We start from the raw sequence: 55,303 nt of genomic DNA, 5'->3' as shown, positions 1-55,303 counted from the left end.
CGGCGGCATGGGGCTCCAGCCGAAGCCGGACATCGAGGAGGTCGGCATATTCGGCGGCGTCGAGCGGGCGGGTGGAGAAGCCGCTGCGGGGCCGCGCGAAGAGTACGCCGTCTGCCTCCAGCCGCTTCAGCGCATCGCGCACTGGCGCGGCACTGACTCCCAGCGTTTCCGCGAGCGAACGTACCGAAAGGCCGACACCCGCTGCCACCCGGCCGCCGATCAGTGCATCGCGGATGCTGCGATAGACCTGCTGCTCGAGCGGATCGGCCCCGGACGGGTCGATCCGCGCCAGTTCGGGTGCCGCGCGGCGGCTGCGCGCGCGGCGCTGGGTGCTGCCTTCCGTCGGTGCCGCGATGTTCATGGCTGCGTCTCCTTGCAGGGCATGGCGCAAGCCTACTCCTCCCATTCCGCGTTGCCATCCACGCCCAGCAATTGCCCGGTGATATGGCGCGCGGCGGGGGAGGCGAGGAACAGGACAGTGGCGGCAAGATCCTCCACTGCAATGCGCGTGCGCATCGAGATGAAGCGCAGCAGGTGCCGCTCGAAGGCTTCCGGGTTCTCGCCGCGCTCTGCGGCACCGGCGCGGATAAGCGCATCGAGCCGGGGGTTGTCGATCGCGCCGGGGAGGATGGCGTTGATGCGCACGCCGAAGGGCCCCAGTTCGCGCGCCAGATTGCGCGTCATCGCCTCGAGCGCGCCTTTGGCTGCGATATAGGCGGTGCGTCCGGGCAGGCCGGTGCGGGTGGAGGAGCTCGAAAAGTTGATGATCGCACCGCGCCCGCGCGCCTTCATCTGCGGGATGACTTCGCGGCAGCAGAGGAAGGTGGCGCCGGCAGATCCGGCGATGGTTTCCATGAACTCCTGATAGCCGAGGTCCTCGGCCAGGCCGCGCGGGCCGCCAAGCCCGACGGTGTTGACGAGCACCTCGACCGGGCCGCAGCCGCGCACTTCGGCGAAGAAGCTCGCGACTGCGCCTTCATCCATCACATCGACACAGCGCGCGGTGATGGCGGGGTGGGAGAGCGCTGCAATCGCTTCTTCCGAACGGTCTGCCACGAAGACGCGCCGTCCGCCCTCGGCAAAGGCGAGCGCGGTGGCCCGGCCGACGCTGGTGGCGCCGCCGGTGACGACGACCAGACCGGCATCCTCGGCTTGCTTCTCGCCACCCTGCGATTCCATGCCCTCTCCGAATTTGATCAAAATTGTCTTGGCAGCATTCTTAAACTGGTATAGCAGATATTGCCAGAGACAATCTTCCGGCGCGTACGATGACGCCGGTATGAGCGCAGAACCGGGGAAACGGCAGGGAACGCCATAGCAAGGGAGGAGCGGGGCATGCGCAAGGCGGGCAAAGTGGTGATCACCTGTGCGGTGACCGGCTCGATCCACACGCCGACGATGTCACCCCACTTGCCGATCACGCCCGATCAGATCGTCGAGCAGTCGGTCGAGGCGGCTGAGGCGGGTGCGGCGATCCTCCATCTCCATGCGCGCAATCCGGTCGACGGGCGGCCGACCGCCGATGCCGATGTTTTCATGCAGTTCCTGCCGCGCATCCGCCAGATGACCGACGCGGTGATCAATATCACCACCGGCGGCGGCCCGGGCATGACCATCGACGACCGTCTCGCCGCACCGCGCCGCGCCAGCCCGGAACTCACTTCGCTCAACATGGGCACGATGAACTTCGGCGCGCACGGCCTCGCCGAACGGTACAAGGACTGGAAGTACGATTGGGAGAAGCCCTTCCTCGAAAGCACCCGAAGCGGCTTCCAGAGCAATACCTTCGCGCAGATCGAGCAGATCATCACCGAGTTGCACCACGAACGCAGCACGATGTTCGAGTACGAGTGCTACGACGTCGGCCACCTCTACAACCTCGCGCATTTCCGCGATCGCGGGCTGATCCGCGGGCCGATGCTGATCCAGTGCATCCTCGGCGTTCTCGGCGGGATCGGGCCGCAGTTCAGCCATCTGCTCCACATGAAGGAAACCGCCGACCGCCTGTTCGGCGACGATTACTATCTCTCGTGCTTCGCCATCGGGCGCGACCAGATGCGCTTCCTTGCGATGGGCGCATTGCTTGGCGGCAATGTCCGCGTGGGGCTGGAAGACAGCCTCTATATCGAGCGCGGCCAGTTGGCAGAGAGCAATGCGCAGCAGGTGCGCAAGATCCGCGGCATTCTCGAAAGCCTCGGGCTGGAGATCGCCACACCCGCCGAGGCGCGCGAGATGCTGAGCCTCAAGGGCGGCGACAAGGTGGCGTTCTGATGGCCGAGACCTATCGCGGCGTTGCCTTCCCCTGGCTCTGCGACCAGCAGGGGCATCTGACGACATCGCAGTACATGCTGATGTTCGATGTCGCCTCCTATCACCTGATGGACCTGCTCACGCGCGGCATTGGCGATGATCCGGCGCTGTCGTGGGCGGATGTGCGGCACGAGATCGACTACCGCGCCGAAGTGCCAGCGGGCGCGCTGGTGGTGATCGACAGCATGATCGAGGCGATGGGCACGTCGTCGCTGCGCGCGGTGCACGAGATGCGCTCCACCGACGGCGCACTGATTCATGCGCGGATGCTGGCGGTCTCGGTGCGCTTCGACAAGGCTGCGCGCCGGTCAGCACCGCTCAGCCCGGCGCTGCGCGAGCGCGCGGCGGCGCTGCTTCCGGTTGCGGAGCCCACAGCATGAGCGCCGGGTCAGCGCGCGCCGATCTCGCGGGCGGCACGGCTGCTGCGCTCGATGATTGCCTTCATCGCACTGCGGGCGAAGTCCGGATCGCGCATGCGCACGGCCTCGACGAGACGGCGGTGGAGCACCGTCTGCTCGGCGCGGTAGGCCTGCGCGCTGTCGCCGGTGGTCATGAAGCCGGTCAGCAGCGGGCCGAAGCGCAGCCACAGGTTCTCGATGATCTGGACCAGCTGCGGCGATCCGGTCATCCGGTAGATCGCGAAGTGGAAGGCGAGGTTTGCAGAGAGCTGCGCGCTATCGACCGCGGCAGGGAGATCGAAGGACTCCAGTGCGGCGAGCGCGGCTTCGAGACTGGCGAACGTTTCGCCGGTCGCCGCTTCGGCGGCGCGGGCCGCGGCATGCGGTTCGATCAGCAGGCGCAGTGCGAAGAGTTCCTCGATCTCGGCCGTTTCGAGCAAGGGCACGCGCAGCCGGCCGTTGGGCAGCGCATCGAGCGCGCCTTCGGCGGCGAGGCGCTGCACCGCATCGCGCACCGGCATGGTGCCGACGCCGAGCTCCTCGCAGAGCTTGCGCACGGGGAGCGAGGCACCGGCGGGAAAGCTTCCGAGCATGAGCATCCGCTTGAGATCAAGGTAGACCTTGTCGCGCTGCGTGGCACGGGCCGTGCGCCCTCCGACGGCGTCGTGCTCGGGTCCTTCACTCATCGCGCCCGTCCTTCCCCCACGCCCCACGCGGCGGAGCGGCGCGCTACAAGCACCAGATTTGGGCGCCCGGCGCAAGACCGGCCGCGACAGGGGAGCATGTCGTTCATGGCCCAGCCTATCCTGCAGATCCTGCGCGCGGCGTTGCTGGCGCTGCTCGCCGCATGGGCCGCACCGGCGCTCGCCGTGGAAGGCCCGCCGAGCGATGCGCAGCTCAGCCAGCGCGGGGCGTTCACCGGGATCATCGGCAAGCTGCGCTCGATCCACACCCCGAACGGGATCGATACGCTTGAGCAGGTCGAGATCGGCGGGGTGAAACAGTGGATATCGATCCGCGGACGCGACAAGGCGAACCCGGTGCTGCTCGTGCTCCACGGCGGGCCGGGCACGCCCACGCTGCCGCTCACGTGGGCCTACCAGAACGGCTGGGAAGACTACTTCACCGTGGTCAACTGGGAGCAGCGCGGCGCGGGCAAAAACTGGCAGTCGACCGATGGCGAGAAACTGGCGCCGACGATGTCGCTCGACCGGCTGGTCGACGATGCGGCCGAGGTGATCGGCGCGTTGCGGGGCAAGCTGGGCCAGCGGCGCGTGGTGGTGATGGGCTTTTCCTATGGCACCTGGATCGGCACCGCGCTGGCGCTCAAGCATCCCGAGCTGATCTCGGCCTATGTCGGTGTCGGGCAGGTGTTCGATGATGCCGAGCGCGACGTCTACAACGGCGGGCTTGCCGAGGCGCGCAGGCAGCACAACGAGGCCGCGATCAAGGGGCTTGAGGCGCTGGCGCCCTATCCGAACCCCGATGGCACGATCGACATCACCAAGATCATCGAGGTGCGCAAGTGGGTGAAGGCCGTCGGCGGCGGCTGGTACGGCTGGAGCGATCTGGAGCTGCTCTATCAGCTCCCGGTTCTTTCTCCCGAATATGACGCCAAGGACCTCATGGGCTGGCCGATCGGCAACAGCTGGTTCGGCATGTCGCTGGGCAAGGAACTGAAGGAGGGGCCGCAGCTCGAAAGGCGTGGGCTCGCCTTCAAGATGCCGGTGTTCTTCTTCATGGGGCGGCACGACCTGATGACGCCCTACGTCACCGCGCAGCGCTATTTCGGAAAGCTGAGCGCGCCGGCCAAGACGTTCGTCACCTTCGAGAACGCCTCGCATTTCGTGATGCTCGAGGAGCCGGGGCGCTTTCTCGTCGAGCTGGTCGGCAAGGTCCGGCCGGTCGCCACGGCGCGCGAATGAGGGTGCGCGCGATGTTTCAGCACGGACATTTGAAAACGGGGAGTTCAATCATGCACATGAGGTACCTTTGCGGCACCGCGATCGCGCTGCTCGCCGCCACTGCTCAGCCGGTATTCGCCGCCGATGCCGCCGCATCCGACAGCACCGAGACGAAGGAGCTTCTCGGCAACGAGATCATCGTCACCGCCTCCAAGCGCGAGCAGCGGCTGATCGATGTGCCCGCGAGCATCGTGGCGGTGACCGATGTCGATCTGCGCCGCCGCGGCGCGACCGAATTGCGCGACATTCTGGCCAATACGGCAGGGGTCAACAATCCGTCTGCCGGGGCGCGCAGCCTTGCCAACATCACCATCCGCGGCGTTACCACGGGCACGGTCAGCGGCATTCGCCAGAACACCGTGCAGCAGCTTTATGACGACATTCCGCTTGATCCGACGGCCAACGCCGGCACCACCAACCTGCGCCTGATCGATGTCGAGCGCGTAGAGGTGCTACGCGGGCCGCAGGGGACGCTGTTCGGCTCGGGCTCGCTGGCGGGTGCGCTGCGCTATGTGACGCGCAAGCCCGATGTCGATACCGCCTCGGGCCGGATCGAGGGCTCTGTCTCCTTCACCAAGGACGGCGGGACAAACGGCAGCGGGCAGGCGACGGTCAACATCCCGCTGATCCCTGGCAAGCTGGCGCTGCGCGCTTCTGGCTATGCCTTCGGCGATGCAGGCTGGGTCGACAATCAGCGCACCGGGCGCAAGGACGAGAACGGCTCGGAGACCTACGGCGGCCGCGCCACGCTCCATTGGCAAGCGACCGAGACTTTTCAGGCCGATCTGAGCTGGCTTTACCAGTCGATCTTCGACAAATCGAACGGTGGCAGCAACTATGACGGTCCGGACCACAATCAGGTGACCATCGGCCGTGTCGACACCGCATTCAGGGGCCGCAACTCGATCGTCGGTCTCAATCTCAAGTACGATGCGGGCAGCTTCACGGTCACCTCGCAGAGCACCTACCACGACCGCAAGCTGCGCTACATCAGCCAGAACGGGTACTACTTCCCGCTGGTGACCGGCATTCTTTCCGGCTTCCAGAACGTGCAGGAAGGCTACAGCAGCGATATCTCGCCCAACAACGGCAAGATATTCACGCAGGAAGTGCGCATTGCCTCGAACGGCACCGGGCCGTTCAAGTGGACGGTCGGCGCCTTCTACCTCGATGCCGATATCACTGCCGGACAACAGGCGCGCTCGCCGGGTCTGGTGCCGATCATCGGCGGGGACAACGTCGTCGATCTCAACATCAAGGGCCGCCAGATCGAATATGCCGGGTTCGGTGAGGCGACGTACACGCTGGGCGACAAGATCGACATCTCGGCCGGCGTGCGCGTCTCGCGCGTGACGCTGCGTAACGATGTGCGCACCGGCGGCTTCCTGCCGGTGTTCTCGCTGGCACCCGATTCCTATGTCAACCGGACCTTTAACCAGCGCAACACGCCGGTAACCCCGCACTTCTCGATCACCTGGCGCCCCACGCAGGATCTCAGCCTCTATGCGGCGGCCGCGCGCGGCTACCGGGTGGGCGGGATCAACGTGACGTCGGGCGTGGGCGGTCGCCGCTCGCCCCCGACTTACAGCTCGGACAGCCTGTGGAACTATGAAGTCGGCGTGAAGGGCCGCCTGTTCGACGGGCGCCTCGATTTCGCTCTGGCCGGTTACTACATCGGCTGGAAGGACATCCAGGTCTCGCTCGTCAACAACATTGGCCAGTACACCGGCAACGCGGGCCGCGCGCATCTCTATGGCGTGGAGTTCGAGGGTACGGCGCGGCTGACCGATCACTTCACGCTGGGCGCGGCGTTCAACTTCGCCAGCAACGAGATCGCGCAGCGCACCGAAGGGCTGGGGACGGCGGCGGGCGTCGTGACGGTGGTGCCGGGTGACAAGCTTGCCGCTTCGCCCGAATCGCAGGCCAATGGCTTTGCCGAGTACCGCTTCGAGCTCGGCAAGACCGAGGTCTATGCGCGCCTTGCCGCCCGCTATGTCGGCCCGGCCTATACCGCATTCAACCGCGCCGGTGCCCGCTTCGGCGACTACGGCGCAGCGGACTTGCGCATCGGCGCGGACTTCGGCCGCTTCGAGCTGGTCGGCTTCATCAACAACCTCACCGACTCCGCCGGCAAGACCAGCGCGGGCGACGCCACCTTTGCCGGGCCGGTGCTGCTGAACGAAAAGGTCGCCTTCCGCCTGCAGCCGCGCACGATCGGACTTACGGTGCGGGCGAACTTCTGAGCGGTCGCCGCTTGACCCGGCCCGGCTCTGCTCGGCAGGGTCGGGCCGGGATCGGGACGGGCTCTGTGAGGAAGCGATGACGAACGAGGAATTCCGGGCGCTGGGGCACCGTCTGGTCGATTGGGTGGCGGACTACCGCCGAGATCTGGCCGAGCGCCCGGTCGGCGGCGACTTTGTGCCCGGACGCGTGCGCGCGATGCTGCCGCCACGAGCGCCCGAAACGGGGGGCGGGCTTGAGGCGGCGCTCGCTGCGCTCGATACGGCGGTCCTGCCGAACATGGTCCACTGGCAGCACCCGCGCTATTTCGGGTGGTTTCCAACCGGGGGGCAGGAAGCCGGTGTGCTGGGCGAACTCGTTTCGGCGGTGCTCGGCAGTGTCGGCCTTTCGTGGGAATCCTCGCCCGCGCTGACCGAGGTCGAGGAAGTTGTCACCGGCTGGTGCCGCGAACTGTTCGGCTTGCCCGCAGTCTATCAGGGTGTGATCCAGGACAGCGCCTCGACCGCGACGCTGGTCGCCTTGCTCGCGGCGCGCGAGCGGGCATCGGGCTATGCGCAGTTCGGCGGCGGGCTGCGGGCGCTGGAGCGACCGTTGGTGGTCTACTATGGCGAGAGCAGCCACAGTTCGGTCGAGAAGGCGGCGCTGCTGGCGGGCTTCGGGCGCGACAACCTGCGGAAGATACCCGGCGGCGCGGACGATGCGATGGCGCTCGATGCGCTTGCCGCACAGATCGAGGCGGACATCGCGGCAGGCTGTATGCCTTGCGCAGTTGTGGCTTCCAGTGGATCGACCGGTACACTTGCCTTCGATCCGCTGGAGGAAATTGCGAGCCTCGCCGCGCAGTACGGTATCTGGTTCCATGTCGATGCGGCAATGGCGGGTGCGGCGCTTATCCTGCCCGAATTGCGCGCGCGGTTTGCGGGGATCGAGCTGGCCGATTCCATCGTGATCAATGCGCACAAGTGGCTCGGCGTGCCGTTCGATTGCAGCCTTTACTTCGTGCGCGAGCCCGAGGCGCTGGAGCGGGTCATGTCGACCAATCCCGCCTATCTCCAGTCCGCGCGCGACAGCGAAGTGCGCAACTACCGCGATTGGGGCCTGCCGCTGGGACGCCGCTTCCGGGCATTGAAGCTTTGGTTCGTGCTCGTCGATCTCGGCGCGGAAGGGCTGCGCGCCAAGCTGCGCAAGGATCTGGCGCTGGCCAAAGATCTGGCGGCAAAGGTTGCCGAGGCCCCCGGCTGGCGGCTGGTGCGGCCCTTGCGGCTGCAGACAGTCTGCGTGGTGCATGAGCCGGATGGGCTGACCGGCGATGTGCTTGATGCGCACACGAAGCGCTGGGCGGCAGCTGTCAATGCTTCGGGCGAGGCGTGGCTGTCACCCTCGCAGATCGACGGGCGCTGGTTCGTGCGCGTGTCGATCGGGTCTGAGCGGACCGGGCCGGAAGACGTCGCGCGGGCATGGGCAGCTATGCAGCTCGAAGCCAAACGCAGCGCCGCATTGGCTTGAACCTCAGCGCGGGACGTCGCCGTCCCAGTGCTCGACGATCCGGCCATCCTTCACACGAAACATGTCAAACGCGGTGGTGGTGAAGGGTTTGTCCTGCGGCGTCTTGCCTGGCATCTGCCGCGCGAATGCGAGCACCACGATGTCGCGTTCGGCGGTGATGGAAATGAGACCGCCGCGGATTTCGGCAACCGGTGCCGAAGCGTGGGCATAGGGCGTGAAGAAACGCACAAACCCGGCGCGGCCGGTGGGGACGTTGGGATTGTGCTGGAGGTAATCCTCGGCAAGGAAATCGCCCGCGCGGTCAAGGTTCTGTGCCTCGATCACCACGCGCCAGAAATCGAACACCAGCTTCTTGTTGGAGGCCAGCTGCGGATCCGGACTGGTAAGCATGGCGGCCTGGCTGCCCGCAGGCGCTGCAGCAGGGGGCGGCGACACGGGGTCTGCAGCGAGGGCAGCCGCAGGCATGAGCACGAGCAAGGTGGCTGCCGGAAGCGAGCGGAACAGGCGGGCAGGCATCATCAAGGTCACTCCTCAGGCGAGCGGTGCAGGAAGGATTGTGCCGGTACAGGCGCTGAAGCCGATGGTGCGGTAGCCCTCGCGCCGCGCGGTGCCGCGCAGGGTCAGGCGGTCGCCGTCTTCAAGGAAGGTGCGTGTCTCGCCGCCGGGCAGGGTGATCGGCTCGCGCCCGCCCTTGGTGAGTTCGAGCAGGCTCCCGGCGCCTGCGGGGTCGGGGCCGGAAAGCGTGCCGGTGCCGAGCAGGTCACCCGGCGCGAGATTGCAGCCATTGCTGGTGTGGTGGGTGACAAGCTGCGCCGGAGTCCAGTGCATCGCCGCGCCTGCGGTGCTGCGTGACAGGACATGCGGCGCAGTACCAGCCTCGCGCATTGCGGCGGTTTCGAGCAGGACTTCGAGCTCGATGGCGATCATGCCGTCCGCGGCGTCGGCAGGATCGCGCAAGTAGGGCAGCGGCTGCGGTTCGCCTTCGGCGCGGGGGGAAGGGGGGCAGCGGAAGGGTGCCAAGGCCTCGCGGGTCACCACCCAGGGTGACACGGTCGTGGCGAAGTTCTTGGCGAGAAAGGGGCCGAGCGGCTGGTACTCCCACGCCTGCACATCGCGCGCGGACCAGTCGTTGAGGAGGCATAGGCCGCCGATGCGCTCCCACGCCTCGCTGATCGGCACCGGCGTGCCGAGCGGATTTCTGCCCGCAATCCACAGGCCGAGTTCGAGTTCGTAGTCGAGACGGCGGGTCGGGCCGAAAATGGGTGTTGCCTCGCCCGGCGGGAGGGTCTGGCCGTTGGGGCGGGTCACAGAGGCGCCGGAGGCCTGCACCGAGCTGGCCCGGGCGTGGTAGCCGATCGGCACATGATGGTAGTTCGGCAGCAGCGGATTGTCCGGCCGAAACAGCGCGCCCACCGCGCGGGCGTGATGGATGCCGACGTAGAAATCGGTGTAGTCGCCGATCGCGAAGGGCAGCAGGAGCGTGCAGTCGTCTGCATGGTGCAGGTGCGGTCTGATGACTTGGGTGTGGGCCGCATTGGTCAGCAGCGTAAAGAGGGCATAGCGCAGCGCCAGGCGGGCCGCGAAGGGCAGCGCGAACAGGGCATTGAGGCGCGGTTCGCCGAGCGGTGCGGCCAGTTCGGCAGACAGAAGCGCAGCAATCGCGCGCAGGTCCAGCACTTCGTCGCCGATGGCTGTGCCGATGCGGGGATCAGTGCTGCCCGCTGGAGTAAACACCCCCAGTGGCAGGTTCTGCACCGGAAACGCAGGGTGGTCCCGCGCAGACCCGACCCAGCTTTCCGCCGCCGGGTCGTGGGTGTGGTCGATCATTCGCTCGCACCCGGTTCCTTGTGCAGCCATTCGGCGTGACGCGGCGCGCGCTTGGTCTGGCTCCATTCCTCGAGCATGACAGGGGCGAGCGTTTCCAGTTCCGCGTACTGCGCAGGGGTGCCGATATTGCAGGCGAGTTCCAGCCGGTGGCCGTTGGGATCGAAGAAGTAGATCGAGCGGAAAATGCCGTGGTAGGTCGGCCCGAGCACGTCGATGCCCTCGGCCTCCAGATGCGCCTTCGCCGCATGGAGCGCGGCTTCATCGGCCACTTCGAAGGCGAGGTGCTGAACCCATGCCGGGGTGTTGGGATCCTTGCCCATTTCCGGCTGGTTGGGCAGCTCGAAGAACGCCAGCACATTGCCGCCGCCGCAATCGAGGAAGACATGCATATAGGGATCGTGCTCGCCGGTCGAGGGTACGGTGTCCTCGGCGAAGGCGGTGGTGTAGCGCATGCCCATCACGCGCTCGTACCACGCCACAGTCTCCTTGGCGTCGCGGCACCGGTAGGCGACGTGGTGGATGCGCTGGATCTGCGGGATCATGCGGCGGCTCCTTCCACCTGCAGCACGCCGCGGCGCAGCTGGTCGCGCTCCATCGACTGGAACAATGCGGTGAAATTGCCCTCGCCAAAGCCTTCGTCCTTCTTGCGCTGGATGAACTCGAAGAACACCGGACCGATCTGCGTTTCGGAGAAGATTTGCAGCAGCAGGCGCGGATCGCCCTTCTCGGTTGAGCCATCGAGCAGGATGCCGCGCTTCTGCAGCTCCTCCACCGGCTCGCCGTGGCCGGGGAGGCGTTCATCCAGCATCTCGTAATAGGTCGCGGGCGGCGCGGTCATGAAGGGGGTGCCGAGCGCCTTGAGGCGGTCCCAGGCGCTGAGGAGATCGTCGCACGAGAAGGCGATGTGCTGGATGCCCTCGCCATTGTAGGCGCGCAGGAATTCCTCGATCTGGCCGCCGCCGGCCTTGGCTTCCTCGTTCAGTGGAATGCGGATCTTGCCGTCCGGGGCGGTCATCGCGCGACTGGTGAGGCCGGTATACTCGCCCTTGATGTCGAAGTAGCGGATCTCGCGGAAGTTGAAGATGCGCTCGTAGAACGCCGCCCAATGCGCCATGCGGCCGCCGTAGACGTTGTGGGTGAGGTGATCGATGGTGTGGAAGCCCGCGCCCTTGGGCTGGCGATCCACCCCCGGCAGGTAGACGAAATCGATGTCGTAGATCGAGAGGTCACCCAGCGGCGAGCCTTCGTAACGGTCGATCAGGTAGATGATCGCGCCGCCGATGCCGCGGATGGCGGGTAGGCTCAATTCCATCGGGCCGGTGCGCACTTCGACCGGTTCGGCCCCGCGCTCAAGGGCGACTCGGTAGGCATCGGCCGCGTTGCGCACGCGCCAGCCCATGCCGCAGGCGGAGGGGCCATGCTCGGCGGCGAAATAGGCGGCGGGGCTCTTCGGCTCGTAGTTGGCGATGAGGTTGATGCCGCCCTGCCGCCAAAGCTGCACCGCCTTGGAGCGGTGGTTGGCGATATGGGTGAAGCCCATCGCGGCGAAGACGGGTTCGAGCAGGCCGGGCTGGGGCGCGGAAAATTCGATGAACTCGAAGCCATCGAGGCCCAGCGGATTGTCGAACAGGTCGGTTGTCTTGGCCTCGGCGTTCAACGCATTTCTCCCACGATTCCGGTTGCGGGAGAAGGATAGCGCAAAGGGCATGCGTTGTCCGCGCAAAGTCAGCGCCGCGATACCGCATCCATGCATCAATTTCGCATGAAACGTTGGTGATTGGTGATTTCCGTGCGTCCTTGGCAACTCTGGCTGGAGTTATCGCGCGCCGTTAGTCAGGGCGTGGTCAGCAGCCGTACCATCGCGTCTTCCCAAGCCGTCACCGCCTTTTCGATCTGCGCGCGCGGGACGGCGCGGATCGTCTCCAGCGAGAGGCCGAACATGATCGCGTTGTTGAGCAGGCGCACGGTCTCGACACGCGGGTCATCAGGGCTGATGACCCCCTCGAGAATGCGCGCGAGCAGGCGGCGGACGAAAGCGCTGTGGCGCGAGAGCGTATCGCCGATCGCGTCGGCAAGTTCGGGATCGTCGCGCATCGCAAGCTCGATTTCCATCGCTGCGACGAGTTCCTTGGTGCCGATCAGCGACCACGAGGCCTTGGACAGCGCGAGGAGGCGCGGGAGGCCCTCCGGCACGCCCCGCAGCGCGCGGCGATAGGCGAGGAAGCGCTCGGTGGCGAAGCGGCGCACGACCGCCGCCATGAGGCCCGCCTTGGTCGGATACTGGTGCTGCAGCGCGCCGAGGCTGACACCGGCCGCCTTGGCGATCTGGCTGGTGGTCGCACCAGCATAGCCGACCTGATGCAGCAGTTCGACCGACGAGGAGAGAATCTTGCGCCGAGTCTCGGCGCTGCGCTCACCCTGCGTGCGGCGCGCTGGACGCAGCGCCGGTGCGCTATCGGGCGCAAATGCTAGGGTCTGGCTGTTCACGTTGCGTGCCTTTCCTCCTCCAGGTGCGGGCAGGAGCCTGATGCATATATGCCATACTTAGAGCCAATGCGGAGGCATAACGAAATTTGAGTTGACCGAAACACCTACCACTTACAATATAAGTTACTTGTAAATGCAAGGGGCAGGGACATGACGATTGCAGGTTCGAAGAGACTGGCGATGCGACTGGTGGGCCTTTCGGCCCTGCTATCGGGCACGAGCCTGTGGGCTGTGGCTGCCTATGCCGAGGCGCCGGCCGCCACCGAGGAATTGACGACAAACGAGATTGTGGTCACCGCAAGCCGGCGCGAACAGTCGCTGGTCGAGGTTCCGTCGGCGGTTACGGCGGTCTCCGGTGACGTGCTGAACGAGCGCGGCCTGACCGACATCCGCGACTTTGCCGCACTCGTTCCCGGCTTCTCGCTCGACGATCGCGGCGGCACCGACGTGCGCCTGATCCTGCGCGGCCAGAACACCGGCGGTGCGGGCGCCAGCGTTGCGACGATGATGGACGACGTCGTGCTGAGCTCGACCAGCGCGCTCAGCAACGGCTCGACTGTCACGCCCAACTTCGAGACCTACGACCTCGAGCGCGTGGAAGTGCTGCGCGGGCCGCAGGGCACGCTCTATGGCGCGACGGCGCAGGGTGGTCTGGTCAAGTACGTGACGAAGAAGCCTGATCTGGTGAAGGCGGGTGCCGCCGCCGAGGTTGGTTTTGAATCGGTCAATCAGGGCGAGACCGCCTTCAACGGTCGTGCCGTGGTCAACATCCCGCTCATCACCGACAAGCTCGCGATCCGCGCGGCCGGCTACTACATCGATCTGCCTGGCTATATCGACAACCCGCTGCTCGGCCTCAAGGATGTCAACCGCGGCAACCGCCGGGGCGGGCGCGTGTCGCTGCTGGCGAAGCCGACCGATCGTCTGTCGATCCGCGTGACGGGGGCTTATCAGAGCGAGGAATACGGCGCAGAAGGCGTGGTCGAAGTCGTCGGTTCGCCGGTTCCGGGCAGCGAGACGTCGCGCTCGTTCAATCTCGTCGGCGGCACGCCGAGCGACCGCAAGGGCTTCCAGGGCGGCAACCGCGCGCGCTCGCGCTTCATCAACGGCGTGATCGACTGGGACGTGGGCTTTGCCGATCTGACCAGCTCGACGAGCCTGGTGAAAGTGAGCCGGCGTCAGGGCTTCGACATCAGCAACGGGCCGGTGGCGCCCTTCGTGACGCTGGGCGCCGCGTTCGGCGGGCTGTTCGGCGAGCCGATCACCCTTCCGTTGGTGCAGGACAACGATCACCAGAAGTTCAACCAGGAGGTGCGGCTTTCCTCGAAGAAGGGCGTCGGTCCGAGTTGGCTGACGTGGCAGGTCGGCGTGTTCCACTCCTATGAGGATGTGCTGTTCAGTCAGGATTTCGTGGTGCGTTCGGCAGCGGATGCCAGCCGGGAGCTGACGGTGCTGCCGTTCATTCCGGGCATTGGCGGGCTTGGGCTTGGCGGACAGCGCACCGATGCCAATTACAACGAGTCGTCGGGCTTCGGCGACGTGACGTTCAAGTTCGGGCGCTTCGAGCTGTCGCTGGGTGGGCGCTACACCGATATCCGGCAGGACGGCGTGGTGACCAACTTCCCGGGCGTGTTCACCGGTCCGCCGAGCGCGGCCGATCCGACGATCGCGGGGTCTGTTCCGTTCGTATCGAAGGAAAACAAGTTCACCTACTCGGTGGCGCCGCGGTTCGCGGTGACCGACCGCATCTCGCTCTACAGCCGCATCGCTTCGGGCTATCGTCCGGGTGGTCCGCTGACCGTGCCGGGGGCGGGAACGAACGGCATCCCGCGCAGCTTCCGGCCTGACAACACCGTCAACTACGAAGTCGGCACCAAGGGCGATATCGGCCCGCTGGCGTTCGACGTGGCGCTCTATCGGATCGACTGGACCGATGTGCAGGTGCTTGGCGCTGTAACCCCGCAGAGCGGCCCGACGCTGTTCGTCACCACCAACGGCGGCCGCGCGCGCAGCCAGGGCGTCGAATGGGCGCTGGCGCTGCGGCCGGAAAAGAACCTGACGATTGCGTGGTCGGGCAACGCCGTCGATGCCACGCTGCGATCGGATGTGCCGGGGATCGGTGGTTCTGCGGGCGACAATCTGCCCTACGTGCCGCGCTTCACCAGCACGGTGACCGGTGACTACCGCATTCCGCTGACCGGCTCGGTGACGGCGAATCTGGGCGCGACATGGTCCTATGTCGGCGGGCGCAATGGCGATTTCATTGCCGCGCCGCTGCTCAGCAACAATCCGCACCTGCCAGCCTATAGCACCTGGGACCTGCGTGCGGGAATCGAAGTCTCTGGCATCACGCTCGATGCGATCGTGCGCAACGTGTCGAACTCGCGCGGGATCACCGGTTATCGCAGCGCGTTCGGGTTCAACGGGACCACCGGTCAGGCCGCCATCGTGCAGCCGCGCTCGGTGCAAGTGCGGCTTTCCGGCCGGTTCTGACATGACCATGCCAATGGGGGAGGTGCCGCAAGTGCGGCTGCCACGGCCCTACCTGATCTTCGTGGGCGACGCGCAAAGTGCTGTCGCCGCGAAGACCGGGGCGGGAGTCTGTCACTGGGCACCTGAGGCCTGCACCGCGCAGTGGCGGCTTGGTGCGGATGCCTACGATATCGGCCTGCCTGACATGCGCCCGGTTGAGGCTGTGGCGGCGGGTGCCAGGGCGCTGCTGATTGGCGTCGCGCCGGTCGGCGGCAAGCTGCCCGCGCACTGGGTGCCGTGCATGATCGATGCGCTGGAAGCGGGGCTTGATCTTGTCAGCGGGCTGCACACGCAGCTGGAATCCGTGCCCGAAATCGCGGCGAAAGCGGTGGAATTGGGGCGCAACTTGCACAACGTGCGGCATAGCGGCCTGAGCTTTCCAGTGGCGAGCGGGCGCAAGCGCAGCGGCAAGCGATTGCTGACGGTGGGCACCGATTGCGCCATCGGCAAGAAGTATGCGGCGCTGGCGATTGCGCGCGGCCTCAGGGATCGCGGCGTTTCCGCAGATTTTCGCGCGACCGGGCAGACCGGGATCATGATTGCCGGCGGCGGCGTCGCGCTCGATGCGGTGGTGTCCGATTTCCTCGCGGGCGCGGCGGAATGTCTTTCGCCTGACACGGCGGCGGATCACTGGGATGTGATCGAGGGGCAGGGCTCGCTGTTCCACCCCGCCTATGCGGCGGTGACGGTGGGTCTGATCAATGGCAGCCAGCCCGATGCGCTGGTGCTCTGTCACGAGCCGGGACGCCCCTGCATCAGCGACTTCCCGGACTATCCGATCGTGCCGCTGGATGTGGCGATCCCCCGCTATCTCGACATCGCGCGTCTGACCAATCCGGCTGCGATGTTTGTGGGTGTCAGCCTCAACACCTCCGCGCTCCCCGAAGCCGAAGCACGCGCGCTGTGCACGGTTATCGCGGGCGAGACCGGCCTGCCGACAACCGATCCGCTGCGCTTCGGGGTCGAACCCATTCTGGAACGGATGCTCGCATGGGCCTGAGGATTGCGATGGAACCGCGCCAATGGCCGGTGAAGGAAGTGCTGACGATCGCGCGCGGTTCGATGACCGAGCAGCCGACGATCCATGTCACCTTGACCCGCGAGGACGGTGTGAAGGGGCGCGGCGAGGCCTGCGGCATTCCCTACAAGGGCGAGACGCCCACGACGATGATGGCTGATATCGAGCAGGTCCGGCCGATCGTGGAGGCGGGCGTCGCGCGCGAGGCGCTGATCGATCTGCTCCCTGGCGGCGGTGCGCGCATGGCGCTCGATGCGGCGCTGTGGGATCTCGAGGCCAAGGCTGGCGAGGGCGATCCCTTTGCCCGCAACGGCCTCACGCCGGGTTCGATCAGTTCAGCCTACACCATCGGCATGCGCGATCTGGCGGCCTATGAGGAGGCGGCCCGACTGTATGCGGGCTATCCGCTGCTCAAGGTGAAAGTGGCGGCGGACGATCCGGTCGGCGCGATCAAAGCTGTGCGGCGCGGAGCGCCCGATGCGCGGCTGATTGTCGACGCCAATCAGGCCTGGAGCGTGGAGGCGCTGAAAGCCTTTGCCCCCGCGCTGGTGCCGCTGGGGGTCGCGCTGCTCGAACAGCCGATCCCGGTCGGCGCGGAATCGGGCCTCGATGGCTGGACTTCGCCGATCCCGCTCTGCGCGGATGAATTGGTCGACGGGATCGCCGATCTCGACAAGGTGGTCGGGCGGTTCCAGCTGATCAACATCAAGCTCGACAAAGCGGGCGGGCTTACGTCCGCGCTGCGGCTGGCCGATGCGGCTCAGGCGCGCGGGCTGGGGCTGATGGTGGGCTGCATGCTGGGGTCCTCGCTCTCGATGGCCCCTGCGATGGTGCTCGCCCAGCGCTGCGCTTTCGTGGACCTCGACGGGCCGATGCTGCAGGCCGAGGATGTGGCTGAGGGCTACACCTACGTTAATGGCGTGGTTGCCGCTCCGCACAAGCCAGAGCTCTGGGGCTGACCGGTTTCCTCTCCGCAAGGGGAGGGTTGGGGTGAGGGGCTGCCGGCAAACCGCGCCGCTCGGGAGGTCCTCACCCCTAACTTCGAGCATGCGCCCTTGTTCAGGCGAGGGCAACCGCTTCAGGCGGCGTTGAGCGCTTCTGCTTCGGCCTTGGCGGCTTGGAATCCGGGGCCACGCACCATCTGCAGGGTCAGCGCGGCGAGGATGAGGATCGGGATAGCGACCACGGTCATTGCGGTGATGAGATGCGAGCCGTCTGCCGCGAGCGCATCGGACGCGGCGCCGACCAAGGGGCCTGATATTGCCGCGCAGATCATTGTGACAATGAACTGCACCGCGACCATGCGGCCGATCAGCGAGACCGGAACGAGCGTCTGGAAGACCGTCGGCTGGAACATCGCGCCGAGCGAGAGGAACAGGCCGAACGAGCCGAAGAACACGTAGAGCCCTGTCGCACTGTGGATGAGCGGGAGGACAAGGCAGCACACCAACATGCCGACCGAGGTGAACGCGAGCACCATTGCCGGGGCCACTGCTCCGAAGCGGGGAAGCGCAACGCGCGTGACAACGAGGCTGACGAGGAAGGCCGAGAAGGCCGAGCCGATCTGCGCAATACCCATGCCTGCGCCCACTTCGCTTGGGGCGGCATTGAACAGGCGCCCGGCGGCAATCGCAATCCACGGGCCGACCGCGCCGAACGCGAGTCCCGCCAGCGCTGAGCCGAGCACCAGCGGGAACAGCTGGCCACGGTGGCGCCAGAGGTAGCTGCCGAAGGCGGGGCCAGCGGGCGAAGCTTCTGTCGCTGCTGGGTTGGGCGCCGCCGCGCGCGGGATCGGGAGAACCAGCGCGAGCGCGACCATCGCGGGGCCAGCGGCAGCGGCGAGAAGGAAACTGACGCGCCATGGTTCCATCTTGGCGAGTGTGCCCGGCAGATAGGGCTGCACCGTAGGCGTCAGTTCCACCAGCAGACCCGCGAGCGCGATGGCAAGCGCGCCGCCGCCGATGGCGGTTGCGACGAAGATCGAATTGGCGATCTGCCGCTGCGTGCCGGAGAACAGCCGCGGGATCGCGCTGTAGGCCACCGGTGACAGGCCAGCTTCACCCGCCGCGACAAGCCCGCTGAAAATGAGGATGGCCTCGAAACTGGGCGAAAGGCCTGAAAGCGCAACGGCAAGGCTCCATGCGGCAATGCAGCCCGCCAGCACGTAGCGATTGTCGAACCGGCCGGTCATCCAGCCAAGCGGATAGCTGGCGAGCGCGCCACAAACGGCGGTGCCGGTGCCTTGCAGCAGCCCGATCTGCACGTCGGTGAGGTGGAAGGCCTGCCGCACCTGCTCGTTCACCAGCAGCAAGACATAGCGATCGGCAAAGGAAACAAGGCTGATCAGCGACAGTGCACCGAGCACAAGCCAGGCGGCGAAACCGGCGCGGGCGGGAGGTTCGCCGAGCAGGGAAGCGGGTTCGTCCGTCGTCGCAGTGCTTGCCATCAAATCGCCCTTACTTCCAAGTTGACCTACTTGTAACTTAAACCTAGCATGTTTGGACTGTAAGGCAATCGGGGCAGATCGACCATGGCGGAGAGGGGGCCAGAAACGGCGGAGATCCCGGCCCTAGACACGCTGGCGCACCGCGTGACGCGCGAACTCAACGCCGGCTTTGTCTTTGCCCACGTGACCACGCGGCCTTCCGACCCCGGCGCGCGTAGTCTCTCCGGCGAGCCGTGCCGCATGTCGCGCTTCGGCATCGACGGCGGGGCGCTCGGCATGCTTTCCTATACCCGGCTGCAGGCGTTCGGGTACCTGCTCGGCTGACACGCGAAAGGCTTTTGCGATGACGGACATGACCCACGTCGGCCTCCCCGCGCCGGACTTGCGCGTTGACGTGCCGATGCGCGACGGGGTGACGCTGGATACTTGCGTGTGGCTGCCCGCAGGTGGTGGTCCCGTGCCGGCTATCCTCATCCGCACGCCCTATAGCCGCGCAGTTAGCGGTGTGAACGAGCCGCCGATGGTGCGCTATCTCGAAAGCGGGTTCGCCGTTGTCATGCAGCAGATCCGCGGCATCGGGCGCAGCGGCGGGCACTTTGCGTTCATGGCCCCGCATGAGCGCGATGACGGCTACGACGCGGTCGAATGGATCGCGGCGCAGGACTGGTGCACTGGCGCGGTCGGGCTTGACGGGCACAGCTATGCCGGGATGACGCAGCTGACGACTGCGATCGCTCAGCCGCCGCACTTGCGCTGCATGGCACCGGCGGTCGTCAGCACCGATTTCTTCCTCGAGCCGCCCTATGTCGGCGGCGTGTTCTCGCGCATGCACACGCTGGTGTGGTGCGAGGCGCTCGATTTCCCCTCGATGCTCGAGCCGAAGGACGGCGCTTTCGCGATGCACGGGTTCATGAGCGATCCCTCTCTGCTCGCCTCATGGCTCTCGCGCCCGGTGCGCGCGGCGGGGGCGGGCCTGAAAGGCGACCTCAGGAAGCATTACGAAGACTCGCTCGATCACCCGACGTTCGACGACTGGTGGGCCGCGCGCAGCTTCAGCGCGGAAGACTATGCGAAGATCACGGTGCCGACACTGGTGGTTTCGGGCAATTTCGACCCGAGCGTGGGGACGATGAACTTGTGGCGAGGGCTTGAGGCAGGGCCGGTTGCGCCGGACAGGCGCTGGCTGCTGATCGGGCCGTGGGACCACAACGGCGCCTACAACGGCGGCGGTCGCTATCATGGTCCATTCGATCTGGGGCCGGACAGCGACCTTGATCTCGTGGCTCTGCGGATCGCGTTCTTCAAGCACTTCCTGGTTGATGAATCGGACGGCGCACTGCCTAAGGCGCGCGTTCAGCATTTCCTCACCGGCGCAAACCGGTGGGTGGCGGGCGATGCATTCCCGCTGCCGGGGGCGGGCGAACGAGTGCTGCATCTGGCGAGCGGCGGCCATGCCAATTCGCTGCGGGGCGACGGGCGGCTGCTCGATGCGGCGCCCGGTGATACTGCGATCGCTGACAGCTTCGTCGACGATCCCGATTGGCCGATCGTCTGCCCGCTGCCGGGGCTCAAGGGGCCGCACCACCGGCTCGATCTGCGCGAGCTGGCGCGGCACCATGATGTGCTGGTCTACCAGACCGGGCCGCTTGCCGCGCCGCTGACGGTGATGGGCGAGGCGCGGCTGGAGCTGGCGGTGAGCGCCGATGTGCCGGACGCCGATGTCGTGGCCTATCTCGTCGAAGTGGCGGCGGACGGGAACTGGAACTTCCTTGCCTTTGGCCAGCTGCGGCTGCGCTACCGTGAGGGGTTTGACCGCGAGGTGATGCTGACGCCTGGCGAGGTCGTGCCGATCGGCTTCACGCTGAGCCATGCCGCGCACGAAATCCCGGCGGGCGGCAATCTGGCACTGCTGGTGCTGGGCGGCAATTTCCCGCTGCTTGATCCCAATCCGCATGGGCTTGGGCCGATTGCCGACCAGACCGAGAATCGCCCCGCGCAGCAGTGGCTGCACCATGGCGGCTCCCACCGCGCCGCGCTGTGCCTGCCGGTGCTGGCCTAGTCGCCCTTCGGATAGTTCGAGAGGAAGCCGGTCATCACCAGCAGTTCGCGCATGGTGGCAAACTCGGCTGCGGCGGTGTTCTGGCCGGTCTGGGCGAAGCCGGGGAGCAGGCCTGCGAGTTCGGCCGTTACCGGATGCACGAACTCGATCTCGAGCCGATAGGGCGCGGGTAGGCGCAGCAGTGTCCGGGGCGCGCGGGTGATTGCGCGCAAGGCGGCCTCTCCGACCATAGCAGCGCCCTCCGAGGGCGTTACGGTGGCGACCGAACGCCAGGCGATGAACTGCTTCACCGCGCAGGTTTCCGCGTCGGGAAGATAGCCTGATACTTCGCGGCAGATCGCATCGTCGCCGGTGACGAGGATGACGGGAACCCCGATCTCGCCTGCAAAGGCCGCGAGCAGCCGCGCCTCGGAGCAGCTTTCGCCGTTCACGCGCACATCGTTGAACAGGCCACCGTGAAACGTATGGGCGAGTGTTCCGGCTCCGCTGCGCGCGCCGCTGTGGAAGCCGATGAACATGCAGGCATCGACACCCGGCCAGTCGGCACCTTCCATCTGGCCGAGAGGGCGCGGCCAGGAGCGGATCAGCCGGCTTCCGGCGGGCAGGCGATCGGGCAGCAGGTTCTGCGCGTTGCCGTGGCCGTCTGCGATGATCACTTCGCCATAGCCATTGTCGAGCGCTACACGTGTGGCGGCGGCAACTTCGGCGGTCATCCAGCTGCGCGCGGTTTCATACTCGAACTGGCCGGGGAGCAACTGGCTCACGCTGGCGACGCCGGCGATTCCTTCCATGTCGGCGGAAATGAACAGGCGGCGGGGGGGAGGGGTGCGGGACATGGCGGCACCCTTTCGAAACTTACGAGTCGAGTCAATTGCAAGTGCGTCAGGCCGCCGGTTCCAGTTCGCCGTCACCGCCGACGACGACTTCAAGCCAGTCGACAAAGGCCCGTGCGCGGCGGCTGGACTTGCGGCCCGAGGGGAACATGGCCCAGACATCGAGCGTGCTGAGGCCCCATTCCGTCAGCACCGGGCGGACGGTTCCCGCCGCCAGTTCCGGCGTGAACATCAGCCGAGAACCCATGCCGATGCCGAGCCCGGCGAGGATGCACGAGCGCATGCCTTCCGCGGCGCTCACCCGCAGCGTCGGCTGCACCGCGATCGACACGGCGGCGGTGCCTCTGGTGAACGACCATGCGGTCGCACCCTCGAACTGGCTGTAGGCCACCACGCGGTGTGCCAGCAGATCCTCAGGCGTTTTCGGTGCGCCCATCCGGTCGAGATAGGCGCTGGAGGCAACCAGCAGGCGCTGTGAACTGCCGAGGCGGCGTGCGACAAGGCTGCTGTCCGCCGGTTTGCCGAGGCGTATCGCGAGATCGACGCCCTGTTCGATCAGATCGACCCAGCGGTCGTCGAGGATCAGATCGATGGCAAGATCAGGATGTGTGTCGAGAAATTCCGAGAGACGCGGCAGGATATGCAGCGCGGCATAAGTCGGCGGCGCGGCAAGGCGCAGGCGGCCGGCAAGCGAGGTCGCCGCCTCGCGCGCGGCGGATTCGGCCTCGTCCGCTTCATCGAGCACGACCCGCGCGCGCTCGTAATAGCGCTGGCCCGCTTCGGTGAGGTGCTGGGCGCGGGTGGTGCGGGTGAGGAGGCGGACGCCGAGGTATTCCTCGAGATTGGCGATGGCTTTGGAAACGGCGGGCTGGCCCATGTTCAAGCGTCTGGCGGCGGCCGAAAAACTGCCGGTTTCGACCACCGTGGCAAACTGTTTCATGGCAACCAGCCGGTCCATACATTCATTCCCCTTTGGAACAGATGCTATCAGAACGGGGTTCCTTCTGCCAAGCCGAGGAATTGGTCATTGTGGTTTCAACGCCAGAGACGGCGGACCGATTTGAACCTGCGGAGACCGACGATGACCAACCGAACCATGCGCTTCACCGCTGCGGAAAACTGATCGACGGCCACCCCACCCTCTCCCTGCGGGCGCCCATCCCCATCCCCCTCCCTGGCGCCGCACACCTCGGACGACAAGGCCGGTCTCCAGTCCCCTTTGGGCCCAAGCCTTGTCGTCCTTCTTTTTTCCAAAGGACCCCGCCATGACCACGACGCTCAAGTCCGCGCTCGACCAGTTCCGGCTCGAGTTCACCGGCAAGATCCCGCCCGAGATTGCCGCCGCCATGACGCGCGCGGACAACGAGCTGGCGGCTTCCGGCATTGCCGCGCAGGCGCTCGGCGCCGGAGCGGAAGCTCCTGATTTCACGCTGAAGGGCGCGCGCGGCGAGACCGTGACGCTGTCCAGGCTGCTCCGCCAGGGCCCGGTCGTGGTGAGCTTCTACCGCGGCGGCTGGTGCCCTTATTGCAACCTTGAGCTGCGCGCGCTGCAGGCGGTGCTGCCCGAGATCACCGCGCGCGGCGCCAGCCTTGTCGCGATCTCGCCCGAACTGCCCGACGAGAGCCTCTCGACCGCCGAGAAGAACGAGCTTGCCTTCCCGGTGCTGAGCGATACCGGCAGCCGCGTCGCCCGCAACTGGGGCATCGCCTTCGATCTCGCTGAAGAGCTGCGCCCGATCTACACCCGCTTCGGCCATGCCCTGCCGGATCGCAATGGCGGTACCGAATGGATCCTCCCGGTACCGGCCACCTTCGTAATCTCGGACTGCGGGATCGTGCGGCTGGCTTTCGTCGATACCGACTATCGCAACCGGCTGGAACCCGAAGCCGTCCTCTGCGCGCTCGATGCGATTGCCGCCGCCCGCGCGCGCGTCGCTGCGGAGTAAGGCTGATGCGCAGCATTTTTCATCGCACCCGCCAGTTCATGGCCGATGAGCTGGGTCTTGCTGCCGTCGCCTATGCCGGCAGCTCCAGCATGACCACGGCCATGATCGCGGTGGCTGTCGATATCGTCATGCAGGGCCGCCGCGCCCTCAGCGTCAATTTGCCCGGGATTGCCTGATGAATGCGATTGATGCTGATCCGTTGCGTCCTCGCGTCCTGATCACTGGTGCTTCGCGCGGGATCGGATTTGCTGCCGCACAAGTGCTTGCGGCGCACGGCTGGGATGTCACCGGTGTGGCACGCAGCGCCCCGGGCTGTTTCCCCGGCACATTCATCGAGGCTGACCTCCTCGACGAGACTTCGCTGGCGGAGCTGGCTGGCCAGATTGCCGCAGGTCCTCCGCTCGCCGGACTGGTCAGCAACTTCGGCATGGCGCGTCATGAAGCGCTGATCGATGCCGGGTGGGACGACTTTGCCGCGCTGATGGCCGCCAATGTCCGCCCTGCGCTTGCTCTAGCGCAGGCGGTGCTGCCCGGCATGCGTGCAGCGCGTTATGGGCGCATCGTCCACGTGACGAGCATGGTGACGCGCGGCAATCCCTGGCGCACCGGCTATGCCGCTGCCAAGGCCGCGCTCGAAAGCCTCGTGCGCACGATCGCGGTAGAGGAAGCACCCTATGGCATCACCGCCAATGCGGTCGCGCCGGGACCCACCGCGACCGAACTGTTTCGAACCAACAACCCGGCGGGCAGCGAGGGCGAAGCACGCTATCTCGCGCAAATCCCGATGCGGCGACTGGGACAGCCCGACGAGATTGCCGAGGCCATCGCGTTCTTCCTCTCGCCCGGCGCGGGCTTCGTCACCGGTCAAACGCTGTTTGTCGATGGAGGCGCTGGCCTTGGCCGCTAGGCATGCGACGGTCCTCGGTGTAACCTGTTGATGGCGCGGTACGAACTGCCGTTTATCGGCGTTACCTTCGAGGAGGAACCATGTTCCAGAAGTTGCGACTGGTCAGCCATCACCTTTGCCCCTACGTCCAGCGTGCCGTGATCACCGCAGGCAAGCTCGGCATACCTTTCGAGCGGATCAACATCGATCTTTCGGCCAAGCCCGACTGGTTTCTGGCAATCTCTCCCACCGGCAAGGTGCCGCTGCTGCAAGTGACACGCGCCGACGGTGGTGAGCATGTGCTGTTCGAAAGTGCGCCGATCGCAGAGTTCTTCAATGACATCGGTGGCGGCGAGATGCTCGCGGCCGATCCGGTCGAGCGCGCGAGGCAGCGTGCGTGGATCGAGTTCGCCTCGGGCACCCTGGCCGAGATCGCGGGGCTCTACGCGGCACCCAATGCCGAGGCTTTCGATGCCAGGTGCGCTTCCATCACGGTCCGGCTCCGGCAGGTGGAAGCTGTGGTCGGCGACGTCTGGTTCTGGGGCGACCGGTTTACGCTGGTGGACGCCGCGTTCGGGCCGCTCTTCCGCTATTTCGATCTGTTCGAAAAGCGGCTGGACCTGCGCCTGATCGATGACTTGCCCCGCCTTGCCGCGTGGCGGGCGCGGCTGGCGGCCGATCCGGTAGTGGCGGGCGCCGTGGCGGAGGATTACCCGCAGCGGCTCGAAGCCTTCATGCTGGCGCGGGGAACCGAACTATCGCGGCGGCTGGAATCGGTCGACGCGTGATCTGTTCGCTTGAAGTGGCCGGCTGCAACGCTGCTTGCGGCCGGCTTCTTTTCAGTAGATGTGCAGCGAGCGGATGAAGGGGCTGGTGATGTCGCGCGCGACCCTTGCCTGATTTGCATTCCGCTCGATGGTGTAGCGCGCGATGGCGGCAAGCCAGGGCAGGAAGGCGCGGGAGCTGTCGAACGTGTGGCGGCGGGTGTGAAGCACCAGCAGCGCATCGCGGACCGCATCGTCTAAGGCAAAGGGAGCCAGCCGAACGCCGTAGTAGCGCCGCAGCCAGCGGGCCGATTCTTGCAGCAGGGTGCGATAGGCGAGAGTATCGCCGCAGAGGCTCGCCGCCATGGCCGACTCCCACGCGAAGGTGCCCGCCAGCGGCCATGATTGCTTGCGCGCCATTGCCTGTTCCTGGCTGATTTCCATGTTTCTCTCCAGACACTTGGCTGATGCAGTGAACTTGCCGCGCGCCCTGAGCGTTGCCCACGCTTCTGGAGGTTATAGTATCTATTCCCTCCGGGCATTTCTATACATTTTTCGTTTTATTACAAATAAGTATTCCCATTCTGGGGGTGAATCGACCGGTAACCGTCTCTCCGGCCCAAGCGAACCCTTGTGCAACGGCCGCAACGGTGCGGCCGCCCTTGCTCAGGAGACTTGCCATGCACAACCTTACCCAGCCCGCCGACAAGTCGGGCCTCGCCGCGCTGATCGGCACGGGCCTTGGCCTTTTCGCGATGACCGCTGTCGCCGTCGGCGGCGCGATCACCGGCGTTGCGATGATGATGTATTGAGCCCATGGGTCAGCTGCTGGAGCCGCCGGGCCAGACCTCGGCGGCGATGCGGCGCCATGAGCCGCCCAGAACAAGGGCAAGTGCCGCTTCGTCATAGCAGCGCGCGGTGAGCTTGCCGACGACAGGAGCGAGCACTTCGGGCCCCAGCATCGGCACATCTGCTGAAAGGCCCGCCGGAAAACTGTCCGCCGAAGCTGCGGTCAGGGTGGCAAGTTCGTCCGGATCATAGGCATAGTCGAGCGCCAGGCCGACATGCGCCGGGCCGGCGATCTGGACCACGTGGTCGATATGGCAGACCATTGCCTCGATCAGATCGGCACCCGCTGGCGCCAGAAAATCACCGATCCCGTTGATGCCGATCACCCCGCCGCGCTGCGTGCAGGCGCGAATTGCCGCATCGCTGATGTTGCGCGGATGCGCGTGCAGCGCGGCGCAATTGGAATGCGAGAACAGGACCGGGCCGGGCGCCGCTGCGATGATGTCGAGCGCCGTTCTGCGACCTGCATGCGAACAGCACACCGCGATCCCGGCCTCGTGTAGTGCCGTGATGACTGCACGGCCCGACGCAGTCAGTCCCTCATCATCTTCGTCAAGGCACCCCGCGCCGAGGGCATTGGCGCGGTTGTAGACCGGCGCGGTCCAGCGCACGCCGAGATCGGCGTAGAGCCGCGCGAGCTCCGGCGCATCCGCCAGCGCGCCGGCGCCTTCAAGGTCGAACACCACTGCCAGCTTCCCGGCGCTGCGAGCCGCGTCGATTTCGGCAAGCGTTCCGGCCACGGCATAGTCGGCATCGTGCGCGGCAATCCATGCGCGAAACGTCGCCAGCATGCGCATATGCTCAAGCGGGCCTTGCGCGTCATAACCGATATTGAGCGAGACGACGTGAAAACCCGCCGCGCGCAGCCGCTCCAGCCCGGGCAGGAAGCGTGTGTCACCGGGGCGCAGGGGCATGCAGGCATGGTTGTCCCACACGGTGGCATCGGCGGGGAGCACGATCATGCTGGGCGTTTCCTTCCGTGGTGGACTTCCCGGCCGGCCGCATCGACCGAACTGCGCAGCGCGGTTATCAAGATCGCGCAATGGCCACAGGGCCGGGCAGGGAGCGACCACGCGTGCGGATCATCGACATCACCCAGCGCCTCGATGCGCGCACGCCGTTGTGGCCGGGCGAGCCGCCGTTCGTGCTGCGCCAGCATGCCGAGATCTCCGACCAGTGCCCGGTCAACGTGGGCGCGCTTGCCATGCCGCTCCACGCCGGGACTCACGCCGATGCACCGTTCCACTATGATGCTGCCGGGCAGACGAGCGCCGAGACCCCGCTCTATCCCTACATCGGGCGCTGTGTGGTGGTGGATGTCCGCCATGCCAAAGGGCTGGCGGTCGAGGTCGCGGATATCGACTGGGCGGCGCTGGAGGCTGCGGCCGCACCGCGCGTCTTGCTGCGGACGTACGAGCGCTTCCCGCATGAGGTGTGGGACAGCGGGTTTCGGGCTGTCTCCGCTGCCGTGATCGAACGACTGGCGGGGCTCGGCGTGGTGCTGATCGGCACCGATGCGGCCTCGCTCGATCCCGAGACATCGAAGACCATGGACGCGCACCACACCGTGCGCGCGGCGGACATGCGCATTCTGGAGGGGCTGGTGCTCGATCATGTGGAACCCGGCGAATACGAACTGATCGCGTTGCCGCTGCCGCTGGCGGGAGCCGATGCCAGCCCGGTGCGTGCCGTGCTGCGGGAGATCGCAGCATGAGCCGATGGGACCGTGCGGCGCTCGAAGCGCTCGACAAGGCTGATCCGCTCGCCGCGTTCCGGGAGCAGTTCCAGTTTCCCGACGGGCTGATCTACCTTGATGGCAATTCGCTCGGTGCGTTGCCCCGCCGAACTCTGGCGCGGGTTGAGCAGACCGTCACGCAGGAGTGGGGCGAGGGGCTGATCACCTCGTGGCTGGGCGCCGAATGGATCACCGCCCCGCGCCGGGTGGGGGCCAAGATCGCGCGGCTGCTCGGCGCGGAACCGGGCGAGGTGATCGTGGCGGATTCGACCTCGGTCAACCTGTTCAAGGCGATCACGGCGGCGCTTTCCTTGCGGCCGGAGCGTTCGGTGATCCTTTCGGAAACCGGCAATTTCCCCACTGATCTCTACATGATGCAGGGCATCGCGGCGTTCTCGGGCGGGCGTATCCGGGCTGAGGCCGTGCACGAGGATGCGGTGCTGGCCCGGCTCGGCGATGATGTAGCGGTGCTGCTGCTGACGCAGGTGCACTACAAGACCGGCGCAGTACGCGACATGGCCGAAGTGACGCGGCGCGCGCATCAAGCCGGGGTGCTGGTGGTCTGGGACCTCAGCCACAGCGCGGGGGCGATCCCGGTCGGCCTCAACGAGGCGGACGCCGATTTTGCGGTGGGCTGCGGGTACAAGTTCCTGAACGGCGGGCCGGGGGCGCCCGCCTATCTCTTCGCAGCGCGGCGGCATCTGGCGCAGGCCATGCCGGTGCTTTCGGGCTGGATGGGGCATGCGGCGCCCTTCGCGTTCGAGGACAGCTACCGCGCGGCCGAGGGGATCGAGCGGTTCCTGTGCGGCACCCCGCCGATCCTGGGGATGGCCGCGCTCGAATGCGGGGTGGACCTTCTGGCCGAGGCGGACATGGCCGCAATCCGGGCAAAATCGCTGCAGCTTGGCCGCGTGTTCATGGACCTGATGGACGAGCATGTCGCCGACCACGGCTTCACACTGGTCAGCCCTCGCGAGGATCCGCGGCGGGGGAGCCATGTCTCCTACGCCCACCCGCAAGGCTATGGGATCATGCAGGCGCTGAAGGAGCGCGGGGTTATCGGCGATTTCCGCGATCCCGATGTGCTGCGCTTCGGGCTGACGCCGCTCTACTTGCGCCACGTCGACATGCTCGATGCCGTCCTTGCCATCCGTGCGGTGTGCGAGACGCGGGCCTGGGATGATCCGCGTTGGGCGGTGCGGGCGGCGGTCACCTGAAAAAGCTGCGGCGGGCCATTGGTGGGACTGTGAATACCGGCCCGCCGCCTTCACTTGCCCGGTCCCTGTGGCGCGGTTGAGGGCCGGGCAAGACGAAGTTCGAGTTTGCTGCCGCCATTGCCGATGCCGATCCGCCAGCGGCTGCCGATCGCGGTCGGACTGGAGAAATGGCGGCTGTCCGAGGCGGCGAGTGTGAGACGCAAATGGTTGCCTGCTGCAACGACATGCGCGAGCGGCTCGAACGCTATGGCGAGGCGCTGCGGCCCGCCGGCGATCGAGGCCCTGTCATCGCCGGCGAGACCGGAGGGTTGCGGCGTGATGGCAGGATAGGGGGCGGTGCCTGAGCGGGTGTAGTTTGCGCGGACCATGCCGTCGGCAATCACCCGGGCATGGCCCGCGCTGTCCACTTCCTCCAGCCACGCGAAGACATCCGCGCGGGGGGCGCTCGTCGTCAGCGCAAGTTCGAGCACCGGCGCTCCGAGGAGGTGCAGCGGCGCGGTGAGAGCGGGCCCATCGAAGTGCAGCAGCGCGCGGTCGGCAGCGCTGCGTTCGGGGTAGATGACCGGGCCGCCGGTGATCGTCGCGTCCCAGCGTGTCATGGTGCCGGGCGCACCATCCGCGCCGGGCCGGTGGAGCAAGGTCGTCCGCGCACCGCAGCGTCCGGTGGCGGCGAGCCTGCGCTTGGTAGAGAGACATAGCGCGGTTTTGGGTGGGTTGGTGTCCCACGTGTCCGCCGAGGCCCACGTGTTGCTCCCGGTGGTGAACCAGCGCACGCGCGGCTGGGCGTCATATCCATTGGCGCGGCCAGCGAGGTAGTGATCAAAGAAAGCAAGCACCTCTGTGCGGAAATCGAAGGCGGAAGGAGTGGGTGTGCTCACGTCCGGTCCGCCGTGATAGCCGATGCCGTGCGAGGCGGCGGCGATGATCAGGCGCTGCTGGCGCGATGTGCTGGCGATGAAGCGGTTGATCCCGGCGCGGGCATAGCCGGAATCGAACCAGCCTTCGATCGAGAGGAACGGCACGTCCGCTGCATCGATTTCCGCGCGGCGCTGATAGCTGCTGGGCAGGCGCACCGCGAACGTGTCGTTGTCGTCGCGGTGGGTAATCCCCCGCGTGGCGCCGCCGCTGTCGAAGTTGGGCGCATGCTCGGCGATGGCCTGGTGGAGCAGCTTGAGATCATCGTCCCCATCGACCGGGCAAGGGTGCTTCAATTCGGCCATGTCCGGCCGGTCCGGCCCGCGCCCGGCATCGAGCGTGCGGTTGAGCGTGCTCCAGCCGTCGCGGAAGACCGTGTTGGGCACGCCGCCGGGGAAGTAGAGATCGGCGTAGGCATCGATCAGCGTGGAAATCGGTGCGACGGCCTTGACCACCGGGTGGCGCAGGACGGGCAAGTATTCCGCCGCAGTGCCGCCATAGCTGATCCCGGTCGAGCCGACTTTGCCATCCGACCATGGCTGCCGGGTTATCCAGTCGATCAGGTCGGTGCCGTCGGCGAGCTCGTTCGCGTCGAGCTCGCCGCTGCGGGTGCCGAACGAAGCGCCGGTGCCGCGCACGTCCGCCATCACGACGGCATAGCCGCGCGAGGCGAAGTACGCGGCGAAGGGCGAGATCGCGCGGCAACTGCCGACCGGGTCCGACTTTGCGGCAAAGGCGCGCCAGTAGCGGGTAAGGTTGAGGATGGTCGGCACCCGCGCGCCGGGCCCGGCGCCTTGCTGGTGGTACACATCGACCGCGATGCGCGTGCCGTCACGCATGGGGATGTAGATGGAGGACTTGACCACCGGATCGGGCGACGGCGTGCGCGCGGGGAAGGCTTGCTGCCATGGCGCGGCATCGGGCGCCGGGGCTTCGTTGGCGGCAACGGGCATGCCGAGCGAAAGCAGTGCGGCGAGCAGCAAAGGGCGGAAAAGGCGCATGCTAAAGGTCCAGTCCCAGCTTGCGGATCAGGGCGGGCACGGCGGGCTCACGCAGGGCGAAGGCGCGGTAGGCGTCACCAGGCGGGACCGCCGCGCCAACACCGAGCAGTGCTGTCTCGAGGCGCCGCGCGGTGTCTGCATGGAACAGACCGCCCGCCGCCTCGAACACTTCGATGGCATCGGCGACCATCACGTCGGCCCAGTGGTAGCTGTAGTACCCCGCCGCATAGGCATCGGCGAAGACGTGCGCGAAATTCATCACACCGTGGCGCGGGGCAACGCTGCGCGGCATGCCCATTTCGGCGAGTACCCTCCGCTCGACCCGTTCGGCATCGACCACGCTGCCCGGTCCCATGCGGTGGAGGTGGAGGTCGACGAGGGCGGGACCAGCCAGCGACAGCACGAAGGCGCCCGGATCGAAGATCCCCCCCGCCGCCAGCTGGCGCTGCATCGCTTCCGGCATCGGCGCACCGGTCCGATGATGGCGGGCAAAGCGGCCGAGCACTTCGGGAGTGGTGACGAGATGCTCGAACAGCTGCGAGGGCATTTCGATCATGTCCCACGCGACATGGGCCATGCCTTGCGCCGGGTGGTCGACCACTGTCAGCAAGGCATGGAGCGCATGGCCGAGTTCATGGAACAGAACGCGTGCATCCTCCCACGATAGCAGCACCGGCTCGCCCGGCGCGGGGGGCGTGAGGTAATGGTGGATCGCCGTCAGCGCGGGCTCATCGGGGCGGGAGGCCAGCCTGCCGCGATAGCAATCCATCCACGCGAGCGCGCGCTTGCCTTCGCGCCGGAACAGATCGAGCCACAGCACGCCGATGAGCTCGCCATGCTGGCGCACTTCCCATGCCGAGACGGCCTCATGCCAGCCATACAGGTCGTCGCGCCGGGTGAAGGCGCATTGATAGAGCGTGCCGGCCGCCCAGAACATGCCCTCGATCATGCTGTCCAGCTGGAGGTATTCGCTGAGCTGCACGGCATTGAAGCCGCGTTCGCCGGCGCTGAGGATGTCGTTGAGGAACGGCCGGTCCCACGGTTCGAAGCGCGAACCGATGCTGCGGGCCTGCGGCAGTCTGGCAAGGCGCTCCTCGTGCCGCGCGGCGGCTTTCACCGCCTCCCGGGCAATCGTCTCGACCAGCTCCAGCGCCCGGTCTCCGTTGCGGGCCATCCGGTCCGCGGCGGCGAGATCGGCGTAATTGGCATAGCCGAGCAGCGCGGCCTTGCGGGCCCTGAGGTTCAGGATTTCCGCCACCACCGGCGGGTTGGACACGGCGCCGCGCTGGACCCACATCCGCCAGACGCGTTCGCGCAAGGCGCGGTTCTCGGCCTGCGCAAGGATGGCATCGACCACCGGTCTTGCACAGGGCACGCAATAGGGCGCACCGACACCGCAGGTCTGGGCCTCGCGCCGAAGCACATCGATCATCGCCGCATCGACTCCGGCAAGCGTGCGAATATCCTCGACCGGTGCGTGGAGCTGGGCGGTATCGGCCAGCAGGTTGGCCTGAAAGCGGGCCTCGAGCGCCGCAAGCTGGGCGTTGACCGTCTTGAGTTCGGCGAGCTTACCCGGCGCAAGGCCGGCGCCGCGTGCCCGCATGGCGGAGAGCACCAGTCTTGCGGTGCGGCGCTCGCTGGTTGTCAGCTGTTCCTGCCCGGCAATCTCGGCAATGCGGGCAAACAGCGCGGGATGCCAGGCAAGCTCATCTTCCATCACGCCGCGCAGTGCCGCGAGGTCAGCCAGCGTGGCTTCATCTTCGGGGCGCGCGGCGGTGTTGCGCACGTGGCGAAGCAAGGCTTCGGCCTGATCGAGCCCGTGTTCGGCCATCTGCAGCGGCAGCAGCGTGTTGGCAAAGCTGGGTGGCGCCGGATCCTCCGCCACCGCAAACGCCACCTCCCGCCATGCCGCGATTGCCGCCCGGTAATGAGCGTCAAGCGCTGCCGCGGTGACTGAGCCCAGCGGCGGCAGCCCCCCGCGTGGGCCCCGCCATGCCAGATCGGGCGCCGCCAGCATCAACCGCTCGGCCTCAGAAGCTGTAGCGGGCGGCCAATCGGTCCGTCCTGGGCACCTACGTAGGTAAGGCCCGGGACGGTGAGCAGCACGTCCTTCACATCGGCTGCACCGCGACTCCAGAGGGCCTCGTTGCTGAGTGCGGTCACCGAGATCGGCACGTCCTGAAGCCGTTCGGAAACCTTGCGGGCAGTGACCACGATCTCGCCGGCGTCTGTGGCCTTTGCGTCCGTATCGTCGGCCGCCTTTGCCGCGACCGGGAGCATGAGGCAGGCTGCGGTGGTCGCCAGCAGCGCGCGACGGGTCCGGTTGGACAAAGAGATCATGACGCCCCCTTCCTTGTGGCGAAAGGGCCGGCCCCACCCCCTCATGGCGGGCATTCGCCCCTTTCTGACGGACAGATCATTGGAGATGTCGGGCGCGCATACTTTTCCGCGGGACCGAACTTTCTTTGCAAAACACAGGTTCGGGCGGCGCGGCTGGTGCTTGCGCAAAAGTCCTACGGGCCATCGCACAAGTCTGGAGGCGCGACATTTGCAAACCATCGGCCTCGAGACGGAGGCGCGTCGCAATTCCCACCGGGGGTGATGAGATGAACCGAACGCTGCAGGACTGGACTTTGGCTGCCGAAGCGTTGCGGCCCGATGCGCGATCGCTGATCAGTGGCACGCGGGTCACAAACGGAGATGCCGCGCCGCTCGACGTGGTCAACCCTGCCAACCGTCGGGCCCTCTTCCAGCTGGTCTCGGCCGATGCGCAGACCGTCGATGCCGCAGTCCAGGCCGCGCGCGCCAGCTTTGCCGATGAACGCTGGCGCGGGCAGGGGCCGGGCGCGCGCAAGGCCATGCTTTTCGCGATCGCTGATCGACTGGAAGCACGGGCGCAGGAAATCGGGCTGCTCGACAGCCTCGAAATGGGCAAGCCGATCAGCGAAGCGGTAGCTCAGGTGAGCATTGCTGCCTTGTTCTTCCGGCACTACGGCGAGGCGCTCGACAAGCTTTATGGCGATGTGGCGCCGTCCGATGCGGCCACACTCGGCCTCAGCCTGATCGAGCCGCGCGGGGTGGTGGCGGGGATCGTGCCGTGGAACTTCCCGATCATCAACGCTGCGCTCAAGGCGGCACCCGCCTTGGCGGCGGGCAACTCGGTGGTGCTCAAGCCTTCGGAAATCGCCGGCCTCTCGGCACTGGCCCTTGCCGAAGTCGCGCTGGAGGCAGGGCTGCCCGAAGGCGTGCTCAATGTGGTGACAGGCACGGGACCCGTCACCGGCGCAGCGCTCGCCGCACACCCGGGGATCGACCTCATCGACTTCACCGGCAGCACGCGGACCGGACGCGCGGTGATGGGGCTTGCTGCATTGAACGGCACGCCATCGCACATGGAACTGGGCGGAAAATCGCCGCAGATCGTGTTTCCGGATATGGCGGGGAGTATTGCCGACATCGCGCCGGTCATGGCGCATGAAGTGTTCTGGAATGTCGGGCAGTGGTGCGTCGCACGTTCGCGCCTGCTCGTCCATGCCTCGCTCTATGATGAAGTGGTCGCGGCGCTCGTCGACGCGGCCAAGACCTATGTTCCGGGCAATCCGCTTGATCCGGCGACAAGCTACGGCGCCGTCGCCTTCGAGGGCCAGTACCGCAAGGTCTGCGCCTATGTCGAACAGGCGCTGGGTCAGCAGGCACGGACCGCGACGCCATGGGCTCCGCGCGAGGATCCGGGCTTCGCCGTGGCGCCCGTTATCCTGACCGGCGTCTCGCCCAGGTTGGCGATTGCGCGCGAGGAGGTGTTCGGGCCGGTGTTGGCCGTGATGGCGTTCGAAACCGAGGAGCAGGCGCTGCACCTCGCCAATGCAAGCGAATACGGACTTGCCGCCAGCGTCTGGACCAGGGACCTTGCGCGCGCGGTGCGCATGGGGCGCGGGCTGACATCGGGACGGATCTCGGTGCGGTCCGGCGTGCCCGGCGGCGAGGGCAGCGGCATGGCGATTTCGGCCGAGCCGTTCGGCGCGTCCGGCTTCGGCGTGGCCGGCGGCATGGCCGGCTTACGTTCCTATTGCAGAATCAAAGGAATCGAGTTTACAATATAAGCATATTGCAAGTTAGGAGCCCTACGGAGGGACCGCAGGCAATTCAGGGGAGGTCATGACGCAAGATCTCGGCACCTCGATCGGCAATTCCCCGGCCTCATGGGTGACGGCGGGCGATATCCTGTCGATGGCGTCGCGCCCGCGTGCGGTCTATGACGACGCATCCGTGCGCGGCTGGGACGAGTATCACGAGATTCGTCCTGGATTTTCGCTCATCGCCGGATGTGCTGAATACCTTGTTCAGCAGCGTGCGACGTTCAACGGGGGCGACGCCTTCAAGCTGCACTTCAAGATTGAGGGGCACTCGATTATCAGCGACGGACGGGGGCACGAGGCCCAAGCGGACGCGGGGACGATGTCATATCTCGTTCAACCGCGCAATTCGGTGAAGTTCGAACAGCATCTCATGCAGTCGCGCGAATCCGCGATTACCTTCATGTGCAGCCAGCCTTTCCTTGCCCAACTGGCGGATGACGCCGAACTGCGCATGCCGCGGCCGATCCGCGATTTCATCGACGGGCGCGATCTCGACTTCCATTGCGACGTGCTGCCGCTGCCGGCGGCGCTCCACACCATGGTGGGTGATATTCTGCAGCCGCCTTATAATGGTGCGATGCGCACGATGATGGTGCAGGCCAAGGCGATGGAAGTGCTCTGCGCCGCGCTGACCCGGATTGCCGAGCATGGCGATAACAGCACAACGATCCGTCCGCGCGATCTCGCCAAGGTGCGCGAGCTGTGCGAAATCCTGCAGGCCGATCCCTTCAGCACCACCAGCATCACGCGCCTCAGCCGCATGGTCGCGTGGAACGAATCTCAGATGACCGAGCAGTTCCGCCGCGTGACCGGCACCACCGTGTTCGGCTATCGCCAGCAGCTGCGGATGGACCACGCGCTGCGTCTGCTCCAGACGAGCGACCGGTCGATTACCCAGATCGCGTTCGATGCGGGCTATGAACATGCCAGCAACTTCGCGACCGCCTTCAAACGCACCTTCGGCTTCTCCCCGCGTGAGGCGCGGCTGTGCCGGAAGGGTGATTGCACAGGCCTTTCGGCCATCGTCAAAAGTTGAGCGGTCCGGGCCGGGTTATCGCTGCCAGTATGGACCTTTCGCGCTACTTCAGGCCCGATTATCAGGCGGCTCGCTGCCGGTTTCTCGGCACCGCCACGGCGGCAGGGGCTGCCATCGAAAGCATCAGCCATCCCGAGCGCGGGCCCGACGGGCTGCTGCTTGCGACCGATGTCGCGTGGATCGGTCCCGCCGATGCCCCTGCCGCGCTGGTGCTGCTTGCGGGAACGCATGGGGTCGAAGGTTTTTGCGGATCGGGCGCGCAGATCGCTTGGCTTGATAGCGGCGCAGCGCAGGTTTTGCCGCCGGGCGTGGCGGTCATGCTCGTCCACGGCGTCAATCCGCACGGCTTTGCCTGGCAGCGCAGGGTCGATGCGGCGAACGTCGATCTCAACCGCAACTGGGTCGATTTCGGCGGCCCGCTTCCCGACAACCCTGGCTATCGCGCGCTGCATCCTGTGCTGATGCCGGACACCTGGACCACCGGGACCTCTGCCGAGATCGCGAAGGCGCTCGCGGACTACGCCGCCGAAAATGGCGAGGCGGCGCTGCGGCAGGCGCTGACGGCAGGGCAATACAGCCATGCCGACGGGATCTTCCACGGCGGGACGGAGCCGACATGGTCGCGGATGACCCTGACGGCGATTTACCGCGAGAAGCTGGCAGCAGCGCAGCGAGTGGCGATCATCGACTACCATTCCGGCTTGGGGCCGCGCGGGATGGCCGAGCAGCTCGTGCCGGTGCCCAAGGGCAGCGCCGCCTATGCGCGCACAGTGGCGGCGTTCGGAGCGGGAATTCTTTCGGTCGTGGACGGGGCCTCCTCGTCTGCCAAAGTTGGCGGCGATGGACTCGCCGCTGCGGCGAATGTGCTGTCCCACGCGGAAGTGACCACGATGGCGATGGAATATGGCACGCGGCCGTTCGATGTGGTGCTCCACGCCCTGATTGCGGACAACTGGCTCCATGCGCGCGGCGATCCGCTCTCGCCTGAGGGGCAGATGATCACCGCGCAGCTTCGCGATGCCTTTGTCGGCGATGACGACGTGTGGCGGGCAATGGTTGTCGGCCAGTCCGCGCTGGCGATCCGGCAGGCACTGGCGTTCCTGGGTTCGCCCGCATGATCCCGCAGTACGAGGCCGATGTCGTGGTGGTCGGGCTCGGCAGTTCCGGCAGCGTCTTTGCCGGAAGGCTTGCTGAAAGTGGCCAGCACAGCCTCGCCATCATCGAGGCCGGGGATCGGCAGTGGCCCAAGGTCAGCACTATTCCCGCTGCCGTTTTCCGCACGCTTGGCCGGTCCGAGTACGACTGGAACTTCGAGACCGAGCCCGACCCCACACGCGGCAATCGCAAGGACATCTGGCCGCGCGGCAAAGGGCCGGGGGGCAGCAGCCTGATCAACGGCACGATTTTCGTGCGTGGCAATCCGGCGGACTATGATGCGTGGGACAAGCTCGGTGCGACCGGGTGGGGCTATCGCAGCGTCCTCCCGCACTTCCGCAATCTGGAGCGCTGGCACGAGCCTGATCAGCATCGCGGCACCTTTGGTCCGCTCCCGATCGAAGTGCCGCCCTACGAATACGAACTCACCCAGACGCTGATCCATGCTTCGCGCGCCGCCGGCTTCGGCACGACGGACGACTACAACGGCGCCTCGCAACTGGGCTTTGGCCGGGTGCAGGCGAACCAGCGAAAAGGGCGGAGGGTCAATCCCTTCGACGTGTTTCTTGTGCCCCATCTGAAGTCGCCCAAAGTGCGGCTGTTCACGAACGCCGAGGCTGAACGGCTGCTGTTTGATGGCAAGCGCGTGGTCGGCGTCGAGATGCGCCGCAACGGCGTGCTGCAGCGGGTCATGGCGCGGCGCAAGGTGGTGGTCTGCTCGGGCGCGATCGCCTCGCCCACGCTGCTGCTGCGCTCCGGGTTGGGGCCTGCCGAAGAACTGCGGGCTTTGGGGATCGAACCGGTGGTTGATCTGCCGGACGTCGGCCGCAACTTGCGCGAACACGCCGGGGTGATGATGCCGTTCCGGGTCGATCGGCCGACGGTCAACCAGCACGGATCGCGGCTCGGCATGGCACGTGCGTTGCTGCAGTGGTTCGCAGGGAAGGGGCCGGCCGCAGCGGCGACGGCGCAGGCCGTGGGCTTCCACCATATCGATGATCCGTTTGGCCGGGCTGACCTGCAATTCCACTTCTCGCCCTTTGCGTTCGGTCAGGATGAGATGGGCCGCTTGGTGCTCCCGCGTGAGCGGATGGTGCTGATGGCGCCGAGCGTGAACCACCCTGAAAGCTCCGGCAGGCTCCGGCTGCGTTCGCATCTCGCCGGCGTGCCGCCGATCATCGAGCCGCGCTTCCTTGAGGCTGAGCGCGATGTGGCGACGCTGATCAAGGGGGTGCGGCTGATCGAAAAACTGCTCACCACCGAGCCGTTTGCACAGCACATGCGCGGTTTTGTCGATCCACCGCCCGCCGATGACGGCGAGATGGAAGCCTTCGTTCGCGAGCGCGCGGCGCCGCTCTATCACCCGGTCGGCACTTGCCGCATGGGGAGCGACGCCAAGGCGGTGGTCGATCCCGCGCTGAATGTCCGCGGAGTACAGGGGCTTAAGGTGGTCGATACCTCGATCCTGCCTGCCCATGTCAGCGGCAATACCCATGCCGTGGCGCTGATGATCGGCGAGAAGGCCGCGAGCGAGTTCGCCGCGTGAGCGGCGCGGAGGCCGATCCGGTCGCGCTCGTCGAGGGGCAATTGCAGGCCTATAATGCGCACGATATCGACGCGTTTTGCGTGCATTATGACGCCGATATCGAAGTGGCGCTGCTGGGGGACGATGCGCCGCCCCTGCGGGGCATGGCGGCCTTCCGTGACCGATATATCCGCCGCTTTGCCGAGAGCCCGCAGGTCCATGCCGACATCGAGCAGCGCATCGTGCTGGGGCGCTTCGTGATCGATCTGGAGCGGCTGACCGGGACTGCGCCGCAAGTGCGCCGGGTGATCGCGATCTACGAGACCGGTGGCGGCCTGATCCGCCGCGTGTGGTTCGGGCAGGGGTGAGCCATTCGATGACGAGGCCCCTCTCGGTCGCCCGCACTTTGGCTTTCTCCAGCCTTTCGGTGCCGCTTTCGATCCTCAGCCTGCCGATCGTGATCTATGTCGGGCCTTACTACGGTGAGGAACTCGGTATCGGGCTCGGCGCGGTTGGGACCGTTTTCCTTGTCGTGCGCATTCTCGATGCCATGCTCGATATCTTCGTCGGGCGCTGGTCGGACCGGACGCGCTGGCGGATGGGGCGGCGCAAGCCGTGGATCCTCGTCGGCGCGCCATTGCTGCTGGCGGCCTCGATCATGGTCTCGTTCCCGCCTGTCCGGCCGGGGGTGATCTATTTCGCGGTGGCCGTCTCGCTCTACTACATCGCATGGACGGTGGTGCAGATCCCGCATCTCTCGTGGGGGCAGGACCTTGGCGGTGACGAGGCGGGGCGGCGGCGCATGTCGGCCTGGCGCGAATCCGGCACCGTCGTGGGCGCGTTGATGGCGGGCCTGCTGCCGCTGATCGTCCCGCAGGCGGCAGGCACTTCGACCGCCGCGCATGCGATCTGGGTGCTGGGCATCGCGGCGACAGTGTTGCTGGCGCTGACCCTGATCGCCGCGCTGCTCTTCGTGCCTGAACGTGCGGCAGGCGAGGCGGAGGTCACCAATGCCGAGCCGCTATGGGGCGCGCTGCGCTCGGTGCCGGTGCTTGCCGCGATCTCCTCGATCCTGCTGATGAACTTCGCGGCGGGCAGCTACAATGCGGTCGTGCTGATCCTGATCGAAGAGGAATACGGCCTCAAAGGTGCGTTCCTGCCGTTCGTGCTGCTGCAATACGTGATCTGCCTCGCGACCGTGCCGCTGACCATCCGTGTCGCGCGGCGCGCGGGGACCTACACCGTGCTGGTGGGCGGCGTGCTCGTCTTCGTCGTCGGCCTGCTTGCCTTCGCCGCGATGCCGCCCGCGCAGCCTGCGACCTATGTGCTGGCGCTGGCTGCAGGGATCTATGTCAGCACGCTGCTGGTGCTTACCCCGGCCTATGTCGCCGAATTTGCTGCCGCCGATCTTGCCGCAAGCGGGCGCGACCGGATGGGCGAGTTCATGGCGCTCTACAATCTTTCGAGCAAGCTCGGCGCGGCGTTCGGCACCGGGGCGGGGCTGATCGTCTACGATGCGCTCAAGCCCCATGTTGCGGGCGGGCTGATGAGCCCGGGGCGCGTGGTGGGGTGCTATCTGCCCGTCGCGATCTTCGCGCTTTCGCTCGCCGCGCTCGCCCGGAGCCGTAAACCTATCACTTTCGCCTGATGAGGCCCCGCGGTTCAGGCGGCATGCTGCGCGCCTGACGAGGGGGAGTTGACGGGCATGGGTGAGCTTTCAGGCAAAGTGGCGATCGTGACCGGCGCCGCGCGCGGGCAGGGCCGGGCGATGGCGCTGGCACTGGCTGGAGCCGGCGCGGACGTGGCGATCTGTGATGTGGGCGAGGCAACCATGCCGAGCGTCGGCTACCCGCTTGGCGGTGCGCTCGATGCCGTTGCGCGGGAGATCGAAGCGCTCGGCGTGCGTGCGCTGTATGCTGCCTGCGATATCCGCCGGCAGGCCGAGATCGATGCGTTCGTGGGCCGCGTGCAGGCAGAGTTCGGGCGGATCGATATCCTTGTCAACAACGCGGGTATCCTCACCGGCAATGCGCCGATGCACTTGCTCGATGACGAGACCTTCGAGACGACCCTTGCGGTCAACCTGACGGGCGGCTGGCGGATGAGCCGCGCGGTGGTGCCCATGATGATTTCGGGCGGCGCGGGTGGGCGGATCATCAATATCGCCTCGGTGGCGGGCATGATCGGCACGCCCGGCTTCGGCCACTACTGCGCGACCAAGCATGCCATGATCGGCATCACCAAGACGATGGCGGCCGAGCTTGGCGCTCACGGCATCACCGTCAACGCGGTATGCCCCGGGTTCCTGCCCACGCCGATGGTCGAACATACCGCGAGCGAGATCGCCGCTCGTGCCGGGCTGACGCAGGAACAGGTCTACGAGCAGTACCTCAGCGTCGCGCATGTGAAGGAGCCGATCCAGCCCGAGCAGACCGCCGCCTCGGTGCTCTATCTGGCGAGCGAGGCCGCGCGGGTGGTGACGGGCTCCAGCCTTGTGATCGATGCGGGCTGGTCGGCCACCTGAAGCCTTGCACCGCGCGGAAATGTGCCCCTAGATGGGCGGACAAACCAAACCGGAGAGGGATGACCGCATGACGGCCTATGTAGTTTTCATCAAGGACGGCGTGAACGATCAGGCAGAGCTCGACCAGTACAACGCGAAGGCGGGCGCCTCGATCGCCGGGCATCCGCTCAAGCCGCTGGCGTTCTATGGCCCCAACGAGACGTGGGAAGGCCCGGCCGCCGAAGGCCTCGTGATCATCGAGTTCCCCGACATCGATGCGGCCAAGGCCTGGTACAACAGCCCGGCCTATCAGGACGCCAAGGTGCACCGCCTCAAGGGCGCGACGTACCGCGTGATGGTGACCGAAGGGGTCGGCTGAATCCGGTTGCAAGGCGGGCTGCTTAAGGCATGATGGCCTGATGGCGCCCGCCCATCAGACTATTTCGCACCGCTCGATGCTGATCGCGGGCTTCTCGACTGTCGTCGAGTGGTACGATTTCACGCTCTACATCTATGTCGCGACCATCCTTTCGCGGGTGATGTTCGGCGGCGGCGATGGTTCGCTGGTGGCCGTGCTGGCGGGTTTCGCGATATCCTACCTGATGCGGCCCCTGGGTGCGCTGGCGATGGGGCATTATGGCGACCGGCACGGTCGGCGGCGCGCGATGCTGCTCTCGATGGCCATGATGACCGCCGCGATGCTGAGCTGCGCACTGCTGCCGACGCACGCGCAGATCGGCCCGGCGGCGGGCTTCCTGCTGCTTGGGCTGCGCTGCGTGATGGCCTTCGCGGTGGGCGGCGAATATACCGGCGTGGTCGCCTATCTGATCGAGGGTGCGGGGCCGAACCGGCGCGGCCTCATCACCAGTTGCGCCTCGGCAGCGAGCGAAGTGGGCGCGCTGCTCGCGGTCGGGGTTGCGGCCATGACGGCCTGGGCGCTGCCCGCCGGAGCGCTCGATGCATGGGGCTGGCGCATTCCGTTCTTTTTCGGCGCGCTGCTGGCGGGCGGGGTGCTGCTGGCGCGGGCAAACATGGACGAATCGCCCGAGTTTGAACGCCACAAGGCGGCGGGGACGGTGCCCAAGGCGCCGCTGCGCCATGCGATGGTCCATGAACGCATCGGCATCATCCGAGGATTTGCGATCTCCGCGCTGGGCTCGATCAGCTACTACGTCGGCATCACTTATGTGCCGACCTTCCTTGGCTCGGTGGGGGCAGTGGGCGAGGGGGCAGCACTGACGCTGTCGACCGTGGCGGCTTTCGTTGTCATCGCGGTGACGCCGCTGGTGGGCGCGCTTTCCGATCAGATCGGGCGGCGGCCGGTGCTGATCGGCATTGCGCTTGCCTGCGCGGTCGGGCCGATTACCCTGTTTTCGCTGATGGCACACGGCGGGATCTGGCCGGCGCTTGTCGGCGCGGTACTGCTGGCGGCGCTGGGCGGCGCGTGGAGCGCGGTCGGTGCGGTGGCGACCGCCGAACAGTTTTCCGGGCAGGCGCGGCTCTCCGGCCTTGCGCTGGGCGTGACGAGCGCGACCGCGATTTTCGGCGGGCTCACCCCGCTGGTGGCGCAAGTGCTGCTGGAGGGGACGCATTGGCCCGCAGTCCCCGGTGCCATGATCGCCGTGGTCGCGCTGGCGATCCTGCCGGTGCTCTGGCGCATTCCCGAAACCGCACCCCGCCAAAGCTGGACAGCCGCGCCGCAACCGATATAGTTCGCTTACCTAACAATAAGCGGAAGAAGGCCATGGCAACGCAAGCGGCGCTGGATATCGAAGATACGGCGCGCAAAGCTCCGGCACTAATCCGCTATCTGGATGAAGGCGAGTACGTCACCCGGCGCTATGTCAGTCAGGGTGTCGAGATGAACACCGGCGATTACCGCGACTATCCCGTCGAGGTGCGCGACGGGATGCCTATCCGGGATCATTTCAGCCTCGATGTGCATGGCTTCGTGATCGCCAGGCATCAAAGCGCGATAGTCGATTTCCATGACAAAGCCGCCGTCGATGCCGGGTATCAGCGCGAAGTCGAAGCACTCGTGGCGCGGCTGACCGGCGCCGACAAGGTGGCGACGCAAGGCTGGATGATCCGCACTTCGGGCGACCTGTCGGCGCGCGCCCAGGAGAAGGTTGCGGGCTACGTGCACTCGGGCGGCATCCAGCCTCCCGCGGGCGAGGCGCATGTCGATTACAACGAGCTGACCGGCAAGCGCGCGGCGGCGCGGGTCTACGGGCAGGCGTTTCCGGATGGGCCGGGCTACCAGCGCTACATCTGCTTCTCGCTGTGGCGCACCTTCTCACCGGGCCCACAGGATTGGCCGCTGGCGGTGTGTGACGGGCGCACGGTCGGCGATGCCGAGACGGCCTCCAACACGCTGTTCGTGGTGGATGAATTCCCGGTCGGCGATGCACTGACTGCGCCGGTCGAGGGCGAGGACCAGATGATCGCCGCGACGATCTTCCGCTATCGGCCTCAGCACCGCTGGTGGTACTTCGCCAACATGGAGGCGGACGACGTGCTGCTGTTCAAGTTTCAGGACAGCGCCCATTCCGTCACCTGGCGCTGCCCGCATACCGCGTTCCACGACACCAGCCTGCCGGACACGAAGATCCGCGAAAGCATCGAAGTGCGCGGGGTGGCGTTCTTCGAGTGATGCGCCCCCGGGCGACCGGTAAAGTTCGCATTGAGCGGCCGAAAGGAATGCCTTCGCGCGGTGCTCCCAAATGGGAGCTTTGTCCAACGGAATGAGAGGCCATGTGCGCTGCCACAATCCATGAGGCACGCCATGTCCGATCCCGTCAGCACATCCACCCTGACTCACATCCAGCGGCTCGAGGCCGAGGCGATCCACATCATGCGCGAAGTGGTGGCCGAGGCGACCAATCCGGTGATGCTCTACTCGGTCGGCAAGGACAGCGCGGTGATGCTGCACCTTGCGCGCAAGGCGTTCTACCCCAGCCCGCCGCCGTTCCCGCTGCTCCATGTCGATACGACGTGGAAGTTCCAGGCGATGTACGAACTGCGCGAACGGATGGCGAAGGAGAGCGGCATGGAGCTGCTCGTCCACCAGAACGAGGAAGCCAAGGCGCGCGGGATCAACCCGTTCGACCACGGCCCCTTGCACACCGACATGTGGAAGACCGAAGGGCTCAAGCAGGCGCTCGACAAGTGGGGCTTTGATGCCGCCTTCGGCGGCGCGCGGCGTGACGAGGAGAAGAGCCGTGCCAAGGAGCGCATCTTCAGCTTCCGCACGGCCTCGCATGGCTGGGACCCGAAGAACCAGCGCCCGGAGCTGTGGAACATCTACAATGCCCGCAAGAACAAGGGCGAGAGCATCCGCGTGTTCCCGATCTCGAACTGGACCGAGCTCGACATCTGGCAATACATCCGCCTCAACGACGTGCCGATCGTGCCGCTCTACTACGCGGCGGTGCGGCCGACCTTCGAGTGGGAAGGCGGCCTGTTCATGGCCGACGATCTGCCGCGGCTTGAGAAGGTTCTGGGCTACAAGCCTGAAATCACGGAACGTTCGATCCGCTTCCGCACCTTGGGCTGCTTCCCGCTGACAGGTGCGGTGGAGAGCAACGCGACGACGCTGAGCGAAGTGATCCAGGAAACGCTGCTGACCACCACCAGCGAACGGCAGGGCCGGGTGATCGACAAGGATGCCGGCGGAGCGGGCATGGAAGTCAAGAAGCAGCAGGGGTACTTCTGATGTCGGGTGCGGACGTGATCTACCAGACCGAGGCCCTGATTGCCGAGGACATCGAGGCCTACCTCAACCTGCACCAGCACAAGTCGATGCTGCGCTTCATCACCTGCGGCAGCGTGGATGATGGAAAGTCCACGCTGATCGGGCGGTTGCTCTACGATTCGAAGATGATCTTCGAGGATCAGCTCGCAGCGCTCGAGAATGACAGCAAGAAGGTCGGCACGCAGGGCGGCGAGATCGACTTCGCACTGCTGGTCGACGGCCTCGCGGCGGAACGCGAGCAGGGCATCACCATCGACGTCGCCTACCGCTTCTTCAGCACCGAGAAGCGCAAGTTCATCGTCGCGGATTGCCCGGGACACGAACAGTATACGCGCAACATGGTGACCGGCGCTTCCACCGCCGATCTTGCCGTGATCCTGATCGACGCGCGCAAGGGCGTGCTCACGCAGACGCGCCGCCACAGCTATCTCGCGCACCTCATCGGCATCCGCCACATCGTGCTCGCGGTGAACAAGATGGACCTGATCGGCTATGATCAGGCGAAGTACGACGCGATCGTTGCCGACTATGCCGCGTTTGCCGCCAGCATCGGGATCGAGGCGTTCACCGCTATGCCGATCTCGGGCTTCAAGGGCGACAATATCACCGCGCCCAGCGCAAACACGCCGTGGTACTCGGGCCCGACGTTGATGGGCCATCTGGAAGCGGTGGACGTGAACACGGCGGCCGAAGCGGCGGGCGTGTTCCGCTTGCCGGTGCAGTGGGTCAACCGCCCGAACCTTGATTTCCGGGGCTTCTCGGGCCTTATCTCGAACGGCACCGTGCGCAAGGGCGATGCCGTCCGCGTGCTGCCTTCGGGCAAGACCAGCACGGTGACGCGCATAGTCACGCTGGATGGCGATCTGGAGGAAGCGGTCGCAGGCCAGTCCGTCACGCTCTGCCTTGCGGACGAGATCGACTGCTCGCGCGGTGACGTGATCGCCGCTGCCGACGCGCCGCCGCAAGTGGCCGACCAGTTCGAGGCGAACCTCGTGTGGATGGCCGACGAAGCGCTGGTGCCGGGCCGCGCCTATTGGCTGAAGCTCGCCAGCCAGACCGTTTCGGTCACGGTTTCGCAGCCCAAGTGCACGATCAACGTCAACACCTTGGAGCGCCTTGCCGCCAAGACGCTCGAACTCAACGCGATCGGCATTGCCGAGATCACCACTGATCGCGCAATCGTGTTCGAGCCCTATGGCGAGAGCCGGACGCTCGGCGGCTTCATCCTGATCGACAAGATCAGCAACGCGACCGTCGCGGCGGGCATGCTGAGCTTCAGCTTGCGCCGCGCGCAGAACGTGCACTGGCAGGCGCTTGATGTCTCGCGGGCTGCGCATGCGCGGCTCAAGGGCCAGAGCCCGGCGGTGCTGTGGTTCACCGGGCTTTCGGGTTCGGGCAAGTCGACCATCGCCAACCTCGTCGAGAAGAAGCTGCACGCATTGGGCAAGCACACGTTCCTGCTTGATGGCGACAATGTGCGCCACGGACTCAACAAGGATCTGGGCTTCACCGAGGCCGACCGCATCGAGAACATCCGCCGCGTGGGCGAGGTGGCCAAGCTGATGACCGACGCGGGGCTCATCGTGCTCACCGCCTTCATCAGCCCGTTCCGCGCCGAGCGTGACATGGTGCGCGGCCTGCTGGCGGATGGCGAGTTCTTCGAGGTCTTCGTCGATACCCCGCTGGAAGAAGCCGAGCGGCGCGACGTGAAGGGGCTCTACAAGAAGGCGCGTTCTGGCCAGCTCAAGAACTTCACCGGGATCGACAGCCCGTATGAAGCGCCGGAAAACCCCGAAATCCGCGTGGACACGATGCGCGAAACCCCCGAAGAGGCGGCGGAACGGATCGTGGCGCTGATCATCGGCGACTGGATGCCGATCATCTGACGAGTGCAGGGGTCTTGATGGACGATATCGAACTGGCGCGGCATCTGGCGGCGGGCGCCGCGCGCATCCTGATGGACCTGCGCGGGGCCGGCACGCACGAAGGCAAGGCCCTCGGCGCCGAGGGGGATCTCCGCGCGAATACCTGGTTGATGGCCGAAGTCGCGGCGCACCGGCCGGATGACGGCGTCTTGTCGGAGGAAACGCAGGATACCCCCGAGCGCCTCGGCAAGTCGCGCGTCTGGATCATCGATCCGCTTGATGGCACGCGCGAGTATGGCGAAGGCCGCAGCGATTGGGCCGTGCATGTCGGCCTTGCGGTGGACGGTGTCGCCACGCTCGGTGCAGTGGCACTGCCGGGGCTCGATCTCGTGCTTGATAGCGGCGCGCCGCAGCCGCTGCCGCCGATGGCTGAGAAGCCGCGCCTGCTGGTCAGCCGCACCCGGCCTGCGCACGAAGCGGTCGAGGTCGCCAAGATGCTCGGCGGCGAGCTCGTGCCGATGGGCTCGGCGGGCGCCAAGGCCATGGCCGTCGTGCGCGGGGAGGCGGAGATCTACCTCCATTCGGGCGGCCAGTATGAATGGGACAACTGCGCGCCGGTGGCGGTGGCTGCTGCCGCCGGGCTTCATGTCTCGCGGATCGACGGCTCACCGCTCGTCTACAACAACCGCGATACGTACCTGCCGGACCTTCTGATTTGCCGTCAGGAATGGGCAAGGCGAGTCCTTGGTGCCGTTACGGCAATCGAGGCTTGACCGGCATCTGGTTTGCAAGCACGGGGAGGTGCGATGATCGATCCCCGCCAGTTCCGTGATGTGCTTGGAGCCTACCCGACCGGGGTCTGCGTGGTGACCGCGCTGGCCGAATCGGGCGAGCGCTTCGGCCTTGTCGTTGGCTCGTTCACCTCGATCTCGCTCGATCCGCCGCTGGTTGGTTTTTTCCCCGACAAGCGCTCCGGCACCTGGCCCAAGATCGCGGCAACGGGGCGTTTCTGCGTCAACGTGTTGGGGGCCGATCAGCTCTCGCTGTGCCGCCGGTTTGCTGCGCGCGCGGAAGACAAGTTTGCCGAACTTGCGCATGGGCTCAGCCCGGCGGGCCTGCCGGTACTCGACAACGCCATCGCGTGGATCGATTGCACGATCGAGCGTGTGACCGAAGTGGGCGATCACTGGCTCGTCGTGGGCGCCGTGGAAGCGCTGGGCAAGGAAGGCGCGGGCAACCCGCTGCTGTTCTTCCGCGGGCAGTATCACGATCTCGCGCTGCTCGCCGATTGATCGGCCAAGGCTACCCACGGGTAGATTTATTTGTAGTCAAGATTCCAGTTTGATCTCGGTCAAGGATCGCGCCCGGCGACTCTGCCACAAGGATGGGGCGCGGAAGGACCCGCCCGGGTTCTTGGGCTGTCATTCCCCCTTCCGCCGATTTCTCCCCGACTTCGGGCGGCGAGCATCCCTTGCCGCCCACTTTTCGTCATGTTTTTAGGTAGCTAGACGGATGCACGATTGCCGCAGACCTCTCCGGCTGGTAGAACCGGAATGGATGAGCGCCTGTGATACTTGCATAGTCCGCAATCGGGCCATTTGTGCCGGTCTCGAGCACCCCGAGATTACGGCGCTCAGCGCCATGGGCCGCCGCCGCTCCGTTTCCGCCGGTGAACCGCTGATCTGGGAGGACGACGACTCGCTGCTCGTCGCCAACGTGATCGAAGGCGTCCTCAAGCTTACCACCAGCACCGCCGATGGCCGCGAGCAGATCGTCGGCGTCGCCTATCCTTCCGACTTCATCGGCCGCCCGTTCGGCCAGACGAGCGCAGCGAGCGTCGTCGCGCTCACCGATGCGCGGGTCTGCGTGTTCGCCCGCAATGATTTCGACCGCTTCGCGCGCGAGCACCCCGAGCTCGAGCACAAGCTGCTCGAACGCACGCTGGCCGAGCTCGACCGCACGCGCGCATGGATGATGCTGCTCGGCCGCAAGAGCGCGCCGGAGAAGATAGCGACTTTCCTGCTCGATATGTCCGAGCGCCTCGCGGACAACGGCTGCATGGCCCACACCGGTCCGGCGCGGCAGTTCACGCTGCCCTTCTCGCGCCAGCAGGTGGCGGACCTTTTGGGCCTGACCATCGAGACGGTGAGCCGGCAGTTCACCAGGCTCAAGGCCGATGGCGTTGTTGCCCTGCCCGGGCGGCGCGATGTCGAGATCCTCGACCGCAGCGCGCTGGAACTGCTCGCGGGCTGAACCCAAGACTTTCCTGTTCGCAAAACAACGGCGGGCAGCGGCCAGGACCGAAGGTCTGCCAGCTACCCGCCGCCCCTCCTTGCGGGAGGTATGCACGGCCGCGCGGGTAAGGTCGGAGGCTATCCGCGCCGGCCGTGCAATCGGTTCAGAAGCGGTAGGAGACGCCTGCGCTCAGGATCCAGGCGTCGATCTTGTGGCGCGTGGTCAGCGCCTCGACACCGCCAGCGGTGTAGAAGCGGGCGGTCGTGTCCATCCAGTACTTCTTGGCATCGAGGCTGAGGCCGAAGCCCTTCTTGCCCAGCGCGATATCGACACCGCCCTGGACCGCGACACCGACTTCGTTGGACAAGTGCACGCGCGCCGCGCCGAGCGAGGCGGCGGCCGCACCGGGGCGTTCACCCAGCCACAGGTAGAGCGACGGGCCGACGCCGACGTAAGGCTTGATCCCGCCGGGCAGCGGCAGGTGATACTTGAGCGTCAAGGTGGCGGGGATGAGGATCGCGTGGTCGACAATGGCCGCGCCGGCGAGCGGACCGGCGCCGGTGACATGGTGCGCGCTGGTGCAGCAGATCGTTTCGGCGGAGATGTTCTTCGTGAAGAAGTACTCGATCGCGAGCGTCGGCACACCGTTGTCGCTCGCCTTGGTCTGCGATCCGGCAGGCAGACCGATGAGATCCTTGTCGACGCGGCTGATCTTGCCATCAGGCAGCACGGCCGAGCCGAGCACCTTGATCTGCCACTTGCCCTCAGTCGATCCCGCATGGGCAGGTGCTGCGACAAGGGCGGTGGAAGCGAGTGCTGCGAGCGTAGCGGCAGCGTGGAGAGTCTTCATGAGCTGGGGCTCCCTCAGCTGCGGATGTCCTGCCCCTCGCAGGACGGCTTGAAGGCCGCAGCACACCGTCTCAATGCCGGGAGGACGCACTCGCAACATTGACGGAGCGCAAATCACGACAAGAAAAAATAACCGTTATGGCAAATAAAATCCCGCTCCTTGCGAAACAGCTTCGCAGAAATTGACACGGGTCAATGTTGCGGGGGCGAAGGCGGGGCAGGGACAGTCCAGCTTCTTGGTTCGAAGGGAAGGTCCATGGACTCCGTTCTCCCGCGCACCGGCCTATGGTTGGCTGCGTTGTTCTTCGCGGTGATCGCCACCGCACTGGCGGCCGATATCGGTTTTGCCGTCCATATGATGATCTGCGCAGCTGCCGCGCTCGTCGGTCTTGTCGTCACGGTGCGGGGCTGGGATCCGGCTGCGGCGATTCGCCCAGTTGATACAGGGCGTTATGACGACGACCTGATTCGCCTCGGCGTGATCGCGACGGTGTTCTGGGGCATGGCGGGGTTTCTGGCAGGCCTCTACATCGCGCTCGAGATGGCTTTCCCCGAATTCAATCTGGGGCTGCAATGGATCAATTTCGGGCGGCTGCGGCCCTTGCACACCTCCGCGGTGATCTTCGCGTTCGGCGGCAACGCGCTGATCGCGACATCGTTCTACGTGGTCCAGCGCACCTGCCGCACGCGGCTCGCCTTCCCGGCGCTCGCGACGTTCGTGTTCTGGGGGTACCAGCTTTTCATCGTGCTGGCAGCGACCGGCTACCTCATGGGGATCAGCCAGGGCAAGGAGTACGCTGAACCGGAATGGTACGTTGACTTGTGGCTCACCGTGGTCTGGGTCGCCTATCTCGCGGTCTTCGTCGGTACGCTGCTGAAGCGCTCCGAGCCGCATATCTACGTCGCCAACTGGTTCTACCTCTCGTTCATACTGACGGTGGCGATGCTCCACCTCGTCAACAACGTGAACGTGCCGGTGAGCTTCTTCGGATCGCGCAGCTATCCGCTGTTCGGCGGGGTGCAGGGCGCGCTCGTCCAGTGGTGGTACGGCCATAACGCGGTGGGCTTCTTCCTCACCGCCGGCTTCCTCGCGATGATGTACTACTTCGTGCCGAAGCAGGCCGAACGCCCGGTCTATTCCTACCGGCTGTCGATCATCCACTTCTGGGCGCTGATCTTCCTCTACATCTGGGCGGGTCCGCACCACCTCCACTACACCGCGCTGCCCGACTGGGCGCAGACGCTGGGCATGGTCTTCTCGGTCATGCTGTGGATGCCGAGCTGGGGCGGCATGATCAACGGCCTGATGACGCTCAACGGCGCCTGGGACAAGATCCGCACCGATCCGATCCTGCGCATGATGGTCCTCGCGCTCGCCTTCTACGGCATGAGCACCTTCGAGGGCCCGATGATGAGCATCAAGTCGGTCAATTCGCTGAGTCACTACACCGACTGGACCATCGGCCACGTGCATTCGGGCGCGCTGGGGTGGAACGGGATGATCACGTTCAGCTGCCTTTACTACATGACGCCGCGCCTGTGGGGCCGGGAACGCCTCTACTCCTTGCGCATGGTGAACTGGCACTTCTGGCTCGCGACCTTGGGGATCGTTTTCTACACCGCCGCGATGTGGGTGGCGGGGATCACCCAGGGGCTGATGTGGCGCGAATACGGGCCCGACGGTTATCTGGTGAACTCTTTCGCCGAAACCGTGGCTGCGCTTCACCCGATGTACGCGCTGCGGGTGGTGGGCGGGCTGCTCTACCTTTCGGGCGCGGTGGTCATGGCCACGAACATTACCCGCACGATCCTTGGGCACAGCCGTGACGAGCAGCCGCTGCATTCGGCCGCCTTCGACCCGGCGCGCGACGTGCCGCTGGCCCCCGCGACCTACCTCTGACCCGGCCTGACAGGAGATACTGACATGGCTACTTTCATGGAGCGCCACCGCAAGCTGGAGCGCAACGTTACCTTGCTGGCGGTGCTGGCCTTCGCGGCGGTGACGGTGGGCGGGATCGTCGAGATCGCGCCGCTGTTCTGGATCGACAACACGATCGAGAAAGTGGAGGGGATGCGCCCCTACACCCCGCTCGAGCAGGCCGGGCGCGACATCTATGTGCGCGAGGGCTGCTATGTCTGCCACAGCCAGATGATCCGCCCGTTCCGCGACGAGGTCGAACGCTACGGCCACTACAGCCTCGCGGCGGAATCGATGTACGACCATCCATTCCAGTGGGGCTCCAAGCGGACGGGGCCTGACCTTGCCCGCGTCGGCGGCAAGTATTCGGATGAATGGCACATCCAGCACCTCAGCGATCCCCGCTCGGTGGTGCCGGAATCGATCATGCCGACCTACGCCTTCCTCAAGGAGCAGCCGCTCGATCAGGGCGACATGGTACCGGCGCTGCAGACGCTGGAGCGGGTGGGCGTGCCCTATACCAAGGACGAGATCGCCGCCGCCAACGATGACCTCAAGGCGCAGGCCGATCCCGATGCCGATCACGCGGCGTTCCTCAAGCACTACCCCGGCGCCACGGCGCGCGACTTCGATGGTGATCCGGGGCGGCTGACCGAGATGGATGCGCTTGTCGCCTATCTCCAGGTGCTGGGCACGATGGTCGATGTGAACGCCCCGGCGGCGCAGGAACATCTGGCCAAGGAGAAGGGCCGGTGAACGCCTTCCTCCAGCTCTCCACCCATTCGACCTACGACCTGCTGCGGCATCTGGCCGACAGCTACGGGCTGGCGATCATGGCGCTGGTCTTCGTGGGCCTCTGCCTCTGGCCGTTCCGCCCGGGCGGACGCGCGGCGAGCCGCGATGCGGCGCTCTCGATCTTCGAGGATGACTCCAATGACGCATGACAGCACACACCACGCAAAGGTGATCGATCACGCCACCGGCACGGCCAAGGTCGGGCACGAATGGGACGGGATCGAGGAGCTCGATACGCCGCTGCCGCGCTGGTGGCTCTGGACCTTCTACGCGACGGTCGTTTTCGCGCTGGTCTACGTTGTGCTCTATCCGGCGATCCCGATGCTCCATTCGGCGAGCGCGGGTACGCTGGGCTGGTCGAGCCGCGGCGTGCTGGCCGACGAAGTCGCGCATGAGAAGGCCGAGCATCAGGGGGTGCGCGATGCCCTCGCGGCTACTCCCATCGAGGCGCTGGCCGCCGATCCGGCCTTGCAGCGCGCCGCGATCGAAGGCGGGCATGCGGCGTTCAAGGTGAACTGCGTACAGTGCCACGGCGCGGGCGCAGCGGGCGCGAAGGGCTATCCCAACCTCAACGACGACGACTGGCTGTGGGGCGGCGATCTGAGCGCGATCCAGCAGACGCTGGTGAACGGCATCCGCCAGCCGGGCAATGACGCCACCCGCAGCAGCCTGATGCCGAGCTTCGGCAAGGATGGCATCCTCACGCCTGCGCAAGTGCAGGATGTGGTCAGCCATATCCGCGTGCTGAGCAAGCAGGACCCGGCGAACGCCTCTTCGCGGCGCGGCGCGCAGATCTTCGCAGACAACTGCGCGGTCTGCCACGGCGCGAACGGCGAGGGGAACCGCAGCGTCGGCGCGCCAAAGCTCAGCGACAAGATCTGGCTCTATGGCGGTGATCGCGCCTCGCTGGTGGGCACCGTGACCAATGCCCATGCCGGCGTGATGCCCGCCTGGACCGGTCGTCTCGATCCGGTGACGATCAAGATGCTGGCGGTCTACGTCCATTCGCTGGGGGGCGGCGAAGCTGCGCCTGCACCGGCGGCGCCTGCGGCAACTCCGACTGCGGGGGCGGCGCGGTAACCACCATGAACATGATGGATCCGAACATGACCGAAGCAGCGGCCCCGCTCTATGCCAAGCGGACTGCGGTATTCCCGAAGAAGATCGACGGGCCGTTCCGCCGCTTCAAATGGTTCGTCATGGCGGTGTGCCTCGCCGTCTACTGGGGCACGCCGTGGATCCGCTGGGACCGGGGACCGCACGCCCCCGGGCAGGCAGTGCTTGTCGATCTGGCGCACCGCCGGTTCTACATGTTCGATATCGAGATCTGGCCGCAGGAGTTCTACTTCGTCGCTGGAATGCTGATCATGGCGGGGATCGGGCTGTTCCTCGTCACCAGCGCAGTCGGCCGGGCGTGGTGCGGCTATGCCTGCCCGCAGACGGTCTGGACCGACCTCTACCAGCATGTCGACCGCCTGATTGATGGCGACCGCAATGCGCAGCTGCGGCTCAATGTGGCGCCCTGGACCCCGGCGAAGTTTGCCCGCCGGATGTTCAAGTGGGGCGTCTACCTTGGCATCGCCTTCGTGACCGGCGGCGCGTGGATTTTCTACTTTGCCGATGCGCCGACGCTGCAGCGCGAGTTCTGGACCGGCACCGCGGCGCCCGTCGCCTATGCCTCGACGGGCATTCTCACCTTCACCACCTTCTGGCTCGGCGGCTTCATGCGCGAGCAGGTGTGCATCTACATGTGCCCCTGGCCGCGCATCCAGACCGCGATGCTCGATGAGAACTCGCTGACCGTCACGTACAAGCACTGGCGGGGCGAGCCGCGCGGGTCGCTCAAGGAAGCGAAGGGCGCCGCCAGCCCGATTGGCGACTGCATCGATTGCAAACAGTGCGTGGCGGTCTGCCCGACCGGGATCGACATCCGCGAGGGGCCGCAGATCGGCTGCATCACCTGCGCGCTGTGTGTCGATGCCTGCGACCGGGCGATGGCCTCGGTGGGCCGTGCAAGGGGCCTCATCGACTACTGCACGCTCATCGATGCGGAGCGCGAGATCGGGGGCGAGCCCGCGCGGCCGGTGGCGAAGGTGCTGCTGCGCCCGCGCCTCATCGCCTATTTCGCGGTGTGGGGCGGGATCGGCCTTGCGCTGCTGTTCATGCTCGGCGCGCGCGAGCGGCTGACGCTGTCGGTCGCGCGCGAGCGCAATCCGGAGTTCGTGCAGCTTTCAGGCGGCGCGGTGCGCAATGCCTTCACGCTGGCGCTGCGCAACATGGAAGACCGCCCGCGCACCTTGCGTATAGCAGCCGAAGGGCTGCCCGGTGCTGCGCTCTACACCGACGAGATGGACCGCCACGCCGCCCGCGCAAGCATCGACGTGCCGGTCCCGGCAGACAGCACCGCCAAGGTGCGGCTCTATGCCGTGGTGCCCGCCGACAAGGCCCATCCGCAGGATTTCGCGCTGACCGCGACTCCACTTGACAACGAAGGCCGCGCGCCGCGCCGCGAAACGCACTTTGCGGCGCCGGAAGGTGCGCATGAGGCAGAGGAACACGAGTGATGGCCTACGCCCGCCACACCCACACCCGTTCGTG

At 66.3% G+C, this 55,303-nt stretch carries 54 protein-coding genes (1 of these 54 cut by a window edge); 37 read left to right on the top strand and 17 right to left on the bottom strand.

Annotated elements, in window-relative coordinates; translation table 11 throughout:
- Positions 1–361 carry the beginning of a GntR family transcriptional regulator gene (locus IP83_RS15280; RefSeq protein ID WP_054123094.1) on the bottom strand. 389 nt of this gene lie to the left of the window's left edge, so 361 of the gene's 750 nt are visible here — the first part of the coding sequence; the start codon lies at positions 359–361; its stop codon lies off the left edge, out of view.
- Positions 362–393: 32 nt separating this feature from the next.
- Complete coding sequence (locus IP83_RS15275; RefSeq protein ID WP_054123093.1) at positions 394–1,179, bottom strand: SDR family oxidoreductase; 786 nt, start codon at positions 1,177–1,179, stop codon at positions 394–396.
- A gap of 156 nt (positions 1,180–1,335) precedes the next feature.
- On the opposite strand from IP83_RS15275, the gene IP83_RS15270 reads away from it, so the two are divergent.
- Positions 1,336–2,271: a 3-keto-5-aminohexanoate cleavage protein gene (locus tag IP83_RS15270; protein ID WP_054123092.1), complete on the top strand. Its 936-nt coding sequence runs from the start codon at positions 1,336–1,338 to the stop codon at positions 2,269–2,271.
- A complete protein-coding gene (locus IP83_RS15265; protein ID WP_054123091.1) occupies positions 2,271–2,690 on the top strand; it encodes a thioesterase family protein in 420 nt (139 codons plus the stop codon). Before IP83_RS15270 ends, IP83_RS15265 begins: the two co-directional genes overlap by 1 nt.
- 8 nt (positions 2,691–2,698) lie before the next feature.
- Here IP83_RS15265 and IP83_RS15260 read toward each other — a convergent pair whose 3' ends face one another.
- Entirely contained in the window at positions 2,699–3,394 is a 696-nt protein-coding gene (locus IP83_RS15260) for a GntR family transcriptional regulator (RefSeq protein WP_054123090.1), read from the bottom strand.
- 105 nt (positions 3,395–3,499) lie between these two features.
- Here IP83_RS15260 and IP83_RS15255 point away from each other — a divergent pair, with 105 nt between their 5' ends.
- From IP83_RS15255 to IP83_RS15245, 3 genes are all read left to right on the top strand, one after another.
- Positions 3,500–4,633 (top strand): alpha/beta fold hydrolase, encoded by a 1,134-nt coding sequence (locus IP83_RS15255; RefSeq protein WP_197274395.1) that lies wholly within the window; start codon positions 3,500–3,502, stop codon positions 4,631–4,633.
- A gap of 50 nt (positions 4,634–4,683) precedes the next feature.
- Entirely contained in the window at positions 4,684–6,915 is a 2,232-nt protein-coding gene (locus IP83_RS15250; RefSeq protein ID WP_054123088.1) for a TonB-dependent receptor, read from the top strand.
- Positions 6,916–6,991: 76 nt separating this feature from the next.
- Positions 6,992–8,419 carry a pyridoxal-dependent decarboxylase gene (locus tag IP83_RS15245; RefSeq protein ID WP_054123087.1) on the top strand — a complete coding sequence of 476 codons (1,428 nt, stop codon included), beginning with the start codon at positions 6,992–6,994 and terminating at the stop codon, positions 8,417–8,419.
- A gap of 3 nt (positions 8,420–8,422) precedes the next feature.
- On the opposite strand, the gene IP83_RS15240 is transcribed toward IP83_RS15245, so the two are convergent.
- The 5 genes from IP83_RS15240 to IP83_RS15220 all read right to left on the bottom strand — a co-directional run bounded on the left by IP83_RS15240 (position 8,423) and on the right by IP83_RS15220 (position 12,733).
- Positions 8,423–8,938 carry a nuclear transport factor 2 family protein gene (locus tag IP83_RS15240; RefSeq protein ID WP_054123086.1) on the bottom strand — a complete coding sequence of 172 codons (516 nt, stop codon included), beginning with the start codon at positions 8,936–8,938 and terminating at the stop codon, positions 8,423–8,425.
- A 12-nt stretch (positions 8,939–8,950) separates the two neighbouring features.
- On the bottom strand, positions 8,951–10,246 hold the full coding sequence (gene fahA, locus IP83_RS15235) for a fumarylacetoacetase (RefSeq protein WP_054123085.1): 1,296 nt from the start codon (positions 10,244–10,246) through the stop codon (positions 8,951–8,953).
- Complete coding sequence (locus IP83_RS15230; RefSeq protein ID WP_054123084.1) at positions 10,243–10,788, bottom strand: VOC family protein; 546 nt, start codon at positions 10,786–10,788, stop codon at positions 10,243–10,245. The genes fahA and IP83_RS15230 overlap by 4 nt, the downstream gene beginning before the upstream one ends.
- Positions 10,785–11,903, bottom strand: coding sequence for a 4-hydroxyphenylpyruvate dioxygenase (hppD, locus tag IP83_RS15225; RefSeq protein ID WP_054123083.1), 1,119 nt, complete (start codon positions 11,901–11,903; stop codon positions 10,785–10,787). Before hppD ends, IP83_RS15230 begins: the two co-directional genes overlap by 4 nt.
- Before the next feature lie 176 nt (positions 11,904–12,079).
- Complete coding sequence (locus IP83_RS15220; RefSeq protein ID WP_054123082.1) at positions 12,080–12,733, bottom strand: TetR/AcrR family transcriptional regulator; 654 nt, start codon at positions 12,731–12,733, stop codon at positions 12,080–12,082.
- A gap of 150 nt (positions 12,734–12,883) precedes the next feature.
- On the opposite strand from IP83_RS15220, the gene IP83_RS15215 reads away from it, so the two are divergent.
- Genes IP83_RS15215 through IP83_RS15205 form a run of 3 tightly spaced genes read left to right on the top strand, consistent with a single transcriptional unit; the run spans position 12,884 to position 17,242 of the window.
- Positions 12,884–15,226 (top strand): TonB-dependent receptor, encoded by a 2,343-nt coding sequence (locus IP83_RS15215; protein ID WP_054123081.1) that lies wholly within the window; start codon positions 12,884–12,886, stop codon positions 15,224–15,226.
- Position 15,227: 1 nt separating this feature from the next.
- Positions 15,228–16,265, top strand: coding sequence for a DUF1611 domain-containing protein (locus tag IP83_RS15210; protein ID WP_197274394.1), 1,038 nt, complete (start codon positions 15,228–15,230; stop codon positions 16,263–16,265).
- Complete coding sequence (locus IP83_RS15205; RefSeq protein ID WP_054123080.1) at positions 16,256–17,242, top strand: dipeptide epimerase; 987 nt, start codon at positions 16,256–16,258, stop codon at positions 17,240–17,242. Before IP83_RS15210 ends, IP83_RS15205 begins: the two co-directional genes overlap by 10 nt.
- 119 nt (positions 17,243–17,361) lie before the next feature.
- Here IP83_RS15205 and IP83_RS15200 read toward each other — a convergent pair whose 3' ends face one another.
- Complete coding sequence (locus IP83_RS15200; protein WP_054123079.1) at positions 17,362–18,729, bottom strand: MFS transporter; 1,368 nt, start codon at positions 18,727–18,729, stop codon at positions 17,362–17,364.
- 84 nt (positions 18,730–18,813) lie between these two features.
- Between IP83_RS15200 and IP83_RS15195 the strand changes: the two genes are divergently transcribed.
- Positions 18,814–19,053: a hypothetical protein gene (locus IP83_RS15195; RefSeq protein ID WP_054123078.1), complete on the top strand. Its 240-nt coding sequence runs from the start codon at positions 18,814–18,816 to the stop codon at positions 19,051–19,053.
- Positions 19,054–19,072: 19 nt separating this feature from the next.
- The gene (locus IP83_RS15190) at positions 19,073–20,788 is read left to right on the top strand and encodes a CocE/NonD family hydrolase (RefSeq protein WP_054123077.1); all 1,716 of its coding nucleotides are present in this window, start codon (positions 19,073–19,075) and stop codon (positions 20,786–20,788) included.
- Here IP83_RS15190 and IP83_RS15185 read toward each other — a convergent pair.
- Both IP83_RS15185 and IP83_RS15180 read right to left on the bottom strand, forming a co-directional pair.
- Complete coding sequence (locus IP83_RS15185; protein ID WP_082364744.1) at positions 20,785–21,624, bottom strand: M55 family metallopeptidase; 840 nt, start codon at positions 21,622–21,624, stop codon at positions 20,785–20,787. The genes IP83_RS15190 and IP83_RS15185 overlap by 4 nt on opposite strands.
- Positions 21,625–21,670: 46 nt before the next feature.
- The gene (locus IP83_RS15180; RefSeq protein ID WP_197274393.1) at positions 21,671–22,561 is read right to left on the bottom strand and encodes a LysR family transcriptional regulator; all 891 of its coding nucleotides are present in this window, start codon (positions 22,559–22,561) and stop codon (positions 21,671–21,673) included.
- A gap of 325 nt (positions 22,562–22,886) precedes the next feature.
- Here IP83_RS15180 and IP83_RS15175 point away from each other — a divergent pair, with 325 nt between their 5' ends.
- From IP83_RS15175 to IP83_RS15165, 4 genes are all read left to right on the top strand, one after another.
- Positions 22,887–23,567 carry a peroxiredoxin-like family protein gene (locus IP83_RS15175; RefSeq protein WP_054123074.1) on the top strand — a complete coding sequence of 227 codons (681 nt, stop codon included), beginning with the start codon at positions 22,887–22,889 and terminating at the stop codon, positions 23,565–23,567.
- A 5-nt stretch (positions 23,568–23,572) separates the two neighbouring features.
- A complete protein-coding gene (locus IP83_RS20340; protein ID WP_156309755.1) occupies positions 23,573–23,743 on the top strand; it encodes a hypothetical protein in 171 nt (56 codons plus the stop codon).
- Complete coding sequence (locus IP83_RS15170) at positions 23,743–24,474, top strand: SDR family oxidoreductase (protein WP_054123073.1); 732 nt, start codon at positions 23,743–23,745, stop codon at positions 24,472–24,474. The genes IP83_RS20340 and IP83_RS15170 overlap by 1 nt, the downstream gene beginning before the upstream one ends.
- 80 nt (positions 24,475–24,554) lie before the next feature.
- Complete coding sequence (locus tag IP83_RS15165) at positions 24,555–25,241, top strand: glutathione S-transferase family protein (RefSeq protein WP_054123072.1); 687 nt, start codon at positions 24,555–24,557, stop codon at positions 25,239–25,241.
- A 51-nt stretch (positions 25,242–25,292) separates the two neighbouring features.
- Here IP83_RS15165 and IP83_RS15160 read toward each other — a convergent pair whose 3' ends face one another.
- A complete protein-coding gene (locus tag IP83_RS15160) occupies positions 25,293–25,661 on the bottom strand; it encodes a hypothetical protein (RefSeq protein ID WP_054123071.1) in 369 nt (122 codons plus the stop codon).
- Positions 25,662–25,897: 236 nt separating this feature from the next.
- Between IP83_RS15160 and IP83_RS21040 the strand changes: the two genes are divergently transcribed.
- Positions 25,898–26,029 carry a hypothetical protein gene (locus IP83_RS21040; protein ID WP_255352081.1) on the top strand — a complete coding sequence of 44 codons (132 nt, stop codon included), beginning with the start codon at positions 25,898–25,900 and terminating at the stop codon, positions 26,027–26,029.
- Positions 26,030–26,038: 9 nt separating this feature from the next.
- Here the strand turns inward: IP83_RS21040 and IP83_RS15155 are convergent, their stop codons facing one another.
- On the bottom strand, positions 26,039–27,028 hold the full coding sequence (locus tag IP83_RS15155) for a dipeptidase (RefSeq protein WP_054123070.1): 990 nt from the start codon (positions 27,026–27,028) through the stop codon (positions 26,039–26,041).
- A gap of 113 nt (positions 27,029–27,141) precedes the next feature.
- Here IP83_RS15155 and kynB point away from each other — a divergent pair, with 113 nt between their 5' ends.
- Positions 27,142–27,780, top strand: a complete 639-nt coding sequence (kynB, locus tag IP83_RS15150) for an arylformamidase (RefSeq protein ID WP_231625071.1) — start codon at positions 27,142–27,144, stop codon at positions 27,778–27,780.
- Positions 27,777–29,018 carry a kynureninase gene (gene kynU, locus IP83_RS15145; protein WP_054123069.1) on the top strand — a complete coding sequence of 414 codons (1,242 nt, stop codon included), beginning with the start codon at positions 27,777–27,779 and terminating at the stop codon, positions 29,016–29,018. Before kynB ends, kynU begins: the two co-directional genes overlap by 4 nt.
- Positions 29,019–29,068: 50 nt before the next feature.
- Here the strand turns inward: kynU and IP83_RS15140 are convergent, their stop codons facing one another.
- From IP83_RS15140 to IP83_RS15130, 3 genes are read right to left on the bottom strand one after another with little or no spacing between them, the layout of a single operon-like run.
- On the bottom strand, positions 29,069–30,934 hold the full coding sequence (locus IP83_RS15140; RefSeq protein ID WP_054123068.1) for a CocE/NonD family hydrolase: 1,866 nt from the start codon (positions 30,932–30,934) through the stop codon (positions 29,069–29,071).
- A gap of 1 nt (position 30,935) precedes the next feature.
- Positions 30,936–32,951, bottom strand: coding sequence for a M3 family metallopeptidase (locus tag IP83_RS15135; protein ID WP_054123067.1), 2,016 nt, complete (start codon positions 32,949–32,951; stop codon positions 30,936–30,938).
- On the bottom strand, positions 32,951–33,274 hold the full coding sequence (locus IP83_RS15130) for a hypothetical protein (protein WP_156309753.1): 324 nt from the start codon (positions 33,272–33,274) through the stop codon (positions 32,951–32,953). Before IP83_RS15130 ends, IP83_RS15135 begins: the two co-directional genes overlap by 1 nt.
- Positions 33,275–33,540: 266 nt before the next feature.
- Here IP83_RS15130 and IP83_RS15125 point away from each other — a divergent pair, with 266 nt between their 5' ends.
- The 15 genes from IP83_RS15125 to IP83_RS15055 all read left to right on the top strand — a co-directional run bounded on the left by IP83_RS15125 (position 33,541) and on the right by IP83_RS15055 (position 49,161).
- Entirely contained in the window at positions 33,541–35,034 is a 1,494-nt protein-coding gene (locus IP83_RS15125) for an aldehyde dehydrogenase (RefSeq protein WP_054123065.1), read from the top strand.
- A 55-nt stretch (positions 35,035–35,089) separates the two neighbouring features.
- Positions 35,090–36,106: a helix-turn-helix transcriptional regulator gene (locus IP83_RS15120; RefSeq protein ID WP_054123064.1), complete on the top strand. Its 1,017-nt coding sequence runs from the start codon at positions 35,090–35,092 to the stop codon at positions 36,104–36,106.
- Entirely contained in the window at positions 36,103–37,224 is a 1,122-nt protein-coding gene (locus tag IP83_RS15115) for a M14 family metallopeptidase (protein WP_197274392.1), read from the top strand. The genes IP83_RS15120 and IP83_RS15115 overlap by 4 nt, the downstream gene beginning before the upstream one ends.
- Positions 37,221–38,807 carry a GMC family oxidoreductase gene (locus tag IP83_RS15110; protein WP_054123062.1) on the top strand — a complete coding sequence of 529 codons (1,587 nt, stop codon included), beginning with the start codon at positions 37,221–37,223 and terminating at the stop codon, positions 38,805–38,807. The genes IP83_RS15115 and IP83_RS15110 overlap by 4 nt, the downstream gene beginning before the upstream one ends.
- Positions 38,804–39,154, top strand: coding sequence for a nuclear transport factor 2 family protein (locus IP83_RS15105; protein WP_054123061.1), 351 nt, complete (start codon positions 38,804–38,806; stop codon positions 39,152–39,154). Before IP83_RS15110 ends, IP83_RS15105 begins: the two co-directional genes overlap by 4 nt.
- Before the next feature lie 8 nt (positions 39,155–39,162).
- Positions 39,163–40,434 carry an MFS transporter gene (locus tag IP83_RS15100; protein WP_082364743.1) on the top strand — a complete coding sequence of 424 codons (1,272 nt, stop codon included), beginning with the start codon at positions 39,163–39,165 and terminating at the stop codon, positions 40,432–40,434.
- A gap of 57 nt (positions 40,435–40,491) precedes the next feature.
- Positions 40,492–41,310 carry an SDR family NAD(P)-dependent oxidoreductase gene (locus IP83_RS15095; RefSeq protein WP_054123059.1) on the top strand — a complete coding sequence of 273 codons (819 nt, stop codon included), beginning with the start codon at positions 40,492–40,494 and terminating at the stop codon, positions 41,308–41,310.
- Positions 41,311–41,377: 67 nt separating this feature from the next.
- Positions 41,378–41,668 (top strand): DUF1330 domain-containing protein, encoded by a 291-nt coding sequence (locus IP83_RS15090; protein WP_054123058.1) that lies wholly within the window; start codon positions 41,378–41,380, stop codon positions 41,666–41,668.
- 40 nt (positions 41,669–41,708) lie between these two features.
- Positions 41,709–43,001 carry an MFS transporter gene (locus tag IP83_RS15085; protein WP_054123057.1) on the top strand — a complete coding sequence of 431 codons (1,293 nt, stop codon included), beginning with the start codon at positions 41,709–41,711 and terminating at the stop codon, positions 42,999–43,001.
- Between the two features lie 32 nt (positions 43,002–43,033).
- The gene (locus IP83_RS15080; RefSeq protein WP_054123056.1) at positions 43,034–43,942 is read left to right on the top strand and encodes a CmcJ/NvfI family oxidoreductase; all 909 of its coding nucleotides are present in this window, start codon (positions 43,034–43,036) and stop codon (positions 43,940–43,942) included.
- A gap of 132 nt (positions 43,943–44,074) precedes the next feature.
- On the top strand, positions 44,075–45,004 hold the full coding sequence (gene cysD, locus IP83_RS15075) for a sulfate adenylyltransferase subunit CysD (protein WP_054123055.1): 930 nt from the start codon (positions 44,075–44,077) through the stop codon (positions 45,002–45,004).
- A complete protein-coding gene (gene cysN, locus IP83_RS15070; RefSeq protein WP_054123054.1) occupies positions 45,004–46,929 on the top strand; it encodes a sulfate adenylyltransferase subunit CysN in 1,926 nt (641 codons plus the stop codon). The genes cysD and cysN overlap by 1 nt, the downstream gene beginning before the upstream one ends.
- 17 nt (positions 46,930–46,946) lie before the next feature.
- Entirely contained in the window at positions 46,947–47,681 is a 735-nt protein-coding gene (locus IP83_RS15065) for a 3'(2'),5'-bisphosphate nucleotidase CysQ (RefSeq protein ID WP_054123053.1), read from the top strand.
- A gap of 33 nt (positions 47,682–47,714) precedes the next feature.
- Positions 47,715–48,200, top strand: a complete 486-nt coding sequence (locus IP83_RS15060) for a flavin reductase family protein (RefSeq protein WP_054123052.1) — start codon at positions 47,715–47,717, stop codon at positions 48,198–48,200.
- Between the two features lie 265 nt (positions 48,201–48,465).
- The gene (locus tag IP83_RS15055) at positions 48,466–49,161 is read left to right on the top strand and encodes a Crp/Fnr family transcriptional regulator (protein ID WP_054123051.1); all 696 of its coding nucleotides are present in this window, start codon (positions 48,466–48,468) and stop codon (positions 49,159–49,161) included.
- A gap of 145 nt (positions 49,162–49,306) precedes the next feature.
- On the opposite strand, the gene IP83_RS15050 is transcribed toward IP83_RS15055, so the two are convergent.
- A complete protein-coding gene (locus IP83_RS15050) occupies positions 49,307–49,993 on the bottom strand; it encodes an OmpW family protein (protein ID WP_054123050.1) in 687 nt (228 codons plus the stop codon).
- Between the two features lie 255 nt (positions 49,994–50,248).
- On the opposite strand from IP83_RS15050, the gene ccoN reads away from it, so the two are divergent.
- Genes ccoN through ccoG form a run of 5 tightly spaced genes read left to right on the top strand, consistent with a single transcriptional unit; the run spans position 50,249 to position 55,269 of the window.
- Positions 50,249–51,892, top strand: coding sequence for a cytochrome-c oxidase, cbb3-type subunit I (ccoN, locus tag IP83_RS15045; protein ID WP_054123049.1), 1,644 nt, complete (start codon positions 50,249–50,251; stop codon positions 51,890–51,892).
- A gap of 24 nt (positions 51,893–51,916) precedes the next feature.
- Positions 51,917–52,666 (top strand): cytochrome-c oxidase, cbb3-type subunit II, encoded by a 750-nt coding sequence (gene ccoO / locus IP83_RS15040; protein WP_054123048.1) that lies wholly within the window; start codon positions 51,917–51,919, stop codon positions 52,664–52,666.
- Positions 52,663–52,854 (top strand): cbb3-type cytochrome c oxidase subunit 3, encoded by a 192-nt coding sequence (locus IP83_RS15035; RefSeq protein WP_054123047.1) that lies wholly within the window; start codon positions 52,663–52,665, stop codon positions 52,852–52,854. The genes ccoO and IP83_RS15035 overlap by 4 nt, the downstream gene beginning before the upstream one ends.
- On the top strand, positions 52,844–53,785 hold the full coding sequence (gene ccoP, locus IP83_RS15030; protein ID WP_082364742.1) for a cytochrome-c oxidase, cbb3-type subunit III: 942 nt from the start codon (positions 52,844–52,846) through the stop codon (positions 53,783–53,785). Before IP83_RS15035 ends, ccoP begins: the two co-directional genes overlap by 11 nt.
- 26 nt (positions 53,786–53,811) lie before the next feature.
- On the top strand, positions 53,812–55,269 hold the full coding sequence (gene ccoG / locus IP83_RS15025) for a cytochrome c oxidase accessory protein CcoG (protein WP_156309752.1): 1,458 nt from the start codon (positions 53,812–53,814) through the stop codon (positions 55,267–55,269).
- Positions 55,270–55,303 lie beyond the last annotated feature (34 nt).

Source organism: Novosphingobium sp. AAP93 (genome assembly GCF_001296055.1).
Classification (GTDB): domain Bacteria; phylum Pseudomonadota; class Alphaproteobacteria; order Sphingomonadales; family Sphingomonadaceae; genus Novosphingobium.
This window is presented reverse-complemented; position numbering and strand designations above follow the sequence as displayed.

What these genes read in the sequence shown, in the direction of transcription:
- IP83_RS15230 (WP_054123084.1), bottom strand. Translation starts at nt 10,788, where the DNA reads ATGATCCCGCAGATCCAGCGCATCCACCACGTCGCCTACCGGTGCCGC.
- IP83_RS15245 (WP_054123087.1), top strand. Translation starts at nt 6,992, where the DNA reads ATGACGAACGAGGAATTCCGGGCGCTGGGGCACCGTCTGGTCGATTGG.
- IP83_RS15140 (WP_054123068.1), bottom strand. Translation starts at nt 30,934, where the DNA reads ATGCGCCTTTTCCGCCCTTTGCTGCTCGCCGCACTGCTTTCGCTCGGC.
- IP83_RS15190 (WP_054123077.1), top strand. Translation starts at nt 19,073, where the DNA reads ATGACGGACATGACCCACGTCGGCCTCCCCGCGCCGGACTTGCGCGTT.
- IP83_RS15175 (WP_054123074.1), top strand. Translation starts at nt 22,887, where the DNA reads ATGACCACGACGCTCAAGTCCGCGCTCGACCAGTTCCGGCTCGAGTTC.
- IP83_RS15275 (WP_054123093.1), bottom strand. Translation starts at nt 1,179, where the DNA reads ATGGAATCGCAGGGTGGCGAGAAGCAAGCCGAGGATGCCGGTCTGGTC.
- cysN (WP_054123054.1), top strand. Translation starts at nt 45,004, where the DNA reads ATGTCGGGTGCGGACGTGATCTACCAGACCGAGGCCCTGATTGCCGAG.
- IP83_RS15060 (WP_054123052.1), top strand. Translation starts at nt 47,715, where the DNA reads ATGATCGATCCCCGCCAGTTCCGTGATGTGCTTGGAGCCTACCCGACC.
- IP83_RS15100 (WP_082364743.1), top strand. Translation starts at nt 39,163, where the DNA reads ATGACGAGGCCCCTCTCGGTCGCCCGCACTTTGGCTTTCTCCAGCCTT.
- IP83_RS15055 (WP_054123051.1), top strand. Translation starts at nt 48,466, where the DNA reads ATGAGCGCCTGTGATACTTGCATAGTCCGCAATCGGGCCATTTGTGCC.
- IP83_RS15090 (WP_054123058.1), top strand. Translation starts at nt 41,378, where the DNA reads ATGACGGCCTATGTAGTTTTCATCAAGGACGGCGTGAACGATCAGGCA.
- IP83_RS15270 (WP_054123092.1), top strand. Translation starts at nt 1,336, where the DNA reads ATGCGCAAGGCGGGCAAAGTGGTGATCACCTGTGCGGTGACCGGCTCG.
- IP83_RS15050 (WP_054123050.1), bottom strand. Translation starts at nt 49,993, where the DNA reads ATGAAGACTCTCCACGCTGCCGCTACGCTCGCAGCACTCGCTTCCACC.
- IP83_RS15120 (WP_054123064.1), top strand. Translation starts at nt 35,090, where the DNA reads ATGACGCAAGATCTCGGCACCTCGATCGGCAATTCCCCGGCCTCATGG.
- IP83_RS15205 (WP_054123080.1), top strand. Translation starts at nt 16,256, where the DNA reads ATGGGCCTGAGGATTGCGATGGAACCGCGCCAATGGCCGGTGAAGGAA.
- IP83_RS15200 (WP_054123079.1), bottom strand. Translation starts at nt 18,729, where the DNA reads ATGGCAAGCACTGCGACGACGGACGAACCCGCTTCCCTGCTCGGCGAA.
- IP83_RS15250 (WP_054123088.1), top strand. Translation starts at nt 4,684, where the DNA reads ATGCACATGAGGTACCTTTGCGGCACCGCGATCGCGCTGCTCGCCGCC.
- IP83_RS20340 (WP_156309755.1), top strand. Translation starts at nt 23,573, where the DNA reads ATGCGCAGCATTTTTCATCGCACCCGCCAGTTCATGGCCGATGAGCTG.
- IP83_RS15180 (WP_197274393.1), bottom strand. Translation starts at nt 22,561, where the DNA reads ATGAAACAGTTTGCCACGGTGGTCGAAACCGGCAGTTTTTCGGCCGCC.
- IP83_RS15080 (WP_054123056.1), top strand. Translation starts at nt 43,034, where the DNA reads ATGGCAACGCAAGCGGCGCTGGATATCGAAGATACGGCGCGCAAAGCT.
- IP83_RS15255 (WP_197274395.1), top strand. Translation starts at nt 3,500, where the DNA reads ATGGCCCAGCCTATCCTGCAGATCCTGCGCGCGGCGTTGCTGGCGCTG.
- IP83_RS15130 (WP_156309753.1), bottom strand. Translation starts at nt 33,274, where the DNA reads ATGATCTCTTTGTCCAACCGGACCCGTCGCGCGCTGCTGGCGACCACC.
- cysD (WP_054123055.1), top strand. Translation starts at nt 44,075, where the DNA reads ATGTCCGATCCCGTCAGCACATCCACCCTGACTCACATCCAGCGGCTC.
- IP83_RS15135 (WP_054123067.1), bottom strand. Translation starts at nt 32,951, where the DNA reads ATGCTGGCGGCGCCCGATCTGGCATGGCGGGGCCCACGCGGGGGGCTG.
- IP83_RS15065 (WP_054123053.1), top strand. Translation starts at nt 46,947, where the DNA reads ATGGACGATATCGAACTGGCGCGGCATCTGGCGGCGGGCGCCGCGCGC.
- IP83_RS15215 (WP_054123081.1), top strand. Translation starts at nt 12,884, where the DNA reads ATGACGATTGCAGGTTCGAAGAGACTGGCGATGCGACTGGTGGGCCTT.
- IP83_RS15125 (WP_054123065.1), top strand. Translation starts at nt 33,541, where the DNA reads ATGAACCGAACGCTGCAGGACTGGACTTTGGCTGCCGAAGCGTTGCGG.
- IP83_RS15260 (WP_054123090.1), bottom strand. Translation starts at nt 3,394, where the DNA reads ATGAGTGAAGGACCCGAGCACGACGCCGTCGGAGGGCGCACGGCCCGT.
- fahA (WP_054123085.1), bottom strand. Translation starts at nt 10,246, where the DNA reads ATGATCGACCACACCCACGACCCGGCGGCGGAAAGCTGGGTCGGGTCT.
- IP83_RS15210 (WP_197274394.1), top strand. Translation starts at nt 15,228, where the DNA reads ATGACCATGCCAATGGGGGAGGTGCCGCAAGTGCGGCTGCCACGGCCC.
- IP83_RS15160 (WP_054123071.1), bottom strand. Translation starts at nt 25,661, where the DNA reads ATGGAAATCAGCCAGGAACAGGCAATGGCGCGCAAGCAATCATGGCCG.
- IP83_RS15195 (WP_054123078.1), top strand. Translation starts at nt 18,814, where the DNA reads ATGGCGGAGAGGGGGCCAGAAACGGCGGAGATCCCGGCCCTAGACACG.
- ccoP (WP_082364742.1), top strand. Translation starts at nt 52,844, where the DNA reads ATGACGCATGACAGCACACACCACGCAAAGGTGATCGATCACGCCACC.
- IP83_RS15265 (WP_054123091.1), top strand. Translation starts at nt 2,271, where the DNA reads ATGGCCGAGACCTATCGCGGCGTTGCCTTCCCCTGGCTCTGCGACCAG.
- IP83_RS15170 (WP_054123073.1), top strand. Translation starts at nt 23,743, where the DNA reads ATGAATGCGATTGATGCTGATCCGTTGCGTCCTCGCGTCCTGATCACT.
- ccoG (WP_156309752.1), top strand. Translation starts at nt 53,812, where the DNA reads ATGACCGAAGCAGCGGCCCCGCTCTATGCCAAGCGGACTGCGGTATTC.
- IP83_RS15185 (WP_082364744.1), bottom strand. Translation starts at nt 21,624, where the DNA reads ATGTCCCGCACCCCTCCCCCCCGCCGCCTGTTCATTTCCGCCGACATG.
- IP83_RS15155 (WP_054123070.1), bottom strand. Translation starts at nt 27,028, where the DNA reads ATGATCGTGCTCCCCGCCGATGCCACCGTGTGGGACAACCATGCCTGC.
- kynU (WP_054123069.1), top strand. Translation starts at nt 27,777, where the DNA reads ATGAGCCGATGGGACCGTGCGGCGCTCGAAGCGCTCGACAAGGCTGAT.
- IP83_RS15095 (WP_054123059.1), top strand. Translation starts at nt 40,492, where the DNA reads ATGGGTGAGCTTTCAGGCAAAGTGGCGATCGTGACCGGCGCCGCGCGC.
- ccoN (WP_054123049.1), top strand. Translation starts at nt 50,249, where the DNA reads ATGGACTCCGTTCTCCCGCGCACCGGCCTATGGTTGGCTGCGTTGTTC.
- IP83_RS15110 (WP_054123062.1), top strand. Translation starts at nt 37,221, where the DNA reads ATGATCCCGCAGTACGAGGCCGATGTCGTGGTGGTCGGGCTCGGCAGT.
- ccoO (WP_054123048.1), top strand. Translation starts at nt 51,917, where the DNA reads ATGGCTACTTTCATGGAGCGCCACCGCAAGCTGGAGCGCAACGTTACC.
- IP83_RS15240 (WP_054123086.1), bottom strand. Translation starts at nt 8,938, where the DNA reads ATGATGCCTGCCCGCCTGTTCCGCTCGCTTCCGGCAGCCACCTTGCTC.
- IP83_RS15165 (WP_054123072.1), top strand. Translation starts at nt 24,555, where the DNA reads ATGTTCCAGAAGTTGCGACTGGTCAGCCATCACCTTTGCCCCTACGTC.
- IP83_RS15085 (WP_054123057.1), top strand. Translation starts at nt 41,709, where the DNA reads ATGGCGCCCGCCCATCAGACTATTTCGCACCGCTCGATGCTGATCGCG.
- IP83_RS21040 (WP_255352081.1), top strand. Translation starts at nt 25,898, where the DNA reads ATGCACAACCTTACCCAGCCCGCCGACAAGTCGGGCCTCGCCGCGCTG.